Origin of the sequence: Actinosynnema sp. NPDC023794 (assembly GCF_040639675.1) — a bacterium.
Taxonomy (GTDB): domain Bacteria; phylum Actinomycetota; class Actinomycetes; order Mycobacteriales; family Pseudonocardiaceae; genus Actinosynnema; species Actinosynnema luteola.
The window spans coordinates 115,343-170,973 of record NZ_JBFAFR010000008.1 but is presented as its reverse complement, the minus strand read 5'-3'; the positions used below and the strand labels follow the sequence as shown (position 1 = coordinate 170,973).

Annotated in this window: 61 protein-coding genes and 1 pseudogene (2 of these 62 running past the window's edge); 39 read left to right on the top strand and 23 right to left on the bottom strand. The window is 71.6% G+C overall.

The features are described 5' to 3' along the window. Nucleotides 1-232 carry the 3' portion of an SRPBCC family protein gene (locus AB0H12_RS19665; protein ID WP_499624271.1) on the top strand. It extends 182 nt beyond the left edge of the window, so only the last 232 of its 414 coding nucleotides appear in the window; its start codon lies off the left edge, out of view; the stop codon is at nt 230-232. Further along, on the top strand, nt 229-798 hold the full coding sequence (locus AB0H12_RS19660) for a DNA-3-methyladenine glycosylase I (RefSeq protein ID WP_499624270.1): 570 nt from the start codon (nt 229-231) through the stop codon (nt 796-798). Before AB0H12_RS19665 ends, AB0H12_RS19660 begins: the two co-directional genes overlap by 4 nt. Here the strand turns inward: AB0H12_RS19660 and AB0H12_RS19655 are convergent. Then, nucleotides 785-1,564: an enoyl-CoA hydratase-related protein gene (locus AB0H12_RS19655; RefSeq protein ID WP_499624269.1), complete on the bottom strand. Its 780-nt coding sequence runs from the start codon at nt 1,562-1,564 to the stop codon at nt 785-787. The two genes, AB0H12_RS19660 and AB0H12_RS19655, sit on opposite strands and share 14 nt — an antisense overlap. Nucleotides 1,565-1,578: 14 nt before the next feature. Continuing rightward, nucleotides 1,579-2,358 carry a PaaX family transcriptional regulator gene (locus AB0H12_RS19650; RefSeq protein ID WP_499624268.1) on the bottom strand — a complete coding sequence of 260 codons (780 nt, stop codon included), beginning with the start codon at nt 2,356-2,358 and terminating at the stop codon, nt 1,579-1,581. 262 nt (nt 2,359-2,620) lie between these two features. Here AB0H12_RS19650 and AB0H12_RS19645 point away from each other — a divergent pair, with 262 nt between their 5' ends. Further along, on the top strand, nt 2,621-2,788 hold the full coding sequence (locus tag AB0H12_RS19645) for a DUF3117 domain-containing protein (protein ID WP_012783412.1): 168 nt from the start codon (nt 2,621-2,623) through the stop codon (nt 2,786-2,788). Between the two features lie 168 nt (nt 2,789-2,956). Next, nucleotides 2,957-4,408, top strand: a complete 1,452-nt coding sequence (locus AB0H12_RS19640; RefSeq protein ID WP_499624267.1) for a leucyl aminopeptidase family protein — start codon at nt 2,957-2,959, stop codon at nt 4,406-4,408. Nucleotides 4,409-4,656: 248 nt separating this feature from the next. Here AB0H12_RS19640 and AB0H12_RS19635 read toward each other — a convergent pair whose 3' ends face one another. Then, on the bottom strand, nt 4,657-5,523 hold the full coding sequence (locus AB0H12_RS19635; protein ID WP_499624423.1) for a LysR family transcriptional regulator: 867 nt from the start codon (nt 5,521-5,523) through the stop codon (nt 4,657-4,659). Between the two features lie 56 nt (nt 5,524-5,579). Here AB0H12_RS19635 and AB0H12_RS19630 point away from each other — a divergent pair, with 56 nt between their 5' ends. After that, on the top strand, nt 5,580-6,890 hold the full coding sequence (locus AB0H12_RS19630; RefSeq protein WP_499624266.1) for an MFS transporter: 1,311 nt from the start codon (nt 5,580-5,582) through the stop codon (nt 6,888-6,890). A gap of 1,293 nt (nt 6,891-8,183) precedes the next feature. Here the strand turns inward: AB0H12_RS19630 and glgA are convergent. Further along, nucleotides 8,184-9,347, bottom strand: a complete 1,164-nt coding sequence (gene glgA, locus AB0H12_RS19625) for a glycogen synthase (protein WP_499624265.1) — start codon at nt 9,345-9,347, stop codon at nt 8,184-8,186. A gap of 104 nt (nt 9,348-9,451) precedes the next feature. Here glgA and glgC point away from each other — a divergent pair, with 104 nt between their 5' ends. Then, nucleotides 9,452-10,666, top strand: coding sequence for a glucose-1-phosphate adenylyltransferase (glgC, locus tag AB0H12_RS19620; RefSeq protein WP_499624264.1), 1,215 nt, complete (start codon nt 9,452-9,454; stop codon nt 10,664-10,666). Here the strand turns inward: glgC and AB0H12_RS19615 are convergent. After that, a complete protein-coding gene (locus AB0H12_RS19615) occupies nt 10,653-11,033 on the bottom strand; it encodes a cupin domain-containing protein (protein WP_499624262.1) in 381 nt (126 codons plus the stop codon). The genes glgC and AB0H12_RS19615 overlap by 14 nt on opposite strands. 53 nt (nt 11,034-11,086) lie before the next feature. Between AB0H12_RS19615 and AB0H12_RS19610 the strand changes: the two are divergent. Next, nucleotides 11,087-11,449: pseudogene (locus tag AB0H12_RS19610) on the top strand (AraC family transcriptional regulator); the annotation flags it as partial. A 103-nt stretch (nt 11,450-11,552) separates the two neighbouring features. Here AB0H12_RS19610 and AB0H12_RS19605 read toward each other — a convergent pair. Further along, nucleotides 11,553-12,179, bottom strand: a complete 627-nt coding sequence (locus AB0H12_RS19605; protein ID WP_499624260.1) for an O-methyltransferase — start codon at nt 12,177-12,179, stop codon at nt 11,553-11,555. Nucleotides 12,180-12,396: 217 nt separating this feature from the next. Here AB0H12_RS19605 and sigE point away from each other — a divergent pair, with 217 nt between their 5' ends. From sigE to AB0H12_RS19580, 5 genes are all read left to right on the top strand, one after another. After that, nucleotides 12,397-12,972, top strand: coding sequence for an RNA polymerase sigma factor SigE (sigE, locus tag AB0H12_RS19600; protein WP_230567285.1), 576 nt, complete (start codon nt 12,397-12,399; stop codon nt 12,970-12,972). After that, on the top strand, nt 12,969-13,592 hold the full coding sequence (locus AB0H12_RS19595; protein WP_499624259.1) for an anti-sigma factor family protein: 624 nt from the start codon (nt 12,969-12,971) through the stop codon (nt 13,590-13,592). Before sigE ends, AB0H12_RS19595 begins: the two co-directional genes overlap by 4 nt. A gap of 81 nt (nt 13,593-13,673) precedes the next feature. Further along, nucleotides 13,674-15,200 carry a S1C family serine protease gene (locus AB0H12_RS19590; RefSeq protein WP_499624258.1) on the top strand — a complete coding sequence of 509 codons (1,527 nt, stop codon included), beginning with the start codon at nt 13,674-13,676 and terminating at the stop codon, nt 15,198-15,200. A 49-nt stretch (nt 15,201-15,249) separates the two neighbouring features. Beyond that, nucleotides 15,250-15,630: a Sec-independent protein translocase protein TatB gene (gene tatB / locus AB0H12_RS19585; protein WP_499624257.1), complete on the top strand. Its 381-nt coding sequence runs from the start codon at nt 15,250-15,252 to the stop codon at nt 15,628-15,630. 25 nt (nt 15,631-15,655) lie between these two features. Then, nucleotides 15,656-16,267 (top strand): hypothetical protein, encoded by a 612-nt coding sequence (locus AB0H12_RS19580; RefSeq protein ID WP_499624256.1) that lies wholly within the window; start codon nt 15,656-15,658, stop codon nt 16,265-16,267. A 93-nt stretch (nt 16,268-16,360) separates the two neighbouring features. Here the strand turns inward: AB0H12_RS19580 and AB0H12_RS19575 are convergent, their stop codons facing one another. After that, entirely contained in the window at nt 16,361-16,909 is a 549-nt protein-coding gene (locus tag AB0H12_RS19575) for a hypothetical protein (protein ID WP_499624422.1), read from the bottom strand. A 184-nt stretch (nt 16,910-17,093) separates the two neighbouring features. Further along, on the bottom strand, nt 17,094-18,263 hold the full coding sequence (locus AB0H12_RS19570) for an Mrp/NBP35 family ATP-binding protein (protein ID WP_499624255.1): 1,170 nt from the start codon (nt 18,261-18,263) through the stop codon (nt 17,094-17,096). Between the two features lie 97 nt (nt 18,264-18,360). On the opposite strand from AB0H12_RS19570, the gene AB0H12_RS19565 reads away from it, so the two are divergent. Further along, nucleotides 18,361-18,822 (top strand): MarR family winged helix-turn-helix transcriptional regulator, encoded by a 462-nt coding sequence (locus AB0H12_RS19565; RefSeq protein WP_499624254.1) that lies wholly within the window; start codon nt 18,361-18,363, stop codon nt 18,820-18,822. A 3-nt stretch (nt 18,823-18,825) separates the two neighbouring features. Here AB0H12_RS19565 and AB0H12_RS19560 read toward each other — a convergent pair whose 3' ends face one another. The 4 genes from AB0H12_RS19560 to AB0H12_RS19545 form a co-directional block, all read right to left on the bottom strand. Then, nucleotides 18,826-19,389 carry a DUF1003 domain-containing protein gene (locus tag AB0H12_RS19560; RefSeq protein WP_499624252.1) on the bottom strand — a complete coding sequence of 188 codons (564 nt, stop codon included), beginning with the start codon at nt 19,387-19,389 and terminating at the stop codon, nt 18,826-18,828. Further along, nucleotides 19,382-20,635, bottom strand: coding sequence for a magnesium transporter MgtE N-terminal domain-containing protein (locus AB0H12_RS19555; protein WP_499624251.1), 1,254 nt, complete (start codon nt 20,633-20,635; stop codon nt 19,382-19,384). The genes AB0H12_RS19560 and AB0H12_RS19555 overlap by 8 nt, the downstream gene beginning before the upstream one ends. Before the next feature lie 70 nt (nt 20,636-20,705). Next, on the bottom strand, nt 20,706-21,563 hold the full coding sequence (locus AB0H12_RS19550; RefSeq protein WP_499624250.1) for an aminoglycoside phosphotransferase family protein: 858 nt from the start codon (nt 21,561-21,563) through the stop codon (nt 20,706-20,708). Continuing rightward, on the bottom strand, nt 21,560-21,895 hold the full coding sequence (locus AB0H12_RS19545) for a hypothetical protein (protein ID WP_499624249.1): 336 nt from the start codon (nt 21,893-21,895) through the stop codon (nt 21,560-21,562). Before AB0H12_RS19545 ends, AB0H12_RS19550 begins: the two co-directional genes overlap by 4 nt. A gap of 114 nt (nt 21,896-22,009) precedes the next feature. Here AB0H12_RS19545 and AB0H12_RS19540 point away from each other — a divergent pair, with 114 nt between their 5' ends. From AB0H12_RS19540 to AB0H12_RS19525, 4 genes are all read left to right on the top strand, one after another. Continuing rightward, the gene (locus AB0H12_RS19540) at nt 22,010-22,969 is read left to right on the top strand and encodes an HpcH/HpaI aldolase/citrate lyase family protein (protein WP_499624248.1); all 960 of its coding nucleotides are present in this window, start codon (nt 22,010-22,012) and stop codon (nt 22,967-22,969) included. A gap of 127 nt (nt 22,970-23,096) precedes the next feature. Continuing rightward, a complete protein-coding gene (locus tag AB0H12_RS19535; protein ID WP_499624247.1) occupies nt 23,097-24,122 on the top strand; it encodes an AAA family ATPase in 1,026 nt (341 codons plus the stop codon). Next, nucleotides 24,119-24,781 carry a DUF4276 family protein gene (locus AB0H12_RS19530; protein WP_499624246.1) on the top strand — a complete coding sequence of 221 codons (663 nt, stop codon included), beginning with the start codon at nt 24,119-24,121 and terminating at the stop codon, nt 24,779-24,781. Before AB0H12_RS19535 ends, AB0H12_RS19530 begins: the two co-directional genes overlap by 4 nt. A 98-nt stretch (nt 24,782-24,879) precedes the next feature. Next, on the top strand, nt 24,880-25,041 hold the full coding sequence (locus AB0H12_RS19525; protein WP_499624245.1) for a hypothetical protein: 162 nt from the start codon (nt 24,880-24,882) through the stop codon (nt 25,039-25,041). A 7-nt stretch (nt 25,042-25,048) separates the two neighbouring features. Here the strand turns inward: AB0H12_RS19525 and AB0H12_RS19520 are convergent, their stop codons facing one another. Continuing rightward, nucleotides 25,049-25,348, bottom strand: coding sequence for a DUF4190 domain-containing protein (locus AB0H12_RS19520; protein ID WP_499624244.1), 300 nt, complete (start codon nt 25,346-25,348; stop codon nt 25,049-25,051). Nucleotides 25,349-25,490: 142 nt separating this feature from the next. On the opposite strand from AB0H12_RS19520, the gene AB0H12_RS19515 reads away from it, so the two are divergent. The 8 genes from AB0H12_RS19515 (at nt 25,491) to AB0H12_RS19480 (ending at nt 34,233) form a co-directional block, all read left to right on the top strand. Continuing rightward, entirely contained in the window at nt 25,491-26,687 is a 1,197-nt protein-coding gene (locus AB0H12_RS19515) for an acyl-CoA dehydrogenase family protein (RefSeq protein ID WP_230567270.1), read from the top strand. Between the two features lie 241 nt (nt 26,688-26,928). After that, nucleotides 26,929-27,474 carry a YflT domain-containing protein gene (locus tag AB0H12_RS19510; RefSeq protein WP_498774398.1) on the top strand — a complete coding sequence of 182 codons (546 nt, stop codon included), beginning with the start codon at nt 26,929-26,931 and terminating at the stop codon, nt 27,472-27,474. A gap of 183 nt (nt 27,475-27,657) precedes the next feature. Beyond that, the gene (locus AB0H12_RS19505; RefSeq protein ID WP_499624242.1) at nt 27,658-28,914 is read left to right on the top strand and encodes an ABC transporter substrate-binding protein; all 1,257 of its coding nucleotides are present in this window, start codon (nt 27,658-27,660) and stop codon (nt 28,912-28,914) included. After that, nucleotides 28,911-29,861, top strand: coding sequence for a carbohydrate ABC transporter permease (locus AB0H12_RS19500; protein WP_308257204.1), 951 nt, complete (start codon nt 28,911-28,913; stop codon nt 29,859-29,861). The genes AB0H12_RS19505 and AB0H12_RS19500 overlap by 4 nt, the downstream gene beginning before the upstream one ends. After that, nucleotides 29,861-30,706, top strand: coding sequence for a carbohydrate ABC transporter permease (locus tag AB0H12_RS19495; RefSeq protein ID WP_230567267.1), 846 nt, complete (start codon nt 29,861-29,863; stop codon nt 30,704-30,706). The genes AB0H12_RS19500 and AB0H12_RS19495 overlap by 1 nt, the downstream gene beginning before the upstream one ends. A 4-nt stretch (nt 30,707-30,710) precedes the next feature. Continuing rightward, a complete protein-coding gene (locus AB0H12_RS19490) occupies nt 30,711-31,892 on the top strand; it encodes an ABC transporter ATP-binding protein (protein ID WP_499624240.1) in 1,182 nt (393 codons plus the stop codon). Nucleotides 31,893-32,175: 283 nt separating this feature from the next. After that, a complete protein-coding gene (locus AB0H12_RS19485; RefSeq protein WP_499624239.1) occupies nt 32,176-33,063 on the top strand; it encodes an SDR family NAD(P)-dependent oxidoreductase in 888 nt (295 codons plus the stop codon). A gap of 198 nt (nt 33,064-33,261) precedes the next feature. Next, entirely contained in the window at nt 33,262-34,233 is a 972-nt protein-coding gene (locus tag AB0H12_RS19480; RefSeq protein ID WP_499624238.1) for a hypothetical protein, read from the top strand. Here AB0H12_RS19480 and AB0H12_RS19475 read toward each other — a convergent pair. Together AB0H12_RS19475 and AB0H12_RS19470 are read right to left on the bottom strand one after the other, a co-directional pair. Next, the gene (locus tag AB0H12_RS19475; protein ID WP_499624237.1) at nt 34,230-35,069 is read right to left on the bottom strand and encodes a chromosome partitioning protein ParB; all 840 of its coding nucleotides are present in this window, start codon (nt 35,067-35,069) and stop codon (nt 34,230-34,232) included. The two genes, AB0H12_RS19480 and AB0H12_RS19475, sit on opposite strands and share 4 nt — an antisense overlap. A gap of 11 nt (nt 35,070-35,080) precedes the next feature. Then, on the bottom strand, nt 35,081-35,737 hold the full coding sequence (locus AB0H12_RS19470) for a metallophosphoesterase family protein (RefSeq protein ID WP_499624236.1): 657 nt from the start codon (nt 35,735-35,737) through the stop codon (nt 35,081-35,083). Nucleotides 35,738-35,843: 106 nt separating this feature from the next. Between AB0H12_RS19470 and AB0H12_RS19465 the strand changes: the two genes are divergently transcribed. Continuing rightward, nucleotides 35,844-36,929 (top strand): DUF2332 domain-containing protein, encoded by a 1,086-nt coding sequence (locus tag AB0H12_RS19465; protein WP_499624235.1) that lies wholly within the window; start codon nt 35,844-35,846, stop codon nt 36,927-36,929. A 145-nt stretch (nt 36,930-37,074) separates the two neighbouring features. Here the strand turns inward: AB0H12_RS19465 and corA are convergent, their stop codons facing one another. Beyond that, nucleotides 37,075-38,151: a magnesium/cobalt transporter CorA gene (gene corA / locus AB0H12_RS19460; RefSeq protein ID WP_499624234.1), complete on the bottom strand. Its 1,077-nt coding sequence runs from the start codon at nt 38,149-38,151 to the stop codon at nt 37,075-37,077. Nucleotides 38,152-38,447: 296 nt separating this feature from the next. On the opposite strand from corA, the gene AB0H12_RS19455 reads away from it, so the two are divergent. Together AB0H12_RS19455 and AB0H12_RS19450 are read left to right on the top strand one after the other, a co-directional pair. Then, nucleotides 38,448-38,951, top strand: a complete 504-nt coding sequence (locus tag AB0H12_RS19455; protein WP_499624233.1) for a MaoC family dehydratase — start codon at nt 38,448-38,450, stop codon at nt 38,949-38,951. A 1-nt stretch (nt 38,952) separates the two neighbouring features. Beyond that, complete coding sequence (locus AB0H12_RS19450) at nt 38,953-40,038, top strand: DUF2332 domain-containing protein (protein ID WP_499624232.1); 1,086 nt, start codon at nt 38,953-38,955, stop codon at nt 40,036-40,038. A 13-nt stretch (nt 40,039-40,051) separates the two neighbouring features. On the opposite strand, the gene AB0H12_RS19445 is transcribed toward AB0H12_RS19450, so the two are convergent. Continuing rightward, the gene (locus AB0H12_RS19445; protein WP_499624231.1) at nt 40,052-40,465 is read right to left on the bottom strand and encodes an NUDIX hydrolase; all 414 of its coding nucleotides are present in this window, start codon (nt 40,463-40,465) and stop codon (nt 40,052-40,054) included. A gap of 142 nt (nt 40,466-40,607) precedes the next feature. Here AB0H12_RS19445 and AB0H12_RS19440 point away from each other — a divergent pair, with 142 nt between their 5' ends. From AB0H12_RS19440 to AB0H12_RS19420, 5 genes are all read left to right on the top strand, one after another. Then, the gene (locus tag AB0H12_RS19440) at nt 40,608-40,766 is read left to right on the top strand and encodes a hypothetical protein (protein WP_170185132.1); all 159 of its coding nucleotides are present in this window, start codon (nt 40,608-40,610) and stop codon (nt 40,764-40,766) included. Nucleotides 40,767-40,806: 40 nt separating this feature from the next. After that, on the top strand, nt 40,807-41,367 hold the full coding sequence (locus AB0H12_RS19435; protein WP_073896001.1) for a PH domain-containing protein: 561 nt from the start codon (nt 40,807-40,809) through the stop codon (nt 41,365-41,367). 14 nt (nt 41,368-41,381) lie between these two features. After that, nucleotides 41,382-42,239 carry a PHP domain-containing protein gene (locus tag AB0H12_RS19430; protein WP_499624230.1) on the top strand — a complete coding sequence of 286 codons (858 nt, stop codon included), beginning with the start codon at nt 41,382-41,384 and terminating at the stop codon, nt 42,237-42,239. 108 nt (nt 42,240-42,347) lie between these two features. Then, the gene (locus AB0H12_RS19425; protein WP_230567256.1) at nt 42,348-43,187 is read left to right on the top strand and encodes a RecB family exonuclease; all 840 of its coding nucleotides are present in this window, start codon (nt 42,348-42,350) and stop codon (nt 43,185-43,187) included. A gap of 10 nt (nt 43,188-43,197) precedes the next feature. Further along, a complete protein-coding gene (locus AB0H12_RS19420; RefSeq protein WP_499624229.1) occupies nt 43,198-43,500 on the top strand; it encodes a hypothetical protein in 303 nt (100 codons plus the stop codon). Nucleotides 43,501-43,639: 139 nt separating this feature from the next. Here AB0H12_RS19420 and AB0H12_RS19415 read toward each other — a convergent pair whose 3' ends face one another. From AB0H12_RS19415 to AB0H12_RS19405, 3 genes are all read right to left on the bottom strand, one after another. After that, nucleotides 43,640-44,512: an alpha/beta fold hydrolase gene (locus AB0H12_RS19415; RefSeq protein ID WP_499624228.1), complete on the bottom strand. Its 873-nt coding sequence runs from the start codon at nt 44,510-44,512 to the stop codon at nt 43,640-43,642. A gap of 42 nt (nt 44,513-44,554) precedes the next feature. Then, nucleotides 44,555-45,949, bottom strand: a complete 1,395-nt coding sequence (locus tag AB0H12_RS19410) for an Rv3212 family protein (RefSeq protein ID WP_499624227.1) — start codon at nt 45,947-45,949, stop codon at nt 44,555-44,557. 641 nt (nt 45,950-46,590) lie between these two features. Then, nucleotides 46,591-48,234, bottom strand: coding sequence for a DEAD/DEAH box helicase (locus AB0H12_RS19405; RefSeq protein ID WP_499624226.1), 1,644 nt, complete (start codon nt 48,232-48,234; stop codon nt 46,591-46,593). 346 nt (nt 48,235-48,580) lie between these two features. Here AB0H12_RS19405 and AB0H12_RS19400 point away from each other — a divergent pair, with 346 nt between their 5' ends. Continuing rightward, nucleotides 48,581-49,276, top strand: a complete 696-nt coding sequence (locus tag AB0H12_RS19400; RefSeq protein ID WP_499624225.1) for a ferritin-like fold-containing protein — start codon at nt 48,581-48,583, stop codon at nt 49,274-49,276. Between the two features lie 41 nt (nt 49,277-49,317). Next, a complete protein-coding gene (locus tag AB0H12_RS19395; RefSeq protein WP_499624224.1) occupies nt 49,318-49,548 on the top strand; it encodes a DUF3107 domain-containing protein in 231 nt (76 codons plus the stop codon). 101 nt (nt 49,549-49,649) lie between these two features. Here the strand turns inward: AB0H12_RS19395 and AB0H12_RS19390 are convergent, their stop codons facing one another. Both AB0H12_RS19390 and AB0H12_RS19385 read right to left on the bottom strand, forming a co-directional pair. Then, nucleotides 49,650-49,952 carry a DUF4873 domain-containing protein gene (locus AB0H12_RS19390; protein WP_499624223.1) on the bottom strand — a complete coding sequence of 101 codons (303 nt, stop codon included), beginning with the start codon at nt 49,950-49,952 and terminating at the stop codon, nt 49,650-49,652. Beyond that, complete coding sequence (locus AB0H12_RS19385) at nt 49,952-50,686, bottom strand: TetR/AcrR family transcriptional regulator (protein WP_230567248.1); 735 nt, start codon at nt 50,684-50,686, stop codon at nt 49,952-49,954. Before AB0H12_RS19385 ends, AB0H12_RS19390 begins: the two co-directional genes overlap by 1 nt. 84 nt (nt 50,687-50,770) lie before the next feature. On the opposite strand from AB0H12_RS19385, the gene AB0H12_RS19380 reads away from it, so the two are divergent. Beyond that, nucleotides 50,771-51,670 (top strand): AurF N-oxygenase family protein, encoded by a 900-nt coding sequence (locus AB0H12_RS19380; protein ID WP_499624222.1) that lies wholly within the window; start codon nt 50,771-50,773, stop codon nt 51,668-51,670. Beyond that, a complete protein-coding gene (locus AB0H12_RS19375) occupies nt 51,667-52,575 on the top strand; it encodes an alpha/beta fold hydrolase (RefSeq protein WP_499624221.1) in 909 nt (302 codons plus the stop codon). Before AB0H12_RS19380 ends, AB0H12_RS19375 begins: the two co-directional genes overlap by 4 nt. 241 nt (nt 52,576-52,816) lie before the next feature. Here the strand turns inward: AB0H12_RS19375 and AB0H12_RS19370 are convergent, their stop codons facing one another. Then, nucleotides 52,817-53,464 (bottom strand): TetR/AcrR family transcriptional regulator, encoded by a 648-nt coding sequence (locus AB0H12_RS19370; protein WP_053716225.1) that lies wholly within the window; start codon nt 53,462-53,464, stop codon nt 52,817-52,819. A gap of 140 nt (nt 53,465-53,604) precedes the next feature. Here AB0H12_RS19370 and AB0H12_RS19365 point away from each other — a divergent pair, with 140 nt between their 5' ends. Together AB0H12_RS19365 and AB0H12_RS19360 are read left to right on the top strand one after the other, a co-directional pair. Continuing rightward, nucleotides 53,605-54,588, top strand: a complete 984-nt coding sequence (locus AB0H12_RS19365; RefSeq protein WP_499624220.1) for an alpha/beta fold hydrolase — start codon at nt 53,605-53,607, stop codon at nt 54,586-54,588. Nucleotides 54,589-54,670: 82 nt separating this feature from the next. Then, a protein-coding gene (locus tag AB0H12_RS19360) for a DUF3152 domain-containing protein (RefSeq protein ID WP_499624219.1) crosses the window boundary here: on the top strand, nt 54,671-55,631 show its 5' portion. The gene runs 68 nt beyond the window's last position; 961 of the gene's 1,029 nt are visible here — the first part of the coding sequence; the start codon lies at nt 54,671-54,673; the stop codon falls past the right edge of the window.

Below are 55,631 nucleotides of genomic sequence, written 5' to 3'. Positions count from 1 at the left end.
CACCGACACCATGCGCATCACCGCGTGGGAGCCGCCGGTGCGCTGCGCCGTCGAGCACACCGGCCGGCTCGTGCGCGGGACCGGCGAGTTCGTCGTCGTGCCCCGCGACGACGCGCGCAGCGAGCTCGTCTGGTCCGAGGACATCGCGCTACCGCTCAACCTGGCCTTCGCGCCGGGTGTGAAATGGTCCCTCCGCCGCTTCGCCGCCTTCGCCCGGGAGTACCCAGCATGACCGACCTCGTCCGCTGCCCGTGGGGCGACAGCACGCCCGACTACGTCGACTACCACGACACCGAGTGGGGCGTCGAGCTGCACGGCGAGGCGGCCATGTTCGAGCGGATGTCGCTCGAATCGTTCCAGTCGGGCCTGTCCTGGATCACCATCCTGCGCAAGCGCGAGAACTTCCGGGCGGCCTTCGCGGGCTTCAAGCCCGAGCTGGTCGCCGAGTTCGGCGCCGACGACTTCGACCGGCTCATGGCCGACGCGGGCATCGTCCGCAACCGCGCCAAGATCAACGCCACGATCACCAACGCCCGCGCCGTCGCCGAGCTGGACGTGCCGCTGGACGACCTGCTGTGGTCGTTCGCCCCCGAGCGCCACGAACGCCCGGCCACGAGCGCCGACGTGCCCGCCGTCACGCCCGAGTCGAAGGCGATGGCCAAGGAGCTCAAGCGCCGCGGCTTCGCGTTCCTCGGCCCCACCACCTGCTACGCGTTGATGCAGGCCACGGGCATGGTCGACGACCACATCGCGGCCTGCTTCCGCGCCGTCGAGGCCGACGCCGTCAGCGCCCGGTGAACGCCGGCTTCCGCTTCGCCACGAACGCGGCCACCGCCTCGCGGTGGTCGGCCGTCGCGCCCGCCTCCGCCTGCGTGCGCGCCTCCACGTCCAGCGCCGCCGCCAGCTCGCCGGAGAACGCCATCGCCTCCTTGATCTTGGCGTACGCCGTGGTCGGCCCGGCGGCCAGCTGACGGGCCAGCGCCTGCGCCGTCGACAGCACCTCGCCGTCCGGCACGACCTGGCCCACCATGCCGATCCGCAACGCCTCCTCCGCGCCGACCGGCTGCGCGAGCAGCATCATCTCCATCGCCCGACCGTGCCCGATCAGCCTCGGCAACGTCCACGACGCGCCCGAGTCCGCGGTCAGCCCCACGTTCGCGAACGCCATCAGGAACTTCGCCCCGACCCCGGCCACCCGCAGGTCGCACGCGTACGCCAGCGACGCCCCCGCGCCCGCCGCCATCCCGTTCACCGCGGCGATGACCGGCTTCGGCATCCCCACGATCGCCTTGATCAGCGGGTTGTAGTGCCGCTCCACCGTCTCCAGCGGCGCCGGGTCGCCCGCCTCCAGCAGCGCGACGTGCTCCTTGAGGTCCTGACCGGCGCAGAACGCCTTCCCCGCGCCGGTGACGACCACCGCGCGCACGGCGTCGTCCGCGGCGGTCTCGACCACGGCCTCGAGGAACCGCTCCTTCAACGCCACCGTGAACGAGTTGAACGACTCGGGCCGGTTCAGCGTGAAGGTGCGAACGCCGTCAGCGTCCTCGATGAGGAGTTCGGACACGGGGTGACCTCCGGTTAGTGGTGTGCGAGGCAGTCGTCGACGAACTTGGCCACCGCCGGCGCGAGGCGGTTGGTGTGGCGGTCGAAGAACTCGGCCGCCTCCGCGCCCGGCCAGTCGGCGGGCAGCAGCTCGCGCGGCAGGCCGGGGTCGCGGAACAGGAACTTGCGCCAGGCGTGCAGGAACCGCTGCGAAGCCGCGAACGCCGCCGCGGGCGACGTACCGTCCACAGCGGACATCACCGGCTCCCACTCGGCCACGAACCGCGCGTAGTCGCGCCCCAGCGTGGCCAGGTCCCACGCGCGGGCCGCCAGCTCGGCCGGGTCGCCCTCGTGCTCGCCGTGGAACGTGCTGCCGCGCACGTTCTCGGTGGTGAGCACGTCCGCCAGCTCCGGCGACGGGCGCGGTGCGATCCACGTCACGGGGCCGAGCGCGCCGTAGCCGAGCAGCTGCAGCGAGGAAGCGAGCCGGTCGCGCGCCTCACGGGCCGGCAGCTCCTCCAGCACCACCACGTGCCAGCGACCGTCCCAGGTGGACGGCCGGGTGCGGTAGATGCGGGCCGCCGCCTCGTCCAGCCGCCGTTCCGCGCGAGGTGTCATCGCGTAGCCGGGGCCGTCCGGCAGGCGGACCGGTTCCAACCAGCCCTGCCGCACGGTGCGCGAGACGGCCGTGCGCACGGCGGGCGCGGCGAAGTCCAGCGGCTCCAGCAACCGGACCAGCGCGGCGATCGTCGCCGCGCCACCCCGCTCGCGGAGGTGGCCGCCGTAGACGTCGAAGAGCGCGGAACGGGCTCGCACGAGAGCCGAGTCTGTCAGGGCGACCCCGCGACACGCCACAAAGCGGTGCACGGTCACGACCAGGTGACGGTCGGCGGTCGGCGCGGAAGTCGTTGGCGCACGGCGATCCTGGCCGTGATCTGCGGCTTGGTGAAGATCGCCCGACCGCCGCCGGCGGGCCGGAAAGATCGGTTCGGTTTCGCTGCCGAGTCCGCATAGGGGAGAATGGGCGGAGTATCCGGCCCTGGTCGGACGGGGAAGATGTTGACGGAGGGAGCACGCGATGGCGGCCATGAAGCCCCGGACCGGCGACGGTCCCCTCGAGGTGACCAAGGAGGGGCGCGGCATCGTGATGCGCGTTCCGCTCGAGGGTGGTGGGCGCCTCGTCGTCGAGATGTCGGCGGACGAGGCCAACGCCCTGGGCGACGCCCTCAAGGCAGCCGCCGGCTGACCGGCCGGACAAGAGAAAGCGTCGAGGCCCCGGTTTCCACTGTGGAACCGGGGCATCGCTACGTCGTGCCGCGCCGGTGACGTGACCGTGCGCCCGCGGCGTCGTGCCGGGCGCTGATCTGCGGTTTCACCAGCTCCACCCCCTGTCGGCCCTATCGGAGGTCCCCCCGTGCGAGCACCCCTGCCCACCCCGCTGGTCACCGTCGAGGTGGCCGACACCCTCCGGCGAGGTGTGCCCGCGGTGCTCGTCGCGTTCCCCGGCGACCCGGTGCGGCTGGGGCCCGGCGCGGAGGACGTGGACGACCTCGGTGACGTGAGCGGCGCGGCCGGTGCGACGACCAAGCAGGGGCGGACGTGGGTCGTCGGCGTCGGCGACGGCGGGTCGGGCGACTGGCGCAAGGCGGGCGCGTCGCTGGTGCGGGCGCTGCACGCGGACGCCGAGAAGGCGGGCGGGACCACGTTCGACGTGCGGCTGCCCGCCGACGTGGCGGCGGAGGCCGTGGCGGCGTTCACGCTGGGTGCGGCGGTCGGCGGCTACCGGTTCAAGGTGACGTCCGAGGAGCCGCCGCCGCGGGTGAAGTCGTTGCGCCTGGTCAACGGGGGTGCCGGGCTGGCGGACGCGGTGCGGAAGGCGAACACGCTGGCCGCCGCGACGTCGTTGGGGCGCGACCTGGCGAACACGCCGTCAAATGTGAAGGATCCGTCCTGGCTGGCCGCTGCGGCGGTGAAGGCCGCGCGGGCCGTGCCGGGGCTGCGCGTCGACGTCCGCGACGAGAAGTGGCTGGCCGAGCAGCGGTTCGGCGGTGTGCTGGCGGTCGGCGGCGGGTCGTCCCGGCCGCCGAGGTTCATCGAGCTGACGTGGCCGGGCACCGGCGACGGGCAGCCGCACCTGGTCCTGGTCGGCAAGGGCATCACGTTCGACACCGGTGGCATCTCGATCAAACCGGCCGACGGCATGCACCTCATGCGCACGGACATGTCCGGCGGGGCGGCGGTGGTGGCGGCGCTGGTGGGGATCGCGCGGCAGAGCCTGCCCGTCCGGGTGACGGGGTTGGTGCCGGCGGCGGAGAACCACGTGTCGGGCTCGGCGTACCGGCCGGGTGACGTGATCACCCAGTACGGGGGCACGACGACCGAGGTGACGAACACCGATGCGGAGGGCAGGCTGGTCCTGGCCGACGCGCTGGCCTACGCGGTGCGCAACCTGCGGCCGGACGTGCTCGTGGACGTGGCGACCCTGACCGGCGCGATGAAGGTCAGCCTGGGTGTGCGCACCGGTGGGCTCTTCGCCACCGACGACGACCTCGCGGCGCGCGTGGCCGAGGCGGGCGCCCGCGTCGGCGAGTCGTGGTGGCGCATGCCACTGCTGGAGGACTTGGCGGAGGACGTCCGCAGCGACATCGCCGACGTCCGCCAGTGCCCGCCCGGACCCGGCGGCATCACCGCGGCGCTGTTCCTCAAGGAGTTCACGGGCGGTGTGCCGTGGGCCCACCTGGACATCGCGGGGCCCGCGCGTGCCGACAAGGTCTACGACGAGGTGGTGGCGGGAGCCACCGGCTTCGCCGCCCGGACCTTGATCGAATTGGCCGAGACCTACGTGCCGTCGAACACGATCGGGTGACCATGGCCCGAGAATGTACGGAAACGCCGTTACCGAACCTCGGTTGAATCGAGGAACCGCAACCACCCCCAACCACGGCCTCACACGGATGGCGGGGCTGGAGCGGCGGACACGGAGGCGGGTGCGAGCGGTGGACGCGGCGGACGCGTGCGGGCAGGGCGCGGACTCCGGCGAGCGCGGGCGTGGGCCCCGGACGCGAGCCAGGCGGGAGCCGTGCGCGCGGACACCGGGTCGGGCCGGGAACGTGATCAGGTCGCCAGCGCGTGGTCCCGGAAGGCTCGGACGGCCGGTGGGAGTGGGGCGTCGGCCGGCCAGACCAGCGCGATCTCCCGCGCGGCACGCGGGCTGAGCGGGATCTCCGGCAGACCGGACGGCGAGTCGGCGTGCGGCAGCAGGGCCACACCCAGGCCCGCCGCGACCAGGCCCCGGACGGTCTCGGTCTCCTGGCCCTCGAACGCCGGCGTGGGCACGAAGCCGGCCGCCGCGCACAGGTCGTCGGTGATCTGCCGCAGGCCGTAGCCCGGTTCGAGGCCGACGAACTCCTCGCCCGCCAGCTCGGCCACCCGCACCGACGACCGGCCGGCCAGGCGGTGGCCAGGTGGGACGACGAGGATCAGCTCCTCCTCCCGGACGACGGCGTGCGCGAACGCGGGGTCGGTCGGCGGTGGGGAGACGAGGGCCAGGTCGACGATGCCGTCGGCCAGGTGGGCGAGGATGTCCTGCCGCGAGTTCTGGACCAGGCGGAATCGCACCGACGGGTGATGGTCGCGGAAGCTGCTGACCAGGGCCGGGACCACCGACCTGCCCAGGAGGTGGAGGAAGCCCAGCGCCACCTGGCCACGTTCGGGTGACACCTCCTCGGCCGCGGCGCGGTGGCCCGCTTCGAGGACCGTCAGGGCGCGGTCGGCGGCTTCGCACAGCAGGCGGCCCGCCCTGGTCAGGCGGACGCGTCGTCCCGATCGGACGACCACCGGCGCGCCCAGCGACGTGCCGAGGGCGGCCAGCCAGCGGCTCACGGTCGGCTGCGGCACGCCGACCGCTTCGGCGGCGTGGGTCACGTGCTCGTCCGCGGCCAGCGCGCGGAGGACGGCCAGGCGCGGGACCAATTCATCCATCACCGCATGGATTGTCGCAAATCAGCGCATTGCACGCATCGATTAGCGTCGAAGACGTGCCCAGCCGCCTCACCACCGCCGTCGCCGCCACCGGCCTGGCCACGTTCGCGCTGCTCTACGCGCCGCAGTCGGTCCTGCCCGACATCGCCCGCGACTTCCGCCTCACGCCGGCCGAAGCGTCCCTCGCCATCAGCGCCGCGACCGGCGCGCTGGCCCTCGCGGTCATCCCGATGGCCGCCCTCGCCGACCGCGTCGGCCGACGCCGCGTCATCGTCTGGTCCGTCCTCACCGCCGCGGCCCTCGGCCTGCTCCTCCCGCTCACCCCGACCTACGAAACCCTCATCGCCGCCCGAGCCCTGCAAGGCGTCGCCACCGCGGGCGTCCCGGCGACCGCCATGGCGTTCCTCGCCCAGGAAGCGCGCAAGTCGCACGTCGGCGCGGCCATCGGCGCGCTGGTCGCGGGCAACAGCGCGGGCGGCATGCTCGGCCGCCTCATCACCGGCTTCACCACCGACGGCACGTCGTGGCGCACCGCCCTGGCCCTCGCCGGCGCGTTCGGCGCGGCCTGCGCGATCACCGCCGCCCTCCTGCTGCCCAAGGGCCACCACGCCGAACGCCGCCCGAGCGCTCTCAAAGACGCCCTCACCGACCGCGTCCTGCTCTGCCAGTGCGCGATCGCGATCCTCGCGGTGGCGGCGTTCATCTCCGTCTTCAACGTCATCGGCTTCCGCCTCACCACCGACCTGGGCCTGCCCACCGGCGTCGCCACCCTGGTCTACCTCGCCTACGCGGCGGGCGGCGGCACGTCCGCCGCCGCGGGCCGCCTGGCCGACCGCCACGGCCGCGCCCGCGTCGCCCTCGCCGGCCTGGCGCTGGCCGCCGCCGGAGCCGCGATCACCCTCCCCGACCACGTGGCCGCGATCGCGGTCGGCCTCACCCTGTTCACCGGCGGCTTCTTCGCCGCCCACGCGGTGGCGAGCGGCTGGGTCGGCGCCCACGCGCCCGAGCACGTCCGAGGCCAGGCCTCGGGCGTCTACCTGTTCGCGTTCTACGTCGGCAGCAGCACCGGCGGCACCGCGGGCAGCGCCGCCTACCAGGCCCACGGCTGGCCGGGCCTGACCGCCCTGGTCACGGTGTGGCTGGCGCTGGCGGCCGTCGCGGTCGTCGCCGCGCGCGAAGCCCGGACACGCCGGGACGCACGGGCCGGTCAGAAGTCCAGCGGCACCTCGACCCCCGGCCCACCGGTCACCGCCACCTCGCCCAACTGCGGCAGCGTCACCTTCCCCGGCGTCACCGAGAACGTCGCCGACCGCACGTCCTCCGGCACCTCGTACACGACCGCCACCGGCACGGTGTCACCGCCGTAGCGCGCGCCGACCTGCCGCGCCGCCTGCCCGCCCGGCACCGTCAAGGTCATCAGCGGCGACGTCTGCCCCGCGCCGACCACGCTCGGCAGGTCGTGCCCGACCATCCGCAACTCGACCAGCGCCATCCCGGCGCCCGCCGTCGCCAGCTCGTACTGCCCGCCCGCCGACACCGGCCGCTGCCGACCCACCTTCGCCCGCACGACCTCCACCGACCCGGTGGCGGCGCCCACCGTCACGGGGGTCGACACCGAGATCGACTCCGGCCCCGGCGCGCGCCGCAGCGCCTTCGCCGCCTCGCCGACGACCACCCCGGTCGGCACCTCGACCCGCTGCTGCAGCGACTTCGCCCCCACGGTGTCGAGCACCAGCGACTCCTGCCCGCCCGCGACCGGCACCGTGTAGACGATCAGCGCGGACCCGTTGTCCGGCAGCCGGTCGGCCGGCAGCAGGTGCCGCCGACCCGGCACGTCCAGCGACAGCTCCGGCGGCTGCGGCAGCCACCCGCGCCACGGCGTCTGCCCGAACGCCGAGTCGACGTCGCCGTGCCGCGTCACCCGCACCCGCAGCACCCGCAACGCCACCCCGTGCTCGGCCCTCAGGTCACCCTCCGCCGTCGGCCACACCGACGGCGACGAGTACCCCGTCACCTGCACTTCGAGCTGGTCGTCGCGCACCATCGCGGACGCGGCGTCGAGCACCTGCCCGTCGTCGGGCAGCACGGCCAGGAAGTCCGGCCCCGCCTGCCCGACGCCCTGGTCGGCGTCGGTCTCCCGCCCGTCGGTGCGCACCAGCTTCCCCACCGGTGTGCTCCGGGCGCCCTGCGCGGGGACCTGCGGCGGCTGGACCTCGAGCCGGATCCCGGACGCGCTGCGGTCGACCTGCTTCAACGGCACCGGCACCCAGTCGGTGGTCGCGGCCGTGCCGGGCACCTGCACGGGACCGCACCACAACCGCGTGTCGACCTCGAACGCCTCACCGGTGCGCGCGAACCAGCAGCTCACCGCGTCCTGGCCGGTCCGGGCCACGTACCCGAACGACAGGGTGTAGCTCAGCTCCGCCTCGGCCCGCGCCTGCAGGCCGGGCGCGTCCAGCACCGCCTCTCCCTCGATCGTCAACCTGACCTGCTCCGCGCTGAACGCGGGCGTGGCGCACCCACCGGCCACCAGCGCGAGCAGGAGCACAAGCCACCGCATACCGCCCCCAGTAGTCGCCCCCTACTGGTTAAAGGCGGTCGGCGCCCCATACCGTTGCATCACGTTCGAGTGGCGCACATCACACTGCGGGGTCAGGTGATCACTGACCGCCGTTCAGCGCCGCCGAGTACACCGCCACGGTCTGCTCGGCCACCGTCGCCCACGAGAACTCCTCGATCGCCCGCGCGCGCCCTGCCTCGCCGAACGCCGCCGCCCGCGCCGGGTCGCCGAGCACCTCGTTCACCGCGTCGGCCAACGCCACCCGGTACGCCTCGACGTCCTTCTCGTCGTAGTGCACCAGCAGCCCGGTCCGCCCGTGGTCCACGACCTCAGGGATGCCGCCCACGTCGGACGCCACCACCGCCGTGCCGCACGCCATCGCCTCCAGGTTCACGATGCCCAGCGGCTCGTACACCGACGGGCACACGAACACCGTCGAACGGCTCAGGATCTGCCGCACCTCGGCCGGCTGGAGCATCTGCTGGATCCAGAACACCCCCGGCCGCGCCGCCGCCAGCTCCGCCACCGCCAGGCGCGTCTCCTCGGCGATCTCCGGCGTGTCCGGCGCGCCCGCGCACAGCACGACCTGCGCGTCCGGCGAGATCCGGTGCGCGGCGGCGACCAGGTGCCCGACGCCCTTCTGCCGGGTGATCCGCCCGACGAACGTCACGATCGGCCGCGCCGGGTCGATGCCGTGCCGGACCAGGGCGTCGGTTTCGGAAACGGGGTGGTAAGCCGACGTGTCGATCCCGTTGCGCACGACGTGCACGCGTGCCGGGTCCAACGACGGGTAGCAGTCCAGCACGTCGGCGCGCATGCCCTCGCTGACCGCGATCACCGCGTCCGCCGCCTCGTACGCGGTCCGCTCCACCCAGGAGGACACCCGGTAGCCGCCGCCGAGCTGCTCGGCCTTCCACGGCCGGCGCGGCTCCAGCGAGTGCGCGGTCACCACGTGCGGGATGCCGTGCAGCAGTTTCGCCAGGTGACCGGCCATGTTGGCGTACCAGGTGTGCGAGTGCGCCAGCTGCACGTCGCCCAGCGCGGCGGCCATCTCCAGGTCGACCGACAACGTGGCCAGCGCGGCGTTCGCCTGCTCCAGGCCGTGCGCCGGGTTGTGCGCCCTGGCGTCGGCGCGCGGCCCGCCGAAGGCGTGCACGTCCACGTCCACCAGTTCGCGCAGCCTCGGCACGAGGAAGCCGACGTGCACCCCAGCGCCGCCGTAGACCTCCGGCGGGTACTCCCGTGTGAGCAGTCCAATTCGCACGACGCTCACCGTAACCCGCTCGCCGGGGGCAGCCGGGTGAACGAGCGGAGTTTGCGTTACGTCGCCGTTGGTGGGTCGGTGCTCACCCGGTTAGGGTCGTTGCTGTGAAAGGGCAACCGCACGTTCTAGGAATTGTCCTCGCCGGTGGCGAAGGCAAACGGTTGTGGCCGTTGACCGCCGACCGGGCAAAGCCGGCGGTGCCCTTCGGCGGTAACTACCGGCTGGTGGACTTCGTCCTGTCCAACCTGGTGAACGCGGGTTTCGTCAAGCTCTGCGTGCTCACCCAGTACAAATCCCATTCCCTGGACCGGCACATCTCCACCACGTGGCGCCTGTCCAATGTGCTCGGGCAGTACGTCACGCCGGTGCCGGCGCAGCAGCGGCTCGGGCCGCGCTGGTACACCGGCAGCGCCGACGCCATCTTCCAGTCGCTGAACCTCGTCAACGACGAGAAACCCGAGCACGTGATCATCTTCGGTGCGGACCACGTCTACCGGATGGACCCGGGGCAGATGGTGCAGCAGCACGTGGAGACCGGCGCGGGCGTCACCGTGGCGGGCATCCGGGTGCCGCGCGCGGAGGCCAAGGCGTTCGGCTGCATCGACTCCGACGCGACCGGTCTGATCACCCGTTTCCTGGAGAAACCGGCGGAGCCGCCGCACGTGCCGGACGACCCGGAGGTCACCTTCGCGTCGATGGGCAACTACGTGTTCACCACCGAGGCGCTGATCGACGCGTTGCGGGCGGACGCGTCGAACCCCGACTCCGACCACGACATGGGCGGCGACATCATCCCGATGCTCGTCGACCAGGGGCAGGCGCACGTCTACGACTTCGCCGACAACCTGGTGCCGGGCGAGACCGACCGCGACCGGGGCTACTGGCGCGACGTGGGGACCATCGACGCCTACTACGAGGCGCACATGGACCTGGTGTCGGTGCGGCCGGTGTTCAACCTCTACAACCAGGCGTGGCCGATCCGGACGGCGACCCCGCCGCTGCCACCCGCGAAGTTCATCGCGGGCGGCAGCGCGGAGGACTCGATGGTGGGGCCGGGTTCGATCATCTCCGGCACCGTCCACGGGTCGGTGATCAGCTCGGACGTGGTCGTGGAGTCCGGGTCGGTCGTGCAGGGGAGCGTGCTGCTGCCGGGCGTGCGGATCGGGCGGGGCGCGGTGGTGCGGCGGGCGATCCTGGACAAGAACGTCGTCGTGCCCGACGGGGCGTTGATCGGCGTGGACCCGGCGACGGACCGGCAGCGCTACACCGTGTCGTCCGGCGGGGTGACGGTGCTCGGGAAGGGCGTCACGGCGCACTGAGCGGGTGGCCCGCGGTCGCGTCGACGTGGTCGGGGACCTCCTCGTGGCGGTCCCCGACGGTCGACGTGCCGCTGGGTTCGATCATCAGGATGCGCGCGCCGGTGGGTGACGACGGCTTGTGGCGGGCGCCCTTCGGGACGACGAACACGTCGTTGGCCTTGAGGTGCACCGTGCGGTCCTCCAGGGCGATGTCGAGTTCGCCTTCGAGGACGAGGAAGAACTCGTCGGTGTCGTCGTGGGCGTGCCAGAGGTGTTCGCCGCGGACCTTGGCGACGCGGACGTCGTGGTCGTTGACCGTGGTGACGACGCGCGGGCTCCACAGGGCGTCGAAGGTGGTGAGCGCCTCGGCCGGGTTGATCGGATCCATGGCGGCGATGCTGCCCGGCGACGTCGGGCGGGCGTGAGTGCCATGAACCGCACGTGCCGCCAGGATCCTCGCACCGCGTCGTGATGATCGTCGACTCCGGCTCGAACCCGTTCGAGCCGGGCGTCGGGACGGAGCTGTTCGGCCTGCGCCGACCCGAGCTCGGTGGGCGACCGTGGTACTCGTTCACGGTGAGCGCGCTCGGTCCGGTGCGGATGAACCACGGGTTCTTCACCCTCACAGGTGCCCCCTCTTTGGGTGAGGTGGAGCACGCGGACACCGTGATCGTGTCCAACCGGCCGGACAGCTGGGTCCGGCCGCCGGAGCCGTTGCTGGAGGCGGTGCGGCGGGCGCACGAGCGGGGCGCGCGGCTGGTGAGCTTCTGCACGGGGGCGTTCACGCTGGCGCACGCGGGGCTGCGAAGCGAACACGGGAAACCGCGTGACGACGCCGGGCGTGTCGGCGGTCCGGTGGACCTCAACCGGCCTCCGCCAGGGGGCTCAGCCGACCTTCGCCGCCCTCTCAGCCGACCTTCGCCGCGACCAGCAGGCCGTCGCCGAGCGGCAGTATCACCGGCACCAAGCGGTCGTCGTCGCGGACCGACCGCGCCACCTCCCGCATCGCCACCGTGTCCGGGTCGCGGTGCGACGGGTCGACCACCCGGCCGTGCCACAGGACGTTGTCGAACGCGATCACGCCGCCCGGCCGCAGCAGCCGCACGCCCTCCGCCAGGTACTTCGGGTACTCCGACTTCGCCGCGTCCACGAACACCAGGTCGTACGCGCCGTCGGTGAGCCTGGGCAGCACGTCCAGCGCCCGACCCATGATCAACCGGGTCCGCGACACCGCGATCCCCGCCTCCGCGAACGCCACCCGGGCCGCGCGCTGGTGCTCCGGCTCCACGTCGATCGACGTCAGCACCCCCGCCGCGGGCATGCCGCCGAGCAGGTACAACGCGCCGACACCGGCCCCCGTGCCGATCTCCACCACGGCCTTGGCCTGCAACGCCGCCGCGAGGAACCGCAACGCCGCCCCGCCGCCGGACCCGATCGGCACGCACCCCAACTCGGCGCCACGAGCCCTGGCGGCCGTGATGACGGCGTCCTCGGGCACGTAGCGCTCCACGTACTCGCGCGTCGGCGCATCCACAGCACGAAGGCTAACGCCGCCGGCGGCGGTTCGGGTGAATCTCGCGGACAACCCGGATTCTCAGCCTGCTCTCAGCCGCCTCTCACGATGGTTATAAGGGAGGACGCCACACTGACCTCAACGCATGACGAGCATGACCAACGGGAACACGTCAGGGGAGCCGAGCGTTGACCCGTGCAGCAGGGCAGCCAGCCCAGTGGAGGTGCTTAACCGCCCGATGCCAAAGCAGCCGACCGCCGCACTGACCGCGCCCATCGAGGACGCGGACTGGATCGCGCCTTCGTGGGACCAAGTTGTGCGCGACCACGCCGACCGGGTGTACCGGCTGGCCTACCGCCTGTCCGGCAACCAGCACGACGCCGAGGACCTCACCCAGGAGACCTTCATCCGGGTGTTCCGGTCGCTCGCGTCGTACAAGCCCGGCACGTTCGAGGGCTGGCTGCACCGCATCACCACGAACCTCTTCCTCGACATGGCCCGCCGCCGCTCGCGCGTGCGCATGGAGGCCCTGCCCGAGGAGACCGACCGCATCCCCGGCGACGACCCGACGCCCGAGGAGATCTACGACGACACGCACCTCGACCCGGAGCTGCAGGCCGCGCTGGACGAGCTGCCGCCCGAGTTCCGCGCCGCCGTCGTGCTGTGTGACGTGGAAGGGCTCTCCTACGAGGAGATCGGCGCCACCCTCGGCGTCAAACTCGGTACCGTGAGGAGCAGGATCCACCGGGGCCGCCAGGCCCTGCGGGTCGCACTGGAACGCCGTCGGGGTCTCGTCCAGGAGGACTCTGCATGACCGACCTGCGAGGTTGGCAACTGCCCGAGCAGCACCTGCTGCCCGACGCGGTCGTCGCCTTCGTCGACGGCGAGCTGTCCGCCTCGGCGCACAACAGGGCGTCCGCGCACCTGCAGCGCTGCCCGTTCTGCGCCGCCGAGGCGTACTCGCAGCAGCAGGCCCGCTCGGCGGTGCGTGCCGCCGACGCGCCGTGCGCGCCCGCGAGCCTGCTGGCCAGGCTGGGCGCGATCCCGCAGGAAGTGGAGCTGCCCAGCGCGCCGGACGGCCTCGCGGTCAGCGAGGACGGCCAGCTCGTCACGGTCCAGCGGCCCGACCGGGTCGCGTTCGGCAACGGTCCCGTGCTGGGGTCCGGCCGCCCTTTCGGAACCGGCGGCGGTAGCCGCTTCGGAGCCGGTCTCTTCGGGGGCAGGCGCGCCCGCCAAGGCGCCGGCGTCGTCGTCTCCGGTCTCATGCTCGGCGCGCTCGCCCTGGTGGCACCGGGCAGCGAGGACAACGCGTCGCCGCCCGCCCAGGGCAACTCGCCGCAGCCCTCACCCGTGGTCGCGCCGTCGTTGACCGACGAGCGCGAGCCCGTCGGCGTGCTGCGCCCGGCCGCGCAGACCGGCCTGCTGGACCGCTGACCAGCCCGCTGACGGCAACTTCACCGGTCACCCGGCACGATTGCCCCGCGACAACCATGGTGTGACGACGTGCGGGGAGCGATGAGCGAGCCAGAGCAGGGCAACGGGACCCCCAGGTCGGGCGTGGACGACGGGGCGCACCGCAGGCTCGCACCCCGTCCGCTCAACCGCCCGGCCGTCGACCCCGGTCAACAGGCCGTGTTCGGCCGGCCGCAGGGCGTGGCGGGCGCGTTCTCCGCCGACCGCCCGAGCCCGAACGGCAACTCGTTCGTCCGACTCGCGCCACCGCCGCCGGAAGCCCTGAGCACGGCGTTCGGCCGGCCGCGCGGCGACGACGACACGCTCCTGCAGCGCCCGCCGGTCGACCTGAACGGCGAGCCCGAGGTGGAGCCCGTCTTCTGGGAGGGCAAGCCGGCGGGCGACTCGTGGCGCGACCCGGGCGCGTCGGCCGTCATCGGCCCGCCCGCCGTCACCGAGCAGCCCGACACCGAACCCAAGCCGGAGCAGCCGCCCGGACCGCAGCTCAGCGTGCCCGAACTGCTGTTCGGGCGGCGGGTCAAGCCGATGGCCCTGGTGCTGCTGATGGTCGCGGCGCTGGTGATCGGCGCGGGCGGCGGCGTGGTCGGCTGGCTGCTGGGCCGCGTCGGCAACCCGCTCACCGACGGCGGCGTCACGCTCGCCGAGGTCAAGCCGGGCAAGGAACGGCCGGTCGGGTCGGTCGCCGAGATCGCCCAGCGGGTCACGCCCAGCGTCGTGTCGATCGAGTTCAAGGGCGCGAACGTGGCCGGCGTCGGCTCCGGCGTGGTCATCGACGGCGAGGGCTACGTGCTGACCAACGACCACGTGGTCGCCCCGGCGGTGCAGGACACGTCGGCGAAGCTGACCGTGGTCTTCACCGACGGCAAGCGGGCCGTGGCGCAGGTCGTCGGCCGTGACTCCAAGACCGACCTCGCGGTGATCAAGGTCGAGGTGGACAACCCGACCGTGCTGCAGTTCGGCGACTCCGACGAGCTCGCGGTGGGCGACACCGTGCTCGCGATCGGCTCGCCGCTGTCGCTGTCGAACACCGTGACCGAGGGCATCGTCAGCGCCCTGCACCGGCCCGTGACGGCGGCGGGCGAGAACGGCGGACCGCAGGTCACCTATGACGCGATCCAGACCGACGCGGCCATCAACCCCGGCAACTCCGGTGGCGCGCTGGTCGACTCGTCCGGCGCGCTGGTCGGCATCAACTCGTCGATCCGCACCGAGACCGGCGGCTCGGTCGGCCTCGGGTTCGCGATCTCCGGCAACTACGCGCGCAAGGTGTCGCAGGCGTTGATCCGCGACGGCGAGGTCAAGCACGCGGACATGAACATCAACGTGCGGTCGGCGTCGGCGGAGACGGCGGAGGGCGCGCAGGTGCAGAACGTGCCCGAGGGCGGCGCGGCCGACGCGGCGGGCATCGAGGAAGGCGACGTGATCACGCGGGTCGGCGACCGGATGGTGCGCAACGCCGCGGAGCTGACCGTCGCGGTAAGGGACCATGAAATCGGCGAGACGGTGCCGGTCGTGCTGGCCAGGCAGGGTCGTGAGCTGACCGTGCAGGTGACTTTGCGGTCCGACTGACGGCTACGCTGGCAGTCAGGGCTTGGGGCGCGGAAGGTGGGGCACGAGGGTGTTCGACAGCATCGGGTGGCTTGAGATCCTCGTCATCGTCGTGGCGGGTCTGTTCATCCTGGGCCCGGAACGACTGCCCGACGCCGCCGCGTGGGTCGGCAAGACGGTCCGCCGGGTCCGCGACTACGCGACCGGCGCGCGTGAGCAGCTGAAGCAGGAGATGGGGCCGGAGTTCGAGCAGCTGCGCAAGCCCCTCGAGGACCTCCGGGAGCTGCGCAACTTCGACCCCAAGCGCGCGATCACCAAGCACTTGTGGGACGACGAGCCGAGCGAGAAGCCGAACGGCCACCCGACCGTGCCGCCGGTCCGCGACACGACGAGCCGGGACCGTCCTCTGGAGCACGGCGAGCGTCCCCCGTACGACCCGGACGCCACCTGACCGGTCCGCGTCGAGGAGGCCGCCCGTGGAAGGTCCGTGGACCAGAGCCGGGGCGCTCGCGGGTCTGGCGTCCTTGGTGGTCGGAGCCGTGGCTCTGGTGGTGGGGCTGCTCGCGTGGAGGCTCCCGCAGCAACCCGCGTCGGGGACGAAGATCAACCTCACGATCTCGCCGTCGGCCTATGACGTCGACGCTTCCCGGTGGCGGGCCTACGGGCCGTTCTACGAAGCCGGTGGTGACCTGCACGCGCGGCACGGCGTGTCCCACGCTCACGCCTACGGCAACCCGGTGGGGCGTTTCGTGTACAAGGTCGAGCTCGGGGAGTTCGAGGCCGAGCAGGTCGAGCTCAAGGCCCGCCTGTCCGCTGACGCCGAGGGCTACTCCGACCCGGAGGGCCGGTACTCCGACGTCACGGTGGTCGTGAACGGCGCACCCCTGCCGGTGCGGCGCGTGGTGCCCGACGACGGGCACGGCGCCCACTACACGTGGCAGTTCGACGCCGGGATGCTCCGACCCGGTGAGAACACGATCGAGTTCGCGGTCGCCGAAGACGCCCGGTTCCCCCACGGCCTGGCGATCTACGGCAGCGCCGTCGCGCCAGGGCAGGCCGACGAGCACATCACCCTCCGCGGCAAGTGACCCGCTGGAAGACGTGCGCACGATCGCCCCTGACGTGTGAACGCGCCGCCCGGGCCGGAACCCGGGCGACGCGTCCGAGGGGGAGCGGGTCGGTCAGATGACGCCTCGGCCGCGGTGGGTTGTGGTGGTCGGGGTGCCGGTGATGGTGAACTGCGAGCCCGGTTCGACGACCACGGCGCCGGCGGCGGAGTCGGTGATCCGCACGTTCGTCAGGGTCGCGCTGCCGCGGGCGCCGCCGCCCGACTTGACCTGGATGCCGTCGTAGGTCGAATCGTGGATCTCGGTGTCGCGGATCGTCACGCCGGTGATGTCGCGGTTCTGCGCGGACACCGTGATCGCGCCGAACTCCTGCGCCTCGCCCCAGAACGCGCCACCCGTCCGGAACAGGGCGTTGCCGGCGATCAGGGTCTGGCCGGAGAACGGCAACGGGTCGTGGTCGGTCGCCGGCATGATCCCGGGGTAGTTCATGGTGTCGTGGATCAGGTTGTTCTCGACCTTGTTGCCGTGGCCGCCGTAGATCGCGACGCCGTTGGCCCGCCACGGCAGCTGGATCGTGTTGTTCACGAACGCGTTGTCGTGCGCGACGTCGACCGCCTGGTCCTTTTCATGGGTGTCCTCTTCGTCGGGGACGACGGTGGGCAGACTGCGGCGGTGCGCCTGCCGCGAAGTTGCGGAGCAACATGGGATTTTGAGCTCTTGCTGTCAACTTCTTGCGGTTTTGCGTACAAAGGTTCAGACAGGCGGCGGTTCGTCAACGGCCGACCGGTTGCGGGCAACACGAAACAGGGGCCCCGGATGGGAGCCCCTGTCGTGGGGGTTCAGGCCGTCAGCGGCCGGCGGGCGAGACGTTCAGCAGGCGGCCGGCGAGCCCTCGCGACCGCGTCGACAACTTGCCCGCCACGGTCGTCAGCACCTGGCCGGCGGCCGACTCCGGGTGCGCCAGCACGATCGGCGTGCCCGCGTCGCCCTGCTCGCGCAGGCGCGGGTCGAGCGGGACCTGGCCCAGCAGCGGCACGTCCGCGCCCACCGCCTGGGTCAGCGAGTCGGCCACGGCCTGCCCGCCGCCCGAGCCGAACACGTCCATCCGGGTGCCGTCCGGCAGCTCCAGCCACGACATGTTCTCGATCACGCCGGCGATCCGCTGCCGCGTCTGCAACGCGATCGACCCGGCCCGCTCCGCCACCTCGGCCGCCGCCTGCTGCGGCGTCGTCACGACCAGGATCTCGGCGTTCGGCACGAGCTGCGCCACCGAGATGGCGATGTCGCCGGTGCCCGGCGGCAGGTCGAGCAGCAGCACGTCCAGGTCGCCCCAGAACACGTCGGCCAGGAACTGCTGCAACGCGCGGTGCAGCATCGGGCCGCGCCACACGACCGGCGTGTTGCCCGGCGTGAACATGCCGATCGAGATGAGCTTCACGCCGTGCGACTGCGGCGGCATGATCATCTTCTCGACCTGCGTCGGCCGCGCGTCCGTGCCCAGCATGCGGGGGATGGAGTGGCCGTAGATGTCGGCGTCCACCACGCCGACGGACAGGCCGCGCGCGGCCATCGCGACGGCCAGGTTCACCGTCACCGACGACTTGCCGACACCGCCCTTGCCCGACGCGACGCAGTACACCCGCGTCAGCGAACCGGGCTGGGCGAACGGGATCACCGGCTCCTCGACGCCGCCGCGCAGCGTCTTGCGCAGCTCCGTGCGCTGCGCGTCGCTCATCACGTCCAGCTCGACGCGGACGCCGGTCACGCCGTCGAGCGCGGACACGGCGGCGGTCACGTCGGCGGTGATCTTGTCGCGCAGCGGGCAGCCGGACACCGTCAGGAAGACCGCCACGTCCACGACACCGTCGTCACCGACCACGACGCCCTTGACCATGCCGAGGTCGGTGATCGGACGCCGGATCTCCGGGTCCTGGACACCGGCCAACGCCTTCTGCACGTCGTCAACGGTAGGAAGAGTCACGGGAACGCCTTCGCCAAGAGGTGGTGGGACCGCCATGCTACGGCGGGCCGTGCACCTCCAAGCTACCGGTTGGTCACCTCGGATCCGGGGGCAGCGCGCAGCCGCTTGCGTGCTTTCCGTAACATCGGTATCCGTGCCGGAAACCGGATCTGCCCGGTTGCCCACCCGTACCGAGCTGGGGGTGTGGCGATCCTTCCTCCGGGCGCACGCGAGGCTCACACGGATCCTGGAAGCCGAACTGATCGCCGAGCAGCGCCTGTCGCTCGCGGCCTACGACGTCCTGGTCCAGCTCGCCGAGGCGCCGCAGTACCGCTTGCGGATGACCGAGTTGGCCGAGGCCGTGCTGCTGTCCCGCTCCGGCGTCACCAGACTCGTCGACCGCCTGGAACGCGCGGGCCTGGTGCTGCGGGAACGCGCCGACGGCGACGGCCGCGGCGTGGTGGCGGTGCTCACCTCGCAGGGCCTCGACCGGCTGCGCGCGGCGGCCGGCACCCACCTCACGGGCGTGGCGCGCCACTTCGCGGAGACGTTCGACCACGCCGAGCTGGAGGCGTTCGGCCGCACGTGCGACCGGCTGGGCGCCGACGAGCCCTGAGCGTCACGTCGACGACACGTCGTCCTTGACGTCCGCGGCTGGGCCGTCTTTGAGCGGGCCGTCCTTGAGCGAGCCGTCTTTGGAAGGGCCGTCCTTGGCGGGCCGCTTGCGCTCGCGGAACACGCGTTCCAGCTCGCTGCGCAGGTAGTCGCGGGTCACCACCTCGCCGACGGCGAGCCGCAGCGCGGCCAGCTCGCGGGCCAGGTACTCGGTGTCGGCCTTGGTCTGCGCGGCGCGGGCCCGGTCCTCCTCCAGCGACACCCGGTCGCGGTCGTCCTGCCGGTTCTGCGCCAGCAGGATCAGCGGCGCGGCGTACGCGGCCTGCGTGGAGAACGCCAGGTTGAGCAGGATGAACGGGTACGGGTCCCAGCGCAGCGTCACCGCGAACAGGTTCAGCGTGATCCACACGATCACCAGCAGCGTCTGCCAGAACAGGAACTTGCCGGTGCCGAGGAACCGGGCGAGCCGCTCGGAGAACCGGCCGAACGCCTCCGGGTCCAGCGACAGCCGGAACCGGCCCTCCGTGCGCGGCTGGTCGAGCCGTCGACGCGGCAGCAGCTCAGGCATGGGACAGCCCCGTTTCGCGCCAGTTGGCCGGCAGCAGGTGGTCGAGCACGTCGTCCACGGTGACCGCGCCGAGCAGGTGGTCGCTCTCGTCCACCACCGGCCCGCACACCAGGTTGTAGGCGGCGAAGTAGCGGGTCACGTCGCTGAGCGACGCGGTCGGCGACAACGTCGCAAGGTCCGTGTCCAGCACGCCCGCGACCAGGTCGGACGGCGGCTCGCGCAGCAGCCGCTGGATGTGCACGCAACCCAGGTAGCGGCCGGTCGGCGTGGCCGTCGGCGCCCGGCACACGAACACCATGCTGGCCAACGCGGGCGTCAAGTCCGGGTTGCGCACGTGCGCCAGCGCCTCGGCCACGGTCGCGTCCGGCGCGAGGACCACCGGCTCCGGCGTCATCAGGCCGCCCGCGGTGTCGAAGCTGTACTCCAGCAGCCGCCGGACCGGCTCGGACTCCTCCGGCTCCATCAGTTCCAGCAGCCGGTCCTTCTCGCCCTCGGGCAGCTCCGACAGCAGGTCGGCCGCGTCGTCGGGGTCCATCGCCTCCAGGATGTCCGCCGCGCGCTCGTCGTCCAGGTAGGCCAGCAGGTCCTTCTGGTCCTCCTCGGCCATCTCCTCGATCACGTCGGCGAGCCGCTCGTCGTCCAACGCCTCGGCGACCTCGTAGCGCCGCTTGAACGGCAGGCTGTGCAGGGCCAGCGCCACGTCCGCCGCGCGCATCGTCTCGAAGATCGCGACCAGGTGCTGCGCGCCCTGAGGCTGGCCCGCCAGCTCCGTCACCGACAGCCCGGTCAGGTCCTCCCAGCGCAGCACCTGCACCGGCCCGCGCCGGGCCAGCCGGCCGGTGCGCTCCCGCACCGCGACCCGCGTCATCCGCCAGTCGCGGGTGCGGCTGGGCTCCATCGCGGCGTCGACCAGCACCGCCGCCGCGCCGGAGGCGAGCGCGACGCGCGCGTCGAGCAGCTCGCCGACGACCAGCACCTCGTTGGCGCGCTGGTGGAACTGGCGCAGGTTGACCGACCCGGTGGCGAGCGTCACGGCGGTCGGCTCGATCGAGGTGACCCGCAGCATCGGCACGAAGATGCGCCGCCGGGTCGCCAGCTCCAGCACCAGGCCGAGCACGCGGGGCGGCTGGCGGTCCACCCGCAGGCCGACGACCAGGTCGCGGACCTTGCCGATCGACTCGCCGTCCGGGCCGAACACGGGCAGTCCGGCGAGTTGAGCGGCGAAGACCCGGTTCACGGCAGGCACGTGATCAGGTTAGTCCGCCGGGTGCCCGGCCGCTGCGTTCCACTGTGGACGTCGTGCGCCGGGTTCCCGGTCATGGCCGGAGCGCGTGGGTGATCGCCGCGACCGCGACGGCCATCTCCTCCTGCTCCTCTTCCAGGCACCACAGCCAGTTGTCGACGGCGCGGCAGAACGTCCACGCGCGGGCGCGGTCGGCGTCCAGCTCGCCGATGTCGCACAGCGCGGCGAACCGGTCGCGCAGGCCGCGTTGGCCGTCGAGCTCGCCGAACCTGTTCCACAGCAACGGGATCACGCCGAACTCGCGGTCGCCGGCCAGCGGTTTCGGGTCGATCATCAGCCACGGCTCGCGGTCGGCGCGCAGCACGTTCTCGTAGTGCAGGTCCTGGTTGACCAGCGTGTTCCCGGCGTGCTCGACGAGGTCGCGGCCCAGCTCGCGCGCCTGATCGACGACGGCGGGCGGCAGCGGGTCGCCCAGGTCGGCGTTGCGCGTGCGCGGGTCGGTGAACTCGTGGCGGCGGAACTCCGGGCCGGCCGGGCCGCGCAGCCGGCGCAGCAGCCCGCCGGTGACGGCCAGCGCCTCCTCGATCGGCACGTCGAGCAGCGACGCGGTGTGGTCGAGGCGTTCCAGGAGCAGCGCGCCGTGCCGGTCGTCGTGGTCGAGCAGCGCCACCACGCCGTGGCCCGCCCACATCTTGAGCGCGGTCGGCTCGTGCCGGGTCTCCTCGTCCAGCCACGTGAGCTTGAGCACTGCCGGGTGGCCGTCGGCGCGGCGCACCGGGAGGACGACGGCGATGTTGCCGTGCAGCAGCGCGCCGTCCGGGGTGAGGCGCCAGCGGGCGCAGAACTTCGTGGCGAGCGAGGGGAGTGAAGCCCGCCACTCCAGCGCCTCCTCGCCCAGGATGGCGCCGAAGCCCTCGGGGACGGTGATCACGCGAACTCCAGGCGGTAGACCGACTCCCACTCCGGCCGGCCGTTCAGCCGGGCCGCTCGCAGCGCCGCTCGCGCGTCGTCGTCCAGGTCCGCGAGGCGGGCGGTCGCCGTGGCGTCGACCAGGTGGGAGTGGGTGGTGGGGGAGCGGACGGTGACCGTGCACGGGACGCCGTCGGCCAGGCCCGGCACCTGCTGCTCCGTGCCGCCGACGGCGACGAGGAGGCCGCCGTCGCGCCACAGCGCCCACACCAGTCTCGGCTCGCGGCCGTCCGGTCGGATCCACACCGCCGCGGCCTTGCGCAGCGCGTTGTCCAGCACCTGCTCGATCTCCACCGGTTCAGCCTGCCACGAGCCTGTGAGTCGTGACTCACGAAATAGCGGGCGCCTCGCGTGCGTGCCACCCTTCGCACAACAGGAGTTACCGGCCGGTACGAGGAGGTACCCACAGTGGTCGACCAGCAGCGTCCCCGTCGCTCATGCCTGGCCGTGCCCGGCTCGAGCCAGAAGATGATCGACAAGGCTCGCACGCTGCCCGCGGACCAGGTGTTCCTCGACCTGGAGGACGCGTGCGCGCCGCTGGCCAAGCCGGACGCGCGCAAGACCATCGTGGCCTCGTTGAACGAGGGCGGCTGGGGCTCCCGCGCGCGGGTCGTCCGGGTGAACGACTGGACCACCGAGTGGACGTACCGGGACGTCACCGAGGTCGTCGAGGGCGCGGGCGCGAACCTGGACTGCGTCATGCTGCCCAAGGTGCAGACCGCGGAGCAGGTGCACGCGCTCGACCTCCTGCTCACCCAGATCGAGAAGACCATGGGCTACGAGGTCGGCCGGATCGGCATCGAGGCGCAGATCGAGAACGCGCTCGGCCTGATCAACGTCAACGCGATCGCCACCGCGTCGCCGCGGGTGGAGACGATCATCTTCGGCCCGGCCGACTTCATGGCGTCGATCAACATGAAGTCGCTGGTCGTCGGCGAGCAGCCGCCCGGCTACGACGTCGGCGACGCCTACCACTACATCCTGATGCAGATCCTGATGGCCGCCCGGGCGCACGACAAGCAGGCGATCGACGGGCCCTACCTGCAGATCCGGGACGTCGAGGGCTTCAAGCGCGTGGCCGGCCGCTCGGCGGCCCTCGGGTTCGACGGCAAGTGGGTCCTGCACCCGGGCCAGATCGACGCGGCGAACGAGGTGTACAGCCCGAAGCAGGAGGACTACGACCACGCCGAGAACATCCTCGACGCCTACGACTACTTCACGTCCGAGCAGGGCGGCAAGCGTGGCGCGGTGATGCTCGGCGACGAGATGATCGACGAGGCGTCGCGCAAGATGGCGCTGGTCATCTCGTCCAAGGGCCGTGCCGCGGGCATGGCGCGCACGAACGTGTGGTCGCCGCCGGAGGACTGACTTCTCCCGGTTCCCGGTCGGCGCGTGGCCGTAGAGTGATCGCGTGGCCGACCGGGAGCTGAAGTCGATCGAGGTGGAGGGGTACGCCTCGATCCGCTCCGCGACGGTGTCCCTCGGCCGGCTCAACGTGCTGATCGGCGCGAATGGCGCGGGCAAGAGCAACTTCATCCGCGTGTTCGAACTGTTGGGCCGCTTGGTCGAGGAGGACTTGGCCTTCTTCGTCGGCCTGAACGGCGGAGCGTCGGCCCTGCTGAACGCCACCGCCACGGACGAGATCCGGATCTTCCTCGAAGGGCGGCCCTACACCTACGAGGCCGTGCTCGTGCCGGGCAGCAATGACGAGTTGATCTTCAGGCATGAAGTGCTCAGCCGGTTCTCCGACAGGGCGGAGAAGGATTTCGACCAGTGGAACGTCTCCGGCGGCTACCGGGGGGAGACCAGTCTGCAGGGGCTCGACCAGGAGGATGTGCCCATCGCCTCCGCCCTCGTCGACCTCCTGCGCGGCTGCCGTGTCTACCACTTCCACGACACCAGTCGGAACGCGCCGGTCAAGCGACTCGTCCCCACGGCGGACAACCTGCTGTTGCGCAGCGATGCGGGAAACCTCGCCGCCCTCCTGCTGGCACTGGCCTACAGCAACGACAAGTCCGACCATGCGGCATACCGGCGGATCGTCGGTGTGATCCGGCAGGTCGCCCCGTTCTTCCGCGACTTCGTCCTGGTCCCGGAGAAGAACGACCACGTACGTCTGCGGTGGCGTCAAGCGGACTCGGACGCCGTGTTCTCCGCGAACCAGATGTCCGACGGCACGCTGCGGTTCGTCTGCCTCGCGACGCTTCTCCTGCACCCGCGACTGCCGTCGCTGGTCGTCCTGGACGAACCGGAGCTCGGACTGCACCCGTATGCCGTCGTTCAGTTGGCCGGACTGCTGCGGCAGGCGTCAAGGCGCAGCCAGGTGCTCATCGCCACGCAGTCGGTGACCCTCATGAACCAGTTCGACATCGACGACTTGATCGTGGTCGAGCGGGTAGACGGTGCCTCGGAGTTCACCCGGCCGGATCGCGAGCGGCTCGGCGCGTGGCTCGAGGAGTACTCACTGGGCGAGCTGTGGGAGAAGAACCTGATCGGGGGCAGGCCGGGCGGGCAGACGTGACCGGTGGCGTCCGTCGGGTCCACCTGTTGGTCGAGGGGCAGACCGAGGAGGTCGTGGCCGACACCGTCATCCGACCGCACCTCGAAGGGCTTGGCTGGGTCACCAGCCTGTCGCTGGTGAAGACCAAGCGGCCCGCGGCCGGGCCGTCGCACAAGGGTGGCATCACCGGGTGGGCGCAGGTCCAGCGGGACGTCAGGCTCCTGCTGAACGACACGAGCCTCGACGTGCTCACGACGCTGTTCGACTACTACGCGTTCCCGGCCGACTGCCCCGGCATGGTCGATCGGCCGTCCGGCGACGTCTACGAACGGGCCGGGCACGTCGAGCGCTGCCTCGGCGACGCGATGGGCGACCGGCGGTTCCGGCCGAACCTGGTCGTGCACGAGTTGGAAGCCTGGGTGTTCGCCGCCGCCGACGAGTTGGGCCAGTTCCTCGGTCCGGAACTCGCCGAACGGCTCCGAGCCGACGTCAGTGCCGCAGGTGGGCCCGAGCTGGTCAACGACGGGCCGGCCACCGCGCCGTCGAAGCGGCTGCTCGGCTACTGCCCGACCTACGTCAAAACGCTCGACGGTCCGCTCGCGATCCAGGACTTGGGGCTCGCACGCCTGCGGGCGGTGTGCCCGCGCCTCGACGCCTGGCTCGGCACGTTCGAAGGGTGACGAAACGAGCACCCACCGCTGGTCACGGTGGTGAGCATTCCCACAGGTCGGGTGCTGGATTGGCGATCATGGGGTGCCGCCTGTGCATGGTGGTGGGCGTGTCCAGACATCGCACCCCGCGCAGACCGCTGTTCCGGCGTCGCCGTGACGACCTGCTCGAGCGCAGCTTCCGGCCCTGTCCCGCCTGCTCGCACGACGTCCACGTGTTCGCCGACGTGTGCCGCCACTGCGGTGGCGAGTTGGAGCTGCGCGCCTCCTGACCGGAGGTCAGCGCGGCGGCGGCAGGTTGCCGACCTCGCGGTACAGCCACACCACGAGCACGACCCACAGCACGACCGCCAGCACCCACAGCACGGTGAGCACCACGCCGATGATGAGCCCGGCGGTCGCCATGCCCCAGCCCTGCTCACCGGTCCGCCGGATCTGCTTGCGCGCCACGATGCCCAGCACGATGCCCGCCGGTGAGAACAGGAACGCCGTGATCAGCGCCGCGATCGCCATCCCGTTGGTCTGCGTGGTCGGCGGCGGCGGGTAGTAGCCCGGCTGCGGCTGGTACGGCTGCGACATTGCGGTCCCCCTGCGAATCGTGCGGGCGCACAGGCTACCCGCTGTTTCGGTTCAGCGCGTGGCGATGAGCACCTTTGTCGCGCGAACGGGCGTTAACCGGGTCATACTCGCCGGTAACCCGAGAGCTACGAAGGGAAACGCGATGGCGCGCCTGGCCCGGACCGCAGGACTGACCGACGTCCAGGAGGAGATCCTGTCGACGGTCCGCACCTTCGTGGACAAGGAGATCATCCCGCACGCCCAGGCGCTGGAGCACGGCGACACGTACCCCGCCGACATCGTCGAGGGCATGAAGGAGATGGGCCTGTTCGGGCTCACCATCCCGGAGGAGTTCGGCGGGCTCGGCGAGTCGCTGCTGACCTACGCCCTGGTCGTCGAGCAGATCGCGCGCGGCTGGATGTCCGTGTCGGGTGTGATCAACACGCACTTCATCGTGGCGCACATGCTCAAGCAGCACGGCACGCCGGAGCAGCAGGCGAAGTACCTGCCGCGGATGGCGACCGGCGAGGTGCGCGGCTCGTTCTCCATGTCCGAGCCGGAATTGGGCTCGGACGTCGCGGCGATCCGCACGCGGGCCGTGCGCGAGGGCGACGACTTCGTCGTGAACGGCCAGAAGATGTGGCTGACCAACGGCGGCACGTCCAACCTCACCGCCGTGCTGGTGAAGACCGACGAGGGCGCGGAGAAGGCGCACCAGAACCTGACCACGTTCCTGGTGGAGAAGCCGGAGGGCTACGGCGAGGTCGTGCCCGGCCTCACCATCCCCGGCAAGATCGACAAGATGGGCTACAAGGGCGTCGACACGACCGAGATGGTGTTCGACGGCTTCCGCATCCCGGCCGAGCAGGTGCTCGGCGGCCAGACCGGTCGCGGGTTCCGGCACATGATGGACGGCGTCGAGGTCGGCCGGGTGAACGTGGCGGCGCGGGCGTGCGGCATCGCGTTGCGGTCGTTCGAGCTGGCGATCGAGTACGCGCAGCAGCGCAAGACGTTCGGCAAGCCGATCGTGGAGCACCAGGCCATCGCGTTCAAGCTGGCCGAGATGGCGACCAAGGTCGAGGCCGCACACCTGATGATGGTGAACGCGGCGCGGCTGAAGGACTCGGGCGCGCGCAACGACGTCGAGGCCGGCATGGCCAAGCTCATCGCGTCGGAGTACTGCGCCGAGGTGACCCAGGAGGCGTTCCGCATCCACGGCGGCTACGGGTACTCCAAGGAGTACGAGATCGAGCGCCTGATGCGCGAGGCGCCGTTCCTGCTCATCGGCGAGGGCACCAGCGAGATCCAGAAGACCATCATCAGCCGGGGCCTGCTGCGCGACTACCAGTCCCGCGGCTGACGCGCGGTTGTCCACAGGTCGTCCCTGACCCCCGCCCGAGTGTCGGTCCGTGCCGGCAGCGGTCCGATTCGCACGCCGGGGGTCACGATCGGGATCACGGAGGCGTTCGAGCAGGCCCGTGGCCGCTACGGGCGCGGCGCGCGGGGCCGAGCCGCAGGTCACGTTTCGCACCCTTCCCGCCGACCTGTTTCGCGCCGGTCGCCCGGTGTTGGCAGGATGGGGAGATCAGCACCGCGAAGAGGTGGTCACCGTGACGAGTTCCTTCTCCGGCCAGAACCGACCCGGGGTGCCTCCCCGCCTGCCCACCCCGCCCACCGGTTGGCCCATCGGCTCGTACGGCACCTACGAGGAGGCCCAGCGCGCCGTCGACTTCCTCGCCGACGACGACTTCCCCGTCCAGGAGGTCACCATCGTGGGTGTCGACCTCATGCTGGTCGAACGGGTCACCGGCCGCCTCACGTGGGGCCGCGTGCTGGGCACCGGCGCGGCGTCGGGCGCTTGGTTCGGCCTGTTCGTCGGCGTCCTGCTCAGCCTGTTCAACACCACCCCGGGCAGCAGCCTCGGCCCCATCGTGGCGGGCCTGGTGGTCGGCATCGCGTTCGGCCTGATCTTCGCCGCCGTCGGCTACGGGTCGGCGCGCGGCAAGCGCGACTTCCAGAGCGCCAGCCAGCTCGTCGCGGGCCGCTACGACGTGCTCTGCCAGCCCCGTTCCGCCGAACGGGGCCGCGACCTGCTCGCCAAGCTCGCCATGCGCCCCTCCGACGCCGGCAAGGCCGGCCAGGACTGAGGTCGAAGACCGAGGTTTACCGCACCACCGGACCGGGTAAGGCCGTTCCGGGCTCCGGTGGTCGTGGCACCTGGTCACCGGTCCTACGTTCGTTCCACCGGTCGGCACGGCCGACCGGTGGGCACGACGAGGTGCCGGGCGTCGCGGTCTGGCTCCTCCGTTGTCGGGAAGGAGGCAGGACCGATGAGGGGCAAGGGTCATCGGTTGGCCGCCGCAGGGGGCGCCGCGCTGATCGCGACGTCCGTGCTGGCGGGCTGTGGTTCGGGTGACGGCGGGATCACCATCAACGTCTACAAGTACCCGCAGGAGAACTTCCAGAAGATCGTCGACAACTGCAACGAGCGGACCGACGACTACGAGATCGTCTACCACAAGCTCCCGCGCGAGGCGGACGGCCAGCGCGAGCAGCTGGTCCGCCGGCTCGCCGCCGGTGACGACGACATGGACGTGCTGGCCCTCGACGTCACGTGGACCGCCGAACTGGCCGAGGCCGGCTGGATCAAGGAGTTCACCGGCCAGACGAAGGCGAAGGTCGAGGACGGCACGCTGGAGACGCCGCTGGAGACCGCCCGCTACGAGGGCAGGCTGTACGGCGCTCCGGACAACACGAACGTCCAGCTCCTCTGGTACCGCGGCGACCTCGTGCCGACACCGCCGACGACGTGGTCCGAGATGATCGAGATGGGGTCGCGGCTCGAAGCGGACGGCGACGACGAGACCCCGGGACTCGTCGCCGCGCAGGGCAAGCAGTACGAGGGCCTCGTCGTGCTCTACAACACCCTGGTCAACACCGCCGGCGGGCAGATCCTCGACGACAGCGGCACGAAGTCCGTCGTGGACGACGGCGCGGTCAAGGCGCTGGAAGTGCTCAAGCAGTTCGCCACCTCCGACGTGGTCGACCCGTCGTTCTCCAACGCCGCCGAGGACGACGCCCGCCTCGCGATGGAGAACGGCAAGGCCGCGTTCCAGCTCAACTGGCCCTACGTCTACGCCGCCGCGCAGTCCGTCCCCGACCTCGCCCCGAACCTGAAGTGGGCGCCCTACCCGTCGATCGACGGCGGACCGGCCGAGGTCACCGTCGGCGGCATCAACTACGCGGTCAGCGCCTTCTCCCGCCACCCCGACGAGTCGTTCGACGCCGTCACGTGCCTGCGCAGCGCGGAGCACCAGAAGTTCGCCGCCATCAACGACGGCGTGCCGCCCACCATCGAGTCCGTCTACGACGACCCGGAGATGGTCGAGCCGTACCCGATGAAGGAAGCGATCCTCGAGACGCTGAAGAACGCGGGCGCCCGCCCGCGGACCCCGGCCTACCAGAACGTCTCGACCGTCATCTCGACGATCCTCTCGCCACCGGCCGACATCGACCCGCGGCGCACGGCCGACCGGCTGCGCACCGAGCTCCAGGACGCGCTCGACTCGAAGGGGGTGCTGCCGTGAGCCACGCGTTGGACGCCGAACCGGCCGCCGAACCCAAGCTGTCGCCCAAGGCGAAAGCCGCGCTCAGCGAGGGCAAGAAGGCCGAACGCCGACTCGGCCTGCTGCTGTGCGCGCCCGCGATCCTCATCATGGCGGCCGTCGCGGGCTGGCCGATCCTCTACTCCTTCTGGCTGTCGCTGCAGCGCTACGACCTGAAGTTCCCGGACCGCACGGAGTTCGTCGGCCTGGACAACTATGTCACCGTGCTGACGAACCCCTACTGGTGGAACGCCATGTGGGTGACGGTGCTCATCACGGTGGTGTCCGTGGCCGTCGAGCTGGTGCTCGGCATGGCGCTGGCGCTGATCATGCACCGCACCCTGGTCGGCCGGGGCATCGTGCGCACGTCCACGCTCATCCCGTACGGCATCGTCACGGTCGTCGCCGCGTTCTCCTGGCGCTACGCCTGGACGCCCGGCACCGGCTACCTGGCCGAGACGGTCGCGGGCGGCGACCCCGTGCTCACCGAGAAGATCCCGGCGATCATGGTCGTGACGCTGGCCGAGATCTGGAAGACCACGCCGTTCATGGCGCTGCTGCTGATGGCGGGCCTGGCCCTGGTGCCGGACGACCTGCTCAAGGCCGCCGCGATGGACGGCGCGAGCGCGTGGCAGCGGTTCACCAAGGTCATGGTCCCGGTGATGAAGCCCGCGATCCTGGTGGCGCTGCTGTTCCGCACGCTCGACGCGTTCCGCATCTTCGACAACCTGTTCGTGCTCACGGCGGGCTCGCAGGGCACGTCGTCGGTGTCGATGCTGACCTACAACAACCTGATCAAGGGGCTGAACCTGGGCATCGGCTCCACCATGTCGGTGCTGATCTTCATCGCGGTGGCGATCATCGCGTTCGTGTTCGTGAAGCTGTTCGGGACCGCAGCGCCCGGCAGCGACGGCGGGGGGAGGCGCTGATGGCGGGCATCGGCGGGGCCGTGACGACGGGCCGCAAGGCGCGCTGGACCGTCCTCAACGTGCTGGTGGTGGCGTACGCGCTGTTCCCGGTGCTGTGGATCGTGTCGCTGTCGTTCAAGACCAAGGAGACCCTGGGCGACGGCAACTTCATCCCGCGCGCCTGGACGTTCGACAACTACAAGGCGATCTTCTCCACCACGGAGTTCGTCCGCGCGCTGGTGAACTCGATCGGCATCGCGCTGATCGCCACGGCCGTCGCGGTCGTGTTCGGCACCATGGCCGCCTACGCGATCGCCCGGCTCGACTTCCCCGGCAAGCGGCTGCTGGTCGGGGTGTCGCTGCTGATCGCGATGTTCCCGCAGATCTCGCTGGTCTCGCCGCTGTTCGAGATCGAGCGGTCGCTCGGGCTGTTCGACACCTGGCCCGGCCTGATCCTGCCCTACATCACGTTCGCGCTGCCGTTGGCGATCTACACGCTCTCGGCGTTCTTCCGCGAGATCCCGTGGGAGCTGGAGAAGGCGGCGAAGATGGACGGCGCGACGCCCGGCCAGGCGTTCCGCCGGGTCATCGCGCCGCTGGCCGCGCCCGGTGTGTTCACCACCGCGATCCTGGTGTTCATCTTCTGCTGGAACGACTTCCTGTTCGCGATCTCGCTGACCTCGACGGAGAGCTCGCGCACGGTGCCGGTCGCGCTGTCGTTCTTCACCGGCGGCTCGCAGTTCGAGGACCCGACCGGGTCGATCGCCGCCGCCGCGGTGGTGATCACCGTCCCGATCATCCTGTTCGTGTTGTTCTTCCAGCGTCGGATCGTCGCCGGGTTGACCTCCGGCGCCGTCAAGGGGTGAAGCAATGGCCGAGATCGTCCTGGACAGCGTGACCAAGCAGTACCCCGACGGCGCGGTGGCCGTGCGGGACGTGGACATCGAGATCGCCGACGGCGAGTTCATCATCCTGGTCGGCCCGTCGGGCTGCGGGAAGTCCACGACCCTCAACATGATCGCGGGCCTGGAGGACATCACGTCCGGCGAGCTGCGCATCGGCGGCGAACGGGTCAACGAGCGCGCGCCCAAGGACCGCGACATCGCGATGGTGTTCCAGTCCTACGCGCTCTACCCGCACATGACCGTGAAGGAGAACATGGCCTTCCCGCTGCGGCTGGCCAAAGTGGACGACGCGACCGTGGAGAAGAAGGTCCGCGACGCCGCCGAGATCCTGGACCTGACCCACCACCTGGACCGCAAGCCGTCCAACCTGTCCGGCGGGCAGCGGCAGCGGGTCGCGATGGGGCGGGCGATCGTGCGCAACCCCAAGGCGTTCCTGATGGACGAGCCGCTGTCGAACCTCGACGCCAAGCTGCGCGTGCAGATGCGCACGTCGGTGTCGCGGCTGCAGAAGCGGCTCGGCACCACCACCGTGTACGTCACGCACGACCAGACCGAGGCGATGACCCTCGGCGACCGGGTCGTGGTGATGCGCGGCGGGACGGTGCAGCAGATCGGCGCGCCGCAGTTCCTCTACGACAACCCCGCCAACCTGTTCGTCGCCGGGTTCATCGGCTCGCCCGCGATGAACTTCGTGCCGGCCGCGCTGGAGCACGGCGTGCTGCGGTCGGCGCTCGGCGACGTGCCGCTCACGGACCGGGTGCGCGGGCTGCTGGAAGGCGCCGACGCGCCCCGCGAGGTGATCATGGGGTTGCGGCCCGAGCACTTCGAGGACGCCCGTCTGGTGGACGACGCCGTTCGCTCGAAGGGCGTCACGTTCACCAACCACGTGGACGTGCTGGAGTCGATGGGCTCCGACAAGTTCGCCTACTTCAGCCTCCAGGGTGAACAGGCGACCTCGGCGGAGTTGGCCGAACTCGCGGCCGACGCGGGCTCGGCCGACGTGCCCGGCGACGGCGTGTCGCTGGTCGCCCGGATCGCCGCCACGTCCACTGCGGTGGCGGGGGAACCGGCCGACATCTGGTTCGACGCCGATCAGGTGCAGCTGTTCGACCCGGGCAACGGCCGCAACCTCACCTACCGCGGCTGAACACCGCGCCGGAAGGCCGCCCCCGCTGGTTCGACGGGGGCGGCCTTTCACACTTTCAGGGGAAGTCCAACGGGAGGTTTCCGGAGGTCACGGGAAGGTGCTGACCAGTCCGGACCATCGGCAGGGGCGAACTCCATAGGCCATTCAGCGCAGCAAACCCACACCTCGTCGCATTTGTGGCGCTGCGGGTGCCGGTGATCCCCACGCTGGTCGAAGGCGGAAACGACTCCGGCCGTAAAGGGCCGGGGCAGGGGAGTCCGCCGAGCACAGAGAAGAGCGCGAGATGGGGATTCTTGACGGCAAAGCAGTCGTGATCACCGGGGCGGGACGGGGTTTGGGCGAGGCCTACGCGATGCACGCCGCGCAGGCCGGAGCCGCGGTCGTGGTCAACGACATCGATGCTGACCAGGCCGAACAGGTGGCCGAGCACATCCGGGCGTACGGCGGGCGCGCGGTGGCCAGCACGGCGACGGTGGCCGATCCCAGCGAGGCGGAGAAGATCGTGGGAATGTGCCAGGCCGAGTTCGGCCGGGTCGACGGCCTGGTCAACAACGCCGGCCTCAACTACGAGGCGCTGCCGTGGGAGGACGAGCCGGAATCCATCCGGCGGATCGTCGAGGTCAACCTGCTGGGAGTCATGTACACCGGAATGGCCGCGATGCGCGTGATGCGCGAGCAGGGCCACGGCTCGATCGTGAACATTTCGTCAGGCGCGTTTCTCGGCCAGCGCAAACTCGCCGCCTACTCGGCCACCAAAGGCGCGGTGACCTCGCTCAGCTCGTCGTGGGCCCTTGACCTGGAAGGGGACAACATCCGGGTCAACGCCGTCTGCCCGGTCGCCCACACCCGGATGGTGTGGAAGTCGGAGCGCTCGCTGCGGGCCATCCCCGCCGACCGCACCCCCGGCAAGGTCGCGCCGCTCGTGCTGTTCCTGCTCAGCGACGCGGCGGACGGCATCACGGGCCAGATCGTCCGGTGCAACGGCCGGCAGCTGCACCTCGTCGGCCACCCGTACTTCAAGCAGCCGATCCTGGAGAGCGACACCTGGGACACCGCGTCGGTGAAGCGGGCGTTCGACGGCGTCCTCCAAGCCCACCTGGAACCGTTCGGCCTGGAGAAGCGCATGCCGCCGCGGCTGCGCGAGCTGGTCGAGCCCGGCCGCACGGCCTGAGGGCGCACGGACAAGGGTGTCGCAGCGAGCGCTGCCCCTGCGGCACCCTTGTCCATGACCCGGCTGGACGCCCTGCCGCCCACGTCGAGTTCGCCGACTTCCTGGTCGCCGAGGCGTGATCGTCACCGCGTTGCCACCTGGTCACCACTCCTTCGGGTGATCGCCTGATCGGTGGGTCTTCCTGCGACGATGCTGGACATGGGCACGCGCACACCCCGGGTCACGGACTGGCGGCTGGTGGTGCAGTCGCGGTTGGACCGCGTGCGTGCCGACCTCGCCGCGCTCGGCCCGCGGGACCCGCTCGACCCGGAGAGCGACCAGTGGCGCGCGGTGGCCGAGCAGGAGGCCGCCGTGGTCGAGGACATGATCACGCGCGCCGAGTCGCGGTGGCGGACGGTCGCGTCGTGGTGGTCGGGGTGGCACATCGAGCGAGCCTGGCGGTCGCTGCACGAGGCCGAGATCGCGGTCGTGGCCGCGGGCAGCGGGTTCCTCGGGCGGCTGCCGGGGCTCAAGGCCCGGGTCGCGGAGAACCTGGAGGAGGACGACCCGCGCCGCGTCGCGCTGGAGGAGCTGCGGCCGGGTGAGTTCCCCCTCTCCGTCGAGCGGGAGATCGTGGTCGACGCGCTGCGGGCCGCGTTCGACGCCTCCGACTTCGCCCACGCCGGGTCGCGGGCGCTGCGCAACAAGCTGATCGCCACGTCCGTGGTGCTGTTCGTGGTGAACACCGCGCTCGGCGTCATCGGCCTGCTCAAGCCCGGCCTGATCCCGATGTGCGTGAGCGCGGAGAAGCTGCCGACGGTGTGCCCTTCGGGCAGGTCGGCGACGGGCGCGGACGTGTGGCTGTCCCAGGTGTTCGGCGCGTTCGGGGCGGTCCTCTCGGCCGTCGTGCTGCTCCTGCGCCGCCGGCCCAGCCTCTCGCCGTACGTGATGGTCGGCTACCAGGCGCTGATCAAGGTGCTGCTCGGCGCGGCGCTCGCGGTGGTCGGCATCCTGGGCCTCGGCGCGGGCGTGACGACCGGCCTCATCGGCGTGGCGTCCCAGGCCGCCCTGCTGCTGTGGGCCGTGATCCTCGGGTACGGCCAGCAGGTCGCGACCCGCCTGCTCGACACCTACACCGACCGGGTGATGGACCAGGCCCGGCCGCTGCCCCGGCTGGAACGGCAGCGCTAGCGGCGCGACCTCAGGGTCGAGATGACGTCGGCGTCCCACCGGTGCGTGCGGATCAGCCGGTACCGCTCCGCCGCCACCCACATGTACGCCTCGGTCTCCGTGCGGTCGCCCACCAGGTCCGCCTGCCGCAGCATCTCGACCACCGGCTGGTACTCCTCGGCGTACCAGCGCCCGGCGACCGCGGCCCGGTCCAGGAACGCGCCCTCGTCCTGCATCAGCCGGAAACCCCACGCCTCCACGTGCTCGCCCAGCTCGGCGTACTCCCACGGGTCCGACAGCAGCACCGCCGCCCGCGCCTGCCCGCCCAACGGCACCCGCTCCAGGAACAGCCGCCGGTAGTCCTTCACGATCAGGTCGCCCCGGTGCCGGATGCCGTGCGCCGCGATCCGCGTCACGACCTCCGTCACGTACGCGTCGATCACCTCCAGCCCCAGCGCGTGCGCCACCGACACCCGGTGGTGCCCGTCCTGGACGAAGTGCAGGTCACCCACCCGGTACACCTCGATCGGCGGCACCGGCTCGCCCCGCCGCTGCGCCAGCGCCAGCCGCTGCCACCGCTCCCGCACCCGCGCCGACGTCGGCCGGAACCGGCGGTCGAAGTCGCGCGTCCGGTCCACGCTGCCGACGATCGAGTCCAGCCGGACCGCGCGCAGCCCGAGCCGCCGCTCGCTGAGCATCCCCAGCGACTCGACCACCTCGTGGAACGGCAGCATGATGTTCACGTCGTCCGGCTCGCGGCGCAGCCACGCGGCCAACCGCGACATCACCTGGCGACGGCGGGCGCGCAGGAAGTCGTTCTCCGCGTCGGCCCGCGGGAAACCGGTGTCACGGGGCACGGCACTCCTCCTCAGGGCACTGGGACGTCCAACACCTGGTAACCCACGACGTTCACCACGCGGGTCGAGCCGAGCACGCGGTCCGGCTTCACCTGGCCGTGCGGGTGGATGTGCCCGTGCAGCATGACCGGTGGCCGCAACCGCCGCACGGCCTCGTGCAGGCAGGCGAACCCCCGGTGGGGCGGGTCCGGCTCGTCACCGCAGTCCAGCGGCGGCGAGTGGGTGAGCAGCACGTCCACCCCGCGCCCGTCGCGCAACCGCCGCCACCGGGCCGCCCGCAGCACGCCGCGCAGCCGACGCGCCTGCTGCCGCTCGGTCCACTGGTTCGGCCCGCCGCTGTACCGGACGGATCCGCCGAGCCCGGCGATCCGCAGCCCGGCCACGTCCACCACCCGCCCGTCCGCGTTCACCCCGCCCGCCGGACCGGGCCAGCGCGCCGGGAGGCCCGCCTTCGTCCACAGGCCCCGGACGTTCGCGTACCCGGTCAGGTCCACGTCGTGGTTGCCCGGCACGAACACGCACGGCCGGTCCAACGCGCCGGCCAGGAACTCCAGGTAGTCGAACGGCAGGTCACCGGCCGCGACGACCAGGTCGACGTCGTGCCGGCGCACCTGGTCGGTCCACAACGACTCGACCACCTCGTCCGCCACCGCGAGCACCCTCGGCATCCACCGAGCCTAAGCGCCGGCGCAGTCGGAGACACCTCGTCGGTGAAAGGGTGAACAACGCGTTCCTCCTCCTGCCGCACAAGGGAAATCGGGTTAACGTCACAGGGTGCTCGCCGAGCTGTTCCTCGACGCGTCCCGCGTCTGCGACGTCCACAGCCCGCTCACCCGCACCCTGCTGGTGGCCGCGGCGGACGACCTGGCCCGCGGCGGCATCACCGCGCGGGTGATGGCGGGCGCCGAGTGCGACCGGCACGGCACCGTGCCCGGCCTGCGGTTCGCCGGCGCCCTGCACCGGCTCGTCCTGGAGGGCCGCGCGCCGGCGCTGGCCAAGCACTACCCGACGGCCGGCGGCAGACCCGACCTGGACGCGCTCTGGGACGACGCGCTGACCGTGCTGCACGAGCACACCGACGAACTGCGCGCCCTGGTCACGTCCACCGTCGTGCAGACCAACGAACCGGGCCGCAGCGCGCCCCTGTTCGGCGGCCTGCAGACCGCCACCCACCTGGCCGCGGCCGAGGTCGGCAGGCGGGCCACGTTCCCGATCCGCCTGCTGGAGGTCGGCGCGTCCGGCGGGCTGAACCTGCGCCCGCACCGCGTCGCCTACCGGGTCGACGGCGAGACGTTCGGCGACCCGGGCAGCCCGTTCGCCCTCGACCCGGGGTGGACCGGCAGGCCGCCCGTCGACCTGCGCCACAACCTGCGCCTGGTCCGGCGCGCGGGCTGCGACCTCAACCCGGTCGACGTGTCCACAGAGGACGGGCGGCTGCACCTGTCGTCGTTCGTCTGGGCCGACCAGCGGGCCCGCTTCGACCGCCTCCAGGCCGCCGTCGAGCTGGCCAGGCTCGACCCCGTCCCGGTGCGGCGGGCGACCGGCCCCGAGTGGCTGGCCGAGCAGCTCGCCCGCCCGGAGCGCGACGTGCTGACCGTCGTCTGGCACTCGGTCGTCTGGCAGTACGTGTCACCGGCCGACCGCGCCATGGGCCGCGCGATCCTCGCCGACGCCGCCTCCCGGGCCACCCCGATGGCGCCGCTGGCGCTGCTGGTCTTCGAGCCGCGCCGCACGCACACCGCGGGCACGTACGAGTTCCGGCTGCTGCTCAAGCTGTGGCCGGCCGGCGTCTCGCTGCGCCTGGGCACGGGTGTGGGGCACGGCATCCCGTTCACGTGGGACACCGCGCCCTGGAACTGAGCGGTCAGCTCCCGTTCGCGATCAGCAGGGTCACCGTGGCGAGCCAGCCGATGAGGAAGGTGAGCACCCAGAACCGCAGGTTGGTGAACATCCTGGACATGTGGGGACATCCCGTCGCGGGAAGGGGAGGGGGAGGGGGAGGGGGCTACAGCCAGCGGTTGCGACGGAATATTCGGTACAGGGTGAGGCAGACCACGAGGATCACGGCGATCACCATGGGGTAGCCGTACTTCCAGTGCGTCTCCGGCATGTAGTCGAAGTTCATGCCGTACACGCCGACCACCATGGTCGGCACGGAGATGATCGCCACCCAGGCGGCGAGCTTGCGCATGTCCGAGTTCTGCTGGAGCGTGATCTTCGCCAGCACGGCGTTGACCAGCGTGGTCAGCAGCTCGTCGAAGTTGATCACGCGTTCGGACACCTCGGTGAGGTGGTCGTCCACGTCGCGGAAGTACGAGCGCACCTGCTCCGGGATCAGCGGGGTGTAGCCCTCCGCCAACCGCCGCAGCGGCACGGCCAGCGGCATCACCGCCCGGCGCAGCTCCAGCACCTCGCGCTTCATCAGGTAGATCTGGTCGGCGCTGACCCGGCTGCGCGGCTGGAAGACCAGCGCCTCCATCTGGTCGATGTCGTCCTCGATGTGGTCGGTCACGTCGAGGTAGTTGTCGACCACGTGGTCGGCGATCGAGTACAGCACCGCGGCCGGCCCCGAGCGCAGCCGCTCCGGCTCCTCCTCCAGCTCGCGCCGCACCGCCGCCAGCCCCGAGTGGTTGCCGTGCCGGACCGTCACCACGAAGTCGCGGCCGAGGAACACCATGATCTCGCCGCTCTCGACGATCTCGTTGGCGGTGTCCGGCGACGAGTTCTGGATGTACCGGACCGTCTTGAGCACCATGAACAGCATGTTGTCGTAGCGCTCGAGCTTGGGCCGCTGGTGCGCGTGCACGGCGTCCTCGACGGCCAGCTCGTGCAGCCCGAACGTGTCCGCGACGCCCTGGATCTGCTCCTCGTCCGGCTCGTGCAGCCCGATCCAGACGAACCCGTCGCCGCGCTTGCGCACCTCCTCGACCGCGTCGACGTGCGTCCAGCGGCCGGGCAGGCGCGTGCCGTCGACGTAGACGCCGCAGTCCACGACGTACCGCGCCAGCGGCACGGGGATGGGCACCGAGGGTCGATCCTGCGCGCGGCCTCTCAAGCCGCCGAGCGAGGGCAAGCTGGGCACGGGTCCTCCAGGTGGGGAGCGTCGACTCGACGAACGACGACGGCACGTCCCGACCGGTACCGCTGGGCCTAGCTGTGGAAAGCCGGCTCCCCGATGAGGACGCGCGAGGTACTCGCAGGATGGGGGTCGTTACTCATCGGTAGTCCTCACCTCCTCGGGTCGGCTGGCCGCGGCGGTGTAGTCGCTCACAGACCAGTTGCCGAGGGTACTCCCCCGGTGCTCACACTGTCGTCCCGGTCGGAGTGGTCCTCGATCACACCGACCTCACACTGGTAGCCGGCCAACGGAGGCGTGCGGTGCAGTTCGGGCGTTACTACGAGGAGTTCGAGGTCGGCGCGGTCTACAAGCACTGGCCCGGCAAGACGGTCACCGAGTACGACGACCACCTGTTCTGCCTGCTCACGATGAACCACCACCCGCTGCACATGGACGCGCACTACGCGGCGGAGACCACCGACTTCGGCAAGAACGTCGTCGTCGGCAACTACGTCTACTCGCTGCTGCTGGGCATGTCGGTGCCCGACGTGTCGGGCAAGGCCATCGCCAACCTGGAGGTGGAGTCGCTCAAGCACGTCAAGCCCACGTTCCACGGCGACACCATCTACGGTGAGACCGAGGTGCTGGACAAGACGCCGTCGAAGTCCAAGGACGACCGCGGCGTGGTCCACGTCGAGACCCGCGGGTACAAACAGGATGGAACGGTCGTCTGCGTGTTCCGCCGGAAGGTCATGGTGCCCAAGCGCTCCTACGGCGAGGCGCGCGGCGGCGAGCAGCCGGGCAGGCCCGAACCCAAGGAGTGACGTGACCTCGCTGGATCTGGTGCGGCAACGATTGGCCCGGTTCGCGAAGAGCGAGGCGCACGGCGTCTCGCCGCTCTACGAGCACCTGGCCTCGCACGCCGCCGACGATCCGGAGGTCGCCGGTCTGCTGACCGCCGCCCCGGAGCGGTTCGCGCACGCGACCCTGCTCCTGGCGGCGGCGCACCGGCTGGTGCAGGCCGAGCCGTTCCACGAGCTGTCCAACTACTACCCGTCGCTGGGCGGCACGTACGGCGCGGACGAGAGCACCTGGCGGCTGTTCCGCGAGTTCGTGCTCGACCGGGCCGACAAGGTGCGCGAGCTGGTCGCCACCCGGACCGTGCAGACCAACGAGGTGCGGCGGGCCACGCTGCTGTACCCGGCGCTGGCGCGGGTCAAGGGGCCGGTCGGGCTGCTGGAGGTCGGCTGCTCCGCCGGCCTGCTGCTCGGCCTCGACCAGTACGGCTACCGCTACCAGACCCAGCAGGCGGGCCAGCTCGTCGCGGGGCCCGCGAAGGCGGCGCTCGGGCTGCACTGCGCGCTGGAGCTCGCGCCCGGCGCGGAGCTGCCGAAGATCCCCAAAACGGTGAAGATCGCGGCCAAGGTCGGGCTGGACCGGGCGCCCGCCGACCTGACCGACGAGGACACGTACGCGTGGCTCGAGGCGTGCGTGTGGGCCGACCAGCCGGAGCGGCTGCGGCTGTTCGGCGTGGCCGCGACCGTGCAGCGCAAGTCGCCGCCGGAGTTCGTGGTCGGCGACGCGGTGGCCGACCTCGGCAAGGCCGCCGACCGCGTGCCCGAAGACCTGCCGCTGGTGGTCCTGACCAGCAACGTCCTGCCGTACGTCGCGGGGGAGGAGTTCGTGGGCGCGCTGCGCGGGCTCGGCCGCCCGGTGTGGTGGTTGAGCCACGAGGGGTACGCGGCGGGCCTCGTCCACGTGCTGCCGGACCGGGACGACCTGCGGCCCGGCGCGGACGAGCCGGCCTTCGGCGTGATCGGACTGGTCCGGTTCGAGGGCGGCGAGGTGCGGTCGGCGCAGGCGTTGGCCAGGACGGCGCCGCACGGCCAACGGTTGGTGTGGCTCCCCTGATCGGGGGAGACGATCACGAACGGGGGAGTTGGCCCCAGGCGCCGAGGGTCTCGTGGAGCATCTCGGTCAGTGGAAGTGTGGCCAAGATCGCAGCGTCGGCCCAGCGCGCGTCCACCGCGTCGTCGCCTGGTCGGAGGACCCCGGATCGCACCTGGCAGGCGTAGTCGTGGATCTCGTAGACACCGCGTGGCGCCGGACGGGTGACGCTGCCGATCAACGCCCCGACCGTCACGGAGAGTCCCGTTTCCTCGCGCAGTTCCCGCACAATTGCGGTCTCGTCGGATTCGCCGGGTTCGACTCGGCCACCCGGTAACGACCACAGTCCCTCACCTGGAGGATTGCCCCTTCTCACGAGTAGCAGTCGCCCGTTCGAGTCGTGGACGATGCCGCCGACACAGCGGATCCGGAGCTCACGTTCGGCCGTCACGATCACGAAGCGTAGTCACACCGGGTTGGCGGTGCAGGACGCTGACCCAAGTGCGGTACAAATCTCCCGACGTGTCGCGGAGTGCGGTACAACGGTTTTCACTGGCGCCAAACGGGTGCGGTAGCGAACGGGGTTGATCACCGTGAATCTGAAGAAGATTCTCACTTTCGCCGGGGTCGGCTTGGTCCTGTTCTTCCTCATCGCGGAGCCTCAGCAGGCGGCTCAGCTGGTGCAGAACATCCTGGGCACCCTGCGGGAAGCCGCTGAGGCGCTCATCACCTTCGTGAAACAATTGTTCTGAGTCGACCGGCTCCTCCCTCCCACGGCGAGAGGTCGAAGGCATGTTCGCACCACGGGACCCCGACGAGTACCTGCTCCCCACGGAGCGTCGGGTCATCCGGGTACGCAGGCACTGGAGCAGTCTGCTCTGGGATCTCCTCGAGGCGGGCGCGCTGCTCGCCGGCGCGATGATGATCTCGTACCTGCTGCCCGACAACGCGGGCATCATCCAGAACATCCTCTGGTACGCCTCGCTGTTCGTGCTGCTCAGGCTGGCCTACTTCGTCATGGAGTGGTGGGTGGAGCGGATCGTCGTCACCGACAAGAGGTTCATGATCTCCTCGGGGGTCTTCGAGACCAAGGTCGCCATGATGCCGATCAGCAAGGTCACCGACCTCACCTACGAGCGGTCGGTGCTCGGGCGCATGTTCGGCTTCGGCACCCTGGTCGTGGAGTCGGCGGGTCAGATCCAGGCGCTCAACCGGATCGAGTACCTGCCCAACCCCGAGGAGGTCTACGACGCCATCTCGGAGTTGACCTTCGGTGACAAGAAGGCCCAGGCGGAGCGCTTCTCGATGATCAAGGCGCAGCGGGCGGCGCGCGGCAAGAAGATGGTGCCGTAGTTCAGACTGGGTGGGTGCGCATCGACCTGCACACCCACTCGACCGAGTCCGACGGCACCGACACGCCCGCGGAGTTGGTGGCGGCTGCGGCCGCCACCGGCTTGACCGCGGTCGCGCTCACCGACCACGACACCGCAGCCGGCTGGGCGGAGGCGGCCAACGCGCTGCCACCCGGCTTGAAGCTGGTGCGCGGCGCCGAGCTGTCCTGTGCCTCCGACGACGGCCGGGGCCGGGTCATCACCGTCCACCTGCTCGCCTACCTGTACGACCACACCTCGCCCGCGTTGGTGGAGGAGCAGCTGCGGCTGCGCCTGGAACGACGGCACCGGCTGCGCCGGATGGCCGAGCGGATGGTCGCCGACGGGTTCCCCATCGACCCCGACGAGCTGATGGCGGCCATGCCGACCGACGCGCCCGCCGGACGTCCCCACCTCGCCATGGCGTTGATCCGGGCCGGTGTCGTGTCCACCGTCGACGAGGCGTTCGCCCGGTACCTCACGGGCGGCCGGTACTACGTGCCGCGCACCGACACGCCCGTGGCGCGGGCGATCGAGATGATCGCGGAAGCCGGCGGGGTGACCGTCCTGGCGCACCCCTTCGCCACCTCGCGCGGCCCGATCGTGACCGACCAGGTCGTGGCGGACCTGGCCGGCCTGGGACTCGCCGGCGTCGAGGTCGACCACCCCGACCACGACCCCGCGACGCGCGTGCGGCTGCGCGGCCTGGCGGGGGAGCTGGGGCTGCTGACCACCGGGTCCAGCGACTACCACGGCACGAACAAGACCGTGGGGCTCGGCGCGGAGACCACGTCGCCGGAGGTCCTGGACGCCCTGGCCGACCGGGCGACCGGGTGCAAGATCCTCGTCGGCTGACCACGGCCCCCGCGAGGACGCGAACGACCGACTTCCCGGCGACCTCGCCCGCGACGCCGGAGGCGGCGCAATCCAACACTGTCGGACCGGGTGGGTAGCTTGAACCCCGTGCAGGAGCAGCTTGGGTTCGACTTCGGCGCGATGCCGAAGAAGCTGGTGCGGGTGACGCCGGCGAAGCTCGCCACGTGGGCCGACTGCCCGCGCCGCTTTCGCATGGCCTACCTCGACCGGCCGTCGCCGCCGCGCGGTGGGGCGTGGGCGCACAACACCCTCGGCGCGGTCGTGCACAACGCGTTGAAGGCGTTGTTCGACCTGCCCGCCCAGCGCCGCACGCCCGAGCAGGCGGTCGCGCTGCTGCACCGGCAGTGGAAGAACGACGGGTTCCGGGACGCCGAGCAGGCGGGCGTGTACCGGGACCGGGCGGTCGGGTGGGTGCGCGACTACGTCACCGAGCTGGACACGTCGATCGAGCCGGTCGGCATCGAGCGCTGGGTGTCCACGCCCACGTCGAAGATCGTCGCCGAGGGCCGCGTCGACCGGATCGACCTGCGCGACGGCGAGCTGGTGATCGTCGACTACAAGACCGGGCGGCACGCGCTGACCGTGGACGACGCGCGGGGATCGCAGGCGTTGGCCCTGTACGCGCTGGCGGCCCGGCGGACGCTGCGCAAGCCGTGCCACCGGGTCGAGCTGCACCACCTGCCCACGGGCACGGTGTCGGTGTGGGAGCACACCGAGGAGAGCCTGGGGCGGCACGTGTCGCGGGCCGAGGAGGCGGCGGACGAGCTGCGGCTGGCCACCGACACGCTGGAGGCGGGCGGCGACCCGGAGATCCTGTTCCCGCCGCGCACCGGCAACCAGTGCACGTGGTGCGACTTCCGCCGGTCGTGCCCCGAAGGGCAACGCGCGGCGCCGTCGCTCGACCCGTGGGCGTTGCTCGCGCCGTAGAGTTGGCCGCGTGACGATGGTGGACAGCGGACCCGAACCACGCCTGGCCAGGCTGTGGCGCGGCGTCAGCGGCGCGCTCGCCGTCGGCTTGGTGCTGCTGACGTTGGGCTTGATCGGCGTGCAGGTCTACGCGGGCTCCCGCGACCTGCCCGGACCGGGGTTGGACGTGGTGGCCGGGCACGGCGTGGCGGCCGTCGCCGCGGTGGTGGCGCAGGTCGTGGCCGATCGACGCCGAGGCTGGGCGGTGGCGTGGTGCGGCCTGCTGGTCGTGCTGCTGGCGGCGTCGACCCTGTGGTTCTTCTGGTGGGCTTAGTTCCGCGGCCGTCAGCCGCCCGGTTCCCAAAGGAGCCGTCGTCCACGCCGATGAGCCTCCACCACTGCCCGTAGCGCCCGCAGAGGTCGCCGCCCACCCCGGGACCAGTTGGACTGGTCCCACACGCTGCCGGGCCGGGTCAGGAGAGCCAGGCGCGCCAGGTCGGCAGGAGCGTGGCCAGCAGGGCGTCCGGGGCCTCGGTGTTCGGGTTGTGCATCACGCCGGGCAGCACGGCGAAGTCGGCGTCGAGGCGTTCGGCCATGTCCCGCTGGCTCGCGGCCGACCAGGCGTCGTCCAGGTCGCCGCACACGACCAGGCACGGGATGCCACCGGACCGGGCGACCCTCGCCAGCTTGGCGACCAGGTCCGGTTCGGCGCGCAGCGCCTCGCCCATGCCGAGCAGCCCGACGGGAGACGAGCGGACGAACCGCTCGCGGTAGAAGTCCTTCAGCTCCTGGGGGACCATCCGCCAGCGCGGGTTGAGCGCCTGGCGGGTCTCGTTGACTTCCTGCGACGCCTCGATGCCCTGCTCGCGGAGCACGATCTCGCCGTAGTCCAGTGCGGTCCGGCGCTCGCCCGGCGGCAGTTCGGACGGGCCGGACGCCATCAGCGTCAACCCCGCGACGGGCGCGCCCGCCAGCACCGCGCCGCGGGCGACCAGTCCACCGAACGAGTGACCCAGCAGCAGCACCCGCCTGCCCTCGGCGGCCAGCTTCGCGACCAGCTCGGCCACCGACGCGCCCAGCGCCTCGGGCCGGTAGTCGGATTCGAGGAGCGGGCCGGGCGACTCGTACTGGCCCGGCAGGTCGATCGCCACGACCTCGATGCCGGCGTCGGCTATCGGGTCGACCAGCGGCGCGAAGTCCTCTTTGGACCCCGTGTAGCCGGGGAGGAGCAGCGCGGTCGCGCCGAGGTCGGGCCCGGCGGCGGGCGCGTGCAGGGCCGCGATCGGTCCGTGCCTGCCGGGCAGGTCCACGCGTTGCGCCCGGTGCGGGCTGAACTGCGAGTGCACGTCTGGCAGTCTGCCGCACCGGCCGCGTGGGCGCGTGGCGCGTTACCGCAGTGCGACGAGCGTGCCGCCGCGCTGCTCCAGCACGACCGGGCCCTCGGTGGCCATCTCGACCGGGCCGGTGTGGTCGCCGCGGTCGACCGGGACCGAGGCGATCTCCTCGCCGGTGATCTGGTCGAGCACCTTCAGCCCGTCGTCGACCGGCAGCAACAGCCGCCCGGCGAGCGTGGTGCCCGCGCCGAGGGTGTCGTTCGCGGTCCACAGCGGGTTCAGCTCGGTCAGCGACAGCGCGACCGTCTTCGACCCGGTGAACCAGTAGACGTTCGCGGTGCTGGTGAACGTCGACGCCACCCGTCCGGGCGGGTCGCCGGCGAGTTCCTCGGCGGTGACGTCGACCGGGTAGCTGCCGATCGACGAGCCGGTCTCGGAGTCGAACACCACGAGCCGGCCCGGCACGGCCAGCGCGACCCGGTTCGCCGTCACCGCGATCACCCTGGCGCCGTTCTCGCCGGTCACGGTGGAGGTGATGACCTGCGGCTCGTCGGACTTCTCGGGGTTGGGCTTGAGGATGGTGAGGCGGTCGGACGGGTCCAGGGCGGGGCAGCGCTCGATCAGCGCGATCTTGCCGCCGGTGACCGCGAACGAGTGGTACGTGCAGCCGGTGCGCGGCTGCTTGTTCGGGTTCACGATCGCGCGCAGGGCGCCGTACTCCATCGAGCGGACCAGGTCGTCGCGGCGGTAGACCTCGACGTAGGACCCGCCGGTGGTGAGCACGTGCGAGCCCTCGTTCAGCAGGCGGGTGCCGAACTCGGCGTCGCCGTTGCGCTGCGGTCCGCGCTTGCCGGAGGCGTTCTCGAGGGTGGTGACCTCGGAGCAGTTGGTGTCCTTGCGGTGCACCGCGAACACCCGGCCCCAGGCCGTGGAGACCGTGCAGAGGGGGAGGTCGCGGGCGTAGCGCCAGCGGACGTCGCCGGTGAGCGCGTCGCGGCCGACGACCTCGCCGCCGTCGCCCGTGACGACGACCGAGTCGAGGTTCACCGGGACCGGCGTCGCGCCGCTGGGGGCGCGCCAGATCTCGGACAGCGTCGGCGGCATCGCGGTGGCCGGCTGCAGCGGGGTGATCTCGGACGGGCCGGTCTGGCTGACGGTGTTGCGGGCGTCGCTGGTCAGCCACAGCACGAGGCTCGCCACCAGCACCGCGACCACGACCAGGGCCAGGCCGATGAAGTCGCCCCTGGTGCGCCACGACCTGGACGGCACCGGCTCGCGCGGCTCGTCGTCGTGCGGTCCGGCGTCGTGCGGTCCGGCGTCGTGCGGTCCGGCGTCGTGCGGTTCGCCGTCGTCCTGCGGCTCGACCTGGGATTCGACGGGCTGCGCCAGGACGTCTTCCTCGTCCAGCACGACCTGCCCGTTCGACTCCGCCTGCTCCGGCTGGCCCACTGCCCGGCTCCCGATGGTCGGTGATCTATCGCGTTCGTCTGGCGACATGCTGCCACCACCGGGAAGAGGTCGGTGTGAGGCGGCGGCACCTACCGTTCCCCGCGGCGTTCCGCGGCCCGCGGTCCACCCGGCCCGGCGCGGCGATGACGCGGCTCCGGCACCGCTGCGACGCGGCCCTGACCGCGCCTGCCCGGGCCGTTCTCGGCGGCTCCACCTGCCCAGCCCGGGGCCGCTTCGCCGGCTCGTCTGTGCCCAGTCCGGGGCCGTTTCAGCGGCTCCGCCTGAGCCGGCGCGGGCTGTGCTGTCCGCGGCCTGGCCCCGTCCGGGTCCGTTCGCCTGGCCTGGCCCGCGGCCCCGTCACGGCGGCCCCTTCACCGCGGCCCTAGTGTTCGGGCTGGGCGGCGTGCGGGTCCGGCGGGTGGCCTGCCGTCCGCGTCCGGCGGCCCGGTCCTCGCGGTCCGGGCCGGTTCCGGTTCGGGCGGCGGGTGGGTTGCCCAGGGGTCCGGGTTGGTTCGGGGCTCCTCGTTTCAACCGAGGTGCGGTAACAGTGTTTCCGTACATTTTCGGGCGATGATCACCCGATCGTGTTGCCGGTCGAGTCGGGCAGCGCTCGGAACCGCGCTGCCCACCACGATTGTTCCCTACTCGGCCGGCGCGGACTCGGCCGACTCGCCGCCCGTGCGGCGGCGCCTGCGCCTGCGGGGGCGTTCGGCGTCACCGGCGGACGAGGCCGACGACTCCGGCGCACCTGCGGTGACCTCGGCGGACGCCTCGGCGGCCGTTCCGCTCTCACCGGCGGCCGGCGACACGCCACCACGGCTGCGGCGGCGCTTGCGCGGCCTGGTGCCGCCTTCCTCGCCCGACCCGGAGCCGGTGGTGCTGCCGCCGCCGTTGCCGGACTCGGTGGCCGGTGCCGCGTCACCCGCCCGACCGCTGCGCCGGCGCTTGCGCGTCTTCTTCTCGCCCTTCAGGTTCTCCTCCGGCTCGGCGTCCAGGCCCGCACGCGTGCGCAGCCCCAACGGCAGCCGACCGGTCGAGCCCGCCGGGATGTCCAGATCCGCGAACAGGTGGTCCGACGTCGAGTACGTCTCCACCGGCTCCGGCTTGCCCAGGTCGAGCGTGTCGCTGATCATCTTCCACCGGGGCATCTCGTCCCAGTCGACCAACGTCACCGCGACACCCGTGCGCCCCGCCCGGCCGGTGCGGCCGATGCGGTGCACGTAGGTCTTCTCGTCCTCGGGGCACTGGTAGTTGATCACGTGCGTGACGCCCTCGACGTCGATGCCGCGGGCCGCCACGTCGGTGGCCACCAGCACGTCGATCTTGCCCGAGCGGAACGCCCGCAGCGCCTGCTCGCGCGCGCCCTGCCCCAGGTCACCGTGCACGGCCGCCGCGGCGAAACCGCGTTCGACCAGGTCGTCGGCCACCTTCTGGGCGGTGCGCTTGGTCCTGGTGAACACCATGGACAGGCCGCGCTCGCGGGACTGCAACGCCCGCGCCAGCAGTTCCGACTTGTCCAGCGCGTGCGCCCGGTAGACGAACTGCTCGGTGCGCTCGTGGATGGCGCCCGCGTCGTTCTCCTCGGCCCGCACGTGCGTGGGCTGGTTGAGGAACGTGCGCGCCAGCGTGATGATCGGGCCGGGCATGGTCGCCGAGAACAGCATGGTCTGCCGCTCGTCGGGCACCATGCGCAGGATCCGCTCGATGTCGGGCAGGAAGCCCAGGTCGAGCATCTCGTCGGCCTCGTCCAGCACCAGCCCGCGCACCTTGCCGAGCACCAGGTGGCGCTGCTCGGCCAGGTCGAGGAGCCGGCCCGGCGTGCCGACGACCACGTCGACGCCCTTGCGCAGCGCCGCGATCTGCGGCTCGTAGGGCCGGCCGCCGTAGATGGCCAGCACGCGCACGTTGAGGTGCTTCGCCGCGTCGGTCAGGTCGTGGGTGACCTGCAGGCACAGCTCGCGCGTCGGAACGACGACCAGCGCCTGCGGCGTCCCGTCACCGGGCGTGACGATGCGTTGGAGCAGCGGGATGCCGAAACCCAGCGTCTTGCCGGTTCCGGTGCGGGCCTGGCCGATGACGTCGTCGCCGGCCAGCGCCAGCGGCAGCGTCAGCTCCTGGATGGCGAACGTGCGGTGGATGCCCGCCTCGGCCAGGGAGCGCACGATCTCCTCGCGCACCCCCAGCTCGCCGAACGTGGGCGAATCGGGTTTGACCGGGGCGTCGGCCACGAGCGGGTGCGAGGTGTCGTCTTCGGGGACACCCGCCTCGCTGTGCTCCAAGGCCACCGGGTCGATATGGGTCTCTTCGTTCGTCGCGGTCAGGATGATCGCCTCTCTCGTACCAGCGCGCCACGGCCTGTACGGGCCGCTCGACCGCGTCACCGCCACTCGGCCGGGGGGCCGGGCGGGTCGCGGGAGGGCCAGCGAGGTGTGTGCGCGCACCCTCTCCTGGCGGCACGGTGCCGCCGCAGTTCAGCCTTCGGCACCGCTGCGAGCCCCCACTGGGCCGCGCCGCGCCGGGCGTCATCTGTCGAGTCTACCCGCCGACTAGGCCGATCGGGCTGGTTCGCGGCGTCGAGTGCGGTTTCGCGTGCCCAGGGTGTTGTCAACGACACCCGACTAGGCTCGTGGCATGAGCGACCCGGGAGTGGATGCAGCGGTGGGCCAGGTTGCGGTGGGTGACGGTGGCCCGGTGGCGGAGGGTGTCGTGGACCTCCTCGGCGCGCTCGCGTACGGCGAGCTGTCGGCGTTCGACCGGCTCGCCGAGGACGCCAGGACCGCGCCCACGCTGTCCGGGCGTGCCGCGCTGTCGCAGATGGCGGCGGCCGAGATCGGTCACTACGCGCTGCTGGACCGGTACCTGGCCGAGCGCGGCCACTCGCTGGAAGAGGCCATGCGACCGTTCGCCGCGGGCTTCGACGGCTTCCACGCCTCCACGGCGCCGCGCTCGTGGCTGGAGTCGCTGGTGAAGGCCTACGTCGGGGACGCCCTGGCGGCCGACTTCTACCGCGAGGTCGCCGAGTGGCTGGACGAGCCGACCAAGGAGCTGGTGCTCGCGGTGCTGGCCGACACGGGCCACTCGGCGTTCGCCGAGCGCGAAGTCCGGTCCGCCTGCGACGACGACCCGAAGCTGCGAGACCGACTCACGTTGTGGGGTCGCCGGCTGCTCGGCGAGGCGTTGACGCAGGCCCAGTACGTGGTGGCGGAGCGGGATGGGCTCGCGGAGCTGATCGTGCGCGGCTCGGGCGACCTCGCGGGCATCGCGGCGCTGTTCCGGCGGCTCCAGCAGAGCCACACGCGCCGCATGACAGCCCTCGGGCTCGGCTAGGGTTGGTGTTCGAAAGCCATCAACGCCGCACGGAGGTCAGCGTGGAGGTCAGGGTCGGGATCGCGGACAGCCCGCGGGAGCTCGTGGTGTCCAGCGGGCTCACCCCCGAAGAGGTCGAGGCGCAGGTCCAGGACGCGCTGAAGGCCGGCGCCGGGCAGCTCGTGCTGGTCGACCAGAAGGGCGCCCGCTACGTGGTGCCGGCGGCGCGCATCGCGTACGTGGAGATCGGTCCGAGCGACTCGCGCCGGGTCGGGTTCGTCTCCGGCGACTGAGCGTCCGCGCGGCACTCAGCCGAGCGAACTTCGCCGCCCGGGCGACCGGGCACGAGAAGGGGCACCCGATCGGGTGCCCCTTCCGCGTTTCCCACCCCTGGTCAGCCCACCGTGAACGGCGGCGTGGAGGTGCCCGCCACGCGGTAGCGCCGCCAGGGGTCGGGGTCGGTGAGCGAACCCGTCGCCGAGCCGTCGGGCGTGCGCAGCAGCGCGGTCCGCGCACCACCCTCCACCAGCTCGGTGACCTGCTCGTTCGCGCCGACCCGGCCGTACCAGTGGTAGCGGCCGTCGATGGGCTGGAAGTAGCCGCGCAGCTCGACGCTGACCGGCACCTCCCGCTGGTCGAACACCAGCACGGCCGCGCCGGTGTAGCCCTCTTCGTCGTGCTCGTGCTCTTCGGACATCACGCCTCCTCGACGTCGACGACCCGCAGCCGGGGTCCTTCGTGCCGGTCACCGTCGGTGAACTCGGTGGTCAGCGGCGCCTCCGGGTCGAGTGCCACGCCCGCGGAGCGGAGCAGGCCGTCGATGGCGTGCCAGATGATCGTGGTCAGGTAGTCGCTCAGGCTCGCCCGCGTCATCGACTGCCGGTCGAGCCACCAGTCGCCGGCGTTCTGCACCATGCCGACCAGCGCGTGCGCCCACGGCTCGGCGCCGCCGGAATCCATGTCGAACGCCCGCAGGTAGTCGCCGAGCAGCCGGGCCAGGGCCGCCGCGATCAGCTGCTTGTCCTCGTTGACCACGTCCTGCTCGACCGGCCGGTCGGTGAACGACTTGCGCACCACGAACCGGTACAGGTTGGGGTGCTCCTCGATCACGGACAGGTACGCGTCGACGATGCCCTGGATGCGGGGGCGGATCGGACCGTCGAGGTCGATCGCGGGCCCCATCTTGTCCATGAGCATCTCGGTGCCGCGCCGGCCGACGGCGAGGTAGAGGTCGGACTTGTCGGCGAAGTGCCGGTAGAGCACCGGCTTGCTGACGCCCGCCTCGGCGGCGATCTCGTCCATGCCCACGTCCGGGCCGTGCTTGGCGACGGCGCGGATCGTGGCCTCCACGAATTCGGCGCGCCGCGCCTCGCGGTGCCCCTTCCACCGTTCCCGCCGGGCGTCGGTGCCGCCCTTGACAGTTCGAGCCATGTGACGCACGCTACCAGAAGTAACCGTTACCTCAAGTAGCAGATAACTCAAGTTACAGATAACTCTCCCCGGGAGGGACCACCGATGACGAAGGCCTTGAAGGTCGCGGACCGCGAGAAGACCGCCGAGCGCCTGCTCAACTCCTCGGCCGACAAGTTCTACGACCCCGAGGTCGACATCGACTGGTCCGCGCCCCTGGTCGACGGCCTGCGGTACACGCCGGAGCACCGGTGCTCGCTGTACGGCACCGAGCTGTGGGACCGGATGAGCCCGGAGCAGCGCGTCGACCTGTCCCGGCACGAGGTCGCGAGCGTGGCCAGCGTCGGCCTGTGGTTCGAGATCCTGCTGATGCAGATGCTGCTCAAGGAGGTCTACCGCTCGGACCCGACGACCAAGCACGCGCAGTACGCGCTGACCGAGGTCGCCGACGAGTGCCGGCACTCGACGATGTTCGCCCGGATGGTCGAGGCGATCGGCTGCCCGCCCTACGGTCCCCGCCAGTACACCTACCAGCTGGGCAAGCTGCTGCCGGTGATCGGCTACGGGCCCGCCCTGTACGGGTCGATCCTGGTCGCCGAGGAGATGCTGGACCGGTTGCAGCGCGAGACGATGGCCGACGAGACCGTGCAGCCGCTGGTGCGCATGGTCAACCGGATCCACGTGCTCGAAGAGGCCCGGCACGTGCGGTTCGCGCGGGAAGAGGTCGTGCGCGGCATGGCGAAGTTGACCAAGAAGGAGCTGCCCTACCAGCGGTGGCTGCTCGCGACCACGTCCATGTTCATCACCCGGTCGCTGATCAACCCGGACGTGTACGCGGCCGTGGGGCTGGACAAGGACCAGGCGCACAAGGCCGCGCTGGCCAACCCGCACTGGCAGGAGAGCATCCGCTGGTCGGGCGAGCGGATCATGAAGTTCCTGGACGAGGTCGGGCTGGTCGGCAAGCCGGGCATGCGCGCGTGGCGCCGCTCGTTCCTGCTCGGATGAGGGCTCGGGTGGACGCGCCGGCCATCGGGGGCGAGGGTCGGACGTCGGAGGCGGGCCGGCGGTTCGTGACCTCCGACGGCACGGCGCTGCACGTCGTGGACAGCGGGCCGCGGGACGCCGAGGTGACCACCGTGCTGCTGCACGGCTGGACGCTGGACCACACGTCGTGGGACCTGGTGGCGTCGGAGCTGCCGGGACGCGTGCTGCGGTACGACCACCGGGGTCACGGCGGCTCGGCGCCCACGCCGGCCGGGACGGCGACGATCGCCCGGTGCGCGGACGACCTGGCCGAGCTGGTCGCGGCCCGCGTGCCGACCGGGCGGCTCGTGCTGGCCGGTCACTCGATGGGCGGCATGACGATCATGGCGTTGGCCGAGCAGCACCCCTCGCTGCTCGACCGCGTCGACGGCGTCGTCCTGATCGCCACCTCTTCGGGTGAACTCGCCGGGTCGACGCTGGGGCTGCCGGGGCCGTTCGGCCGGGCGTTCGTGGCGGGGGAGAAGGCCGTCAACCGGCAGATCGTCCGGTTGCGGCGGGCTGAGCTGCTCAAGCGCACCGAGGTGGTCCGGCCGGGGCTGCGGTGGCTGCTGTTCGGCAAGCGTCCGTCGTGGCGGGACGTGGCGATGACGGCCGCGATGGTCGGCCGCTGCCACCCGGTGAGCATGGTGGGGTTCCGCGACTCGCTCGACGAGCACGACCGGCGCACGGCGCTGGCCGGGCTGGCGGGGATCCGGACGGTCGTGCTGGCGGGCGCGGAGGACCGGCTGACGCCGCTGCGGCACGCGCGCGTGCTGGCCGACGAACTGCCGCACGCCGAGCTGGTGATCCACCTGGGCGCCGGCCACATGCTGCCCTTGGAGAGGGCGGAAGAGGTCATCGCGCACATCACCGCGCTGCTGCGTTGACCTGCCTTCGGCACCGCGACGGAGGTCGCTGTGGCGAGGTCGCCCTGACGAAGGCGCTGTGGCGAACCGGTGGACGGCCGCCTCGGACCAAGGGTCCCCCCGCGAAGGGGAACCCTTGATGTGATCCTGCCGGCAACCACCGACAACCTCCGCGCGTCCACGGCGACCCTGTGGACAACTGGGCGCGGCGGCGATCGCCGGTGAGGGCCGTGGTCGGGGGCGGCCCTCACCGGCGTGACGCTCAGTGCTGCAGCGGGAAGCCGCCGCCGATGCCCCGCCAGGCGAGGTTCGAGATCAGGGCGACCGCGTCCTCTTTCGCGAGCTTCCGGTCGTCCGCGAGCCACGCGCGTGCCGTGACCTGCGACAACCCCACCAGGCCGACCGCGAGCAGCCGCGCGCGGTGCTCGTCGAGGCCCGCGTCGGCGGTGATCGTGTCGGTGATGGCCTCGACGCTGTCGGTCGTCGCCCGCTCCACGGCGCGGGCCACCGCGGGCTCGCCGCGCAGGTCCGACTCGAACACCATCCGGAACGCCTGGCCCTCGCCGTCCACGAAGTCGTAGAACGCGGCGACGGCGGCCTTCACCCGCTGCTTGTTGTCCGTCGTGGACGCCAGCGCACCGCGCACGCGGTTCACCAGCTCGTCCACGTGGGACTCCAGCAGCGCCATGTACAGCTCGAGCTTGCCGGGGAAGTGCTGGTAGAGGACCGGTTTGCTGACCCCCGCGCGTTCCGCGATCTCGTCCATCGCGGCGGCGTGGTAGCCGTTGGTCACGAACACGTCCTGCGCCGCGGCCAGCAACTGGGCACGTCGAGCGGTCCGCGGGAGCCGTACACCCCGCCCCGCCGCGCCGCCGTGGTGCCCGACCGCAGTCTGGGCCGTCTCCGTCATGGTGCCTCCAGCCAACCAATCACTTCGCGGAACCGGGAAAGGGGTTGCCCTTCCGGCTCGTCGGCAACCTTACTCGCTGGTAGCAGCGTTCCAAGCATGCTTCCCGTTTCGTAGGACGCCCGGCCAGGCATCCTGGGGTGGTGACCGAGACGCTGGAGGCCCGCAGGACCGCCCTCACCCACGTGCCCCTGTCCACCGCGCCGCTACCTCCGCTGGACACAACGATCCAGCCGTGGCCTGGTGACTACGTCGAGGTGGGCGGGCACAGCGTGCACGTCCGCCGCACCGCGGGACCGGCCGGGTCGAAGGCGGTCTACGTGCACGGGCTGGGCGGCTCGGCGACGAACTGGACCGACCTGGCCGCGCAGTTGCGCGAGCACGTCGAGGGGCACGCGCTGGACCTGCCCGGTTTCGGCCGGTCCGAACCGATCGACGGCTACGACTTCCGGATGACCACCCACGCGCGGGTGGTCATCGAGTACATCGAGTCGCTCGGCCCCGACCCGGTGCACCTGTTCGGCAACTCCATGGGCGGCGCGATCACGCTGATGGTCGCCGCCACCCGGCCCGACCTGGTCCGCACCCTGACCCTGGTCTCACCGGCCGTGCCGGACCTGCGGCCGAGCCTGCGCCGGGTGTCGGACCGGCGGTTGCCGCTGGCGTTCCTGCCGGTCGTCGGCCCGCGGGTGCAGGCGCAGCTGGCCGCGATGACGCCGCGTGAGCGCACCCACCAGATGCTGCGGCTGTGCTTCGCCGAGCCCCACTCGGTGCCGGCGAACCGGATCGAGCAGAGCGAGCGGGAGTACACCGAGCGGTCCGCCCAGGCGTGGGCCGGCAACGCGCTCAGCGCCAGCACGATCGACCTGATCCGCTCGTGGCTGGTCCCGAGGTCGAGGTCGATGTGGCTGCTGCCGCCGAAGATCACCGCGCCGACGCTGGTCGTGTGGGGCACGGAGGACCGGCTGGTCAGCGTGCGCAAGGCGCCGCGGGTGGCCAGGCTGATCCCGCGCGGCCGGCTGCTCGTGCTGCCGCGCACCGGGCACGTGGCGCAGATGGAACGGCCGGTGTCGGTCGCGCGCGCCGTGGCGGGCATGTGGGAGGCGGTCGAGCGGCGGGCGTGGTGACCCCTGATCGGTTCAGCGGGTCGATGACGCGCAGGTCACCTGGAGTCCGCCGCCGAAGTGCGGTTGTGGCACCCTGGTTGGCGTGAACCGGACGTCGCAGGGCGCGCGTGACACGGCGCCGTCCTCTGATGACCGGCCGCCGCTGTCCGAAGACCGCTACCGCCGCGGCACGCGCCGCACCGGCGCCGAGCCGCTGGCCGCGTCCTGGGAACCGGCCGGCCGGAGGCGCCGCAAGCGCCGCAGGGGTGTGAAGGGCCTGGTCGCGGGCTACGGCTGGCGGATCTACGCCATTCCCGTGCTGCTCGTGCTCACGGCCCTGGTCGTGCTGGACACCGCCGCGCCCTCGACGTCCGCCGGTGGCGAGACGAACCCCACCACCGGTTCGTCCGCGACGTCGACCACCACCGGGCCGCCCGAGGCGACCGAGAGGCCGCCGGGCGACATCGACCTGAAGAACTTCCCCACCGCGCAGCTGCCGGAGGGGCCGAAGTACTCCGAGCAGGGCGCGGGCACGTTCGCCGTGGTGCCGGGCAGCACCCAGCCGGCGGGGACCGGCGGCAAGCTCTACCGGTACGCGATCGCCATCGAGGACGGGGTCGAGCCGGCGGACTACAACGGCGACCGCGAGGCGTTCGCCCGCACGGTCGACGGCATCCTGGCCGACCCGCGCAGCTGGATCGGCACCGGTCAGGTGTCCATGCAGCGCGTCGAGGGCGGACCGGTCGACTTCACCGTGAGCTTGACCACCACGAACACCACCCACTCCCTGTGCGGCTACTCGATCAAGTTCGAGTCGTCGTGCTGGCACGACGGGACCAAGCGGGTCATCATCAACACGTCCCGGTGGGTGCGCGGCGGCAAGGTCTACGGCAGCGACCTCAGCGCGTACCGGACGTACGCGATCAACCACGAGGTCGGCCACGTGCTGAAGAACCCGCACGAGGGCTGCAAGGAGAACGGCAAGGCCGCGCCGGTGATGATGCAGCAGTCGTTCGGCGTGGCCAACGACTACGTCGCCCAGCTCAACCAGGTCGACTCTTCCA

Excerpts from the sequence above, each read along its gene's own strand:
- AB0H12_RS19660 (WP_499624270.1), top strand. The coding sequence starts at position 229 with ATGACCGACCTCGTCCGCTGCCCGTGGGGCGACAGCACGCCCGACTAC.
- AB0H12_RS19645 (WP_012783412.1), top strand. The coding sequence starts at position 2,621 with ATGGCGGCCATGAAGCCCCGGACCGGCGACGGTCCCCTCGAGGTGACC.
- AB0H12_RS19635 (WP_499624423.1), bottom strand. The coding sequence starts at position 5,523 with ATGGATGAATTGGTCCCGCGCCTGGCCGTCCTCCGCGCGCTGGCCGCG.
- AB0H12_RS19615 (WP_499624262.1), bottom strand. The coding sequence starts at position 11,033 with ATGGATCCGATCAACCCGGCCGAGGCGCTCACCACCTTCGACGCCCTG.
- sigE (WP_230567285.1), top strand. The coding sequence starts at position 12,397 with ATGCCAAAGCAGCCGACCGCCGCACTGACCGCGCCCATCGAGGACGCG.
- AB0H12_RS19595 (WP_499624259.1), top strand. The coding sequence starts at position 12,969 with ATGACCGACCTGCGAGGTTGGCAACTGCCCGAGCAGCACCTGCTGCCC.
- AB0H12_RS19590 (WP_499624258.1), top strand. The coding sequence starts at position 13,674 with ATGAGCGAGCCAGAGCAGGGCAACGGGACCCCCAGGTCGGGCGTGGAC.
- AB0H12_RS19570 (WP_499624255.1), bottom strand. The coding sequence starts at position 18,263 with ATGGCGGTCCCACCACCTCTTGGCGAAGGCGTTCCCGTGACTCTTCCT.
- AB0H12_RS19560 (WP_499624252.1), bottom strand. The coding sequence starts at position 19,389 with ATGCCTGAGCTGCTGCCGCGTCGACGGCTCGACCAGCCGCGCACGGAG.
- AB0H12_RS19520 (WP_499624244.1), bottom strand. The coding sequence starts at position 25,348 with ATGTCGCAGCCGTACCAGCCGCAGCCGGGCTACTACCCGCCGCCGCCG.
- AB0H12_RS19515 (WP_230567270.1), top strand. The coding sequence starts at position 25,491 with ATGGCGCGCCTGGCCCGGACCGCAGGACTGACCGACGTCCAGGAGGAG.
- AB0H12_RS19505 (WP_499624242.1), top strand. The coding sequence starts at position 27,658 with ATGAGGGGCAAGGGTCATCGGTTGGCCGCCGCAGGGGGCGCCGCGCTG.
- AB0H12_RS19495 (WP_230567267.1), top strand. The coding sequence starts at position 29,861 with ATGGCGGGCATCGGCGGGGCCGTGACGACGGGCCGCAAGGCGCGCTGG.
- AB0H12_RS19490 (WP_499624240.1), top strand. The coding sequence starts at position 30,711 with ATGGCCGAGATCGTCCTGGACAGCGTGACCAAGCAGTACCCCGACGGC.
- AB0H12_RS19485 (WP_499624239.1), top strand. The coding sequence starts at position 32,176 with ATGGGGATTCTTGACGGCAAAGCAGTCGTGATCACCGGGGCGGGACGG.
- AB0H12_RS19480 (WP_499624238.1), top strand. The coding sequence starts at position 33,262 with ATGGGCACGCGCACACCCCGGGTCACGGACTGGCGGCTGGTGGTGCAG.
- AB0H12_RS19470 (WP_499624236.1), bottom strand. The coding sequence starts at position 35,737 with ATGCCGAGGGTGCTCGCGGTGGCGGACGAGGTGGTCGAGTCGTTGTGG.
- AB0H12_RS19435 (WP_073896001.1), top strand. The coding sequence starts at position 40,807 with ATGTTCGCACCACGGGACCCCGACGAGTACCTGCTCCCCACGGAGCGT.
- AB0H12_RS19400 (WP_499624225.1), top strand. The coding sequence starts at position 48,581 with ATGAGCGACCCGGGAGTGGATGCAGCGGTGGGCCAGGTTGCGGTGGGT.
- AB0H12_RS19390 (WP_499624223.1), bottom strand. The coding sequence starts at position 49,952 with ATGTCCGAAGAGCACGAGCACGACGAAGAGGGCTACACCGGCGCGGCC.
- AB0H12_RS19385 (WP_230567248.1), bottom strand. The coding sequence starts at position 50,686 with ATGGCTCGAACTGTCAAGGGCGGCACCGACGCCCGGCGGGAACGGTGG.
- AB0H12_RS19380 (WP_499624222.1), top strand. The coding sequence starts at position 50,771 with ATGACGAAGGCCTTGAAGGTCGCGGACCGCGAGAAGACCGCCGAGCGC.
- AB0H12_RS19375 (WP_499624221.1), top strand. The coding sequence starts at position 51,667 with ATGAGGGCTCGGGTGGACGCGCCGGCCATCGGGGGCGAGGGTCGGACG.
- AB0H12_RS19370 (WP_053716225.1), bottom strand. The coding sequence starts at position 53,464 with ATGACGGAGACGGCCCAGACTGCGGTCGGGCACCACGGCGGCGCGGCG.